The 57,671-nt window shown below is 54.1% G+C and carries 53 protein-coding genes and 1 tRNA gene (1 of these 54 running past the window's edge); 28 read left to right on the top strand and 26 right to left on the bottom strand.

The window, feature by feature from the left end:
* Both JUJ53_RS24375 and JUJ53_RS24370 read right to left on the bottom strand, forming a co-directional pair.
* Positions 1–65, bottom strand: partial view of a GNAT family N-acetyltransferase gene (locus JUJ53_RS24375; protein WP_239125336.1) — the beginning only. It extends 478 nt beyond the left edge of the window; only the first 65 of its 543 coding nucleotides appear in the window; it begins with the start codon at positions 63–65; the stop codon falls past the left edge of the window.
* 455 nt (positions 66–520) lie between these two features.
* Positions 521–1,342, bottom strand: coding sequence for a tetratricopeptide repeat protein (locus tag JUJ53_RS24370; protein ID WP_204154657.1), 822 nt, complete (start codon positions 1,340–1,342; stop codon positions 521–523).
* Between the two features lie 849 nt (positions 1,343–2,191).
* On the opposite strand from JUJ53_RS24370, the gene JUJ53_RS24365 reads away from it, so the two are divergent.
* From JUJ53_RS24365 to JUJ53_RS24345, 5 genes are all read left to right on the top strand, one after another.
* Entirely contained in the window at positions 2,192–2,659 is a 468-nt protein-coding gene (locus JUJ53_RS24365) for a hypothetical protein (RefSeq protein WP_204154656.1), read from the top strand.
* Positions 2,660–2,670: 11 nt separating this feature from the next.
* A complete protein-coding gene (locus JUJ53_RS24360; RefSeq protein ID WP_204154655.1) occupies positions 2,671–3,234 on the top strand; it encodes a glutathione S-transferase family protein in 564 nt (187 codons plus the stop codon).
* A gap of 101 nt (positions 3,235–3,335) precedes the next feature.
* A complete protein-coding gene (locus JUJ53_RS24355) occupies positions 3,336–5,054 on the top strand; it encodes an ABC-ATPase domain-containing protein (RefSeq protein ID WP_204154654.1) in 1,719 nt (572 codons plus the stop codon).
* Positions 5,055–5,147: 93 nt separating this feature from the next.
* Complete coding sequence (locus JUJ53_RS24350; RefSeq protein WP_204154653.1) at positions 5,148–5,792, top strand: Crp/Fnr family transcriptional regulator; 645 nt, start codon at positions 5,148–5,150, stop codon at positions 5,790–5,792.
* 286 nt (positions 5,793–6,078) lie between these two features.
* Positions 6,079–6,708, top strand: coding sequence for a LysE family translocator (locus tag JUJ53_RS24345; RefSeq protein ID WP_204154652.1), 630 nt, complete (start codon positions 6,079–6,081; stop codon positions 6,706–6,708).
* Between the two features lie 27 nt (positions 6,709–6,735).
* Here JUJ53_RS24345 and JUJ53_RS24340 read toward each other — a convergent pair whose 3' ends face one another.
* The 4 genes from JUJ53_RS24340 to JUJ53_RS24325 all read right to left on the bottom strand — a co-directional run bounded on the left by JUJ53_RS24340 (position 6,736) and on the right by JUJ53_RS24325 (position 14,648).
* A complete protein-coding gene (locus tag JUJ53_RS24340; RefSeq protein WP_204154651.1) occupies positions 6,736–7,854 on the bottom strand; it encodes a hybrid sensor histidine kinase/response regulator in 1,119 nt (372 codons plus the stop codon).
* Positions 7,851–12,182, bottom strand: coding sequence for a PAS domain S-box protein (locus tag JUJ53_RS24335; protein ID WP_204154650.1), 4,332 nt, complete (start codon positions 12,180–12,182; stop codon positions 7,851–7,853). The genes JUJ53_RS24340 and JUJ53_RS24335 overlap by 4 nt, the downstream gene beginning before the upstream one ends.
* Positions 12,183–12,188: 6 nt before the next feature.
* Positions 12,189–14,063, bottom strand: coding sequence for a CBS domain-containing protein (locus tag JUJ53_RS24330; RefSeq protein WP_204154649.1), 1,875 nt, complete (start codon positions 14,061–14,063; stop codon positions 12,189–12,191).
* 393 nt (positions 14,064–14,456) lie between these two features.
* Complete coding sequence (locus JUJ53_RS24325; RefSeq protein ID WP_204154648.1) at positions 14,457–14,648, bottom strand: DUF2949 domain-containing protein; 192 nt, start codon at positions 14,646–14,648, stop codon at positions 14,457–14,459.
* Between the two features lie 207 nt (positions 14,649–14,855).
* On the opposite strand from JUJ53_RS24325, the gene JUJ53_RS24320 reads away from it, so the two are divergent.
* Positions 14,856–16,400 (top strand): NAD(P)/FAD-dependent oxidoreductase, encoded by a 1,545-nt coding sequence (locus tag JUJ53_RS24320; RefSeq protein WP_204154647.1) that lies wholly within the window; start codon positions 14,856–14,858, stop codon positions 16,398–16,400.
* A gap of 27 nt (positions 16,401–16,427) precedes the next feature.
* Positions 16,428–17,321, top strand: coding sequence for a DMT family transporter (locus JUJ53_RS24315; protein ID WP_204154646.1), 894 nt, complete (start codon positions 16,428–16,430; stop codon positions 17,319–17,321).
* A gap of 4 nt (positions 17,322–17,325) precedes the next feature.
* Here JUJ53_RS24315 and JUJ53_RS24310 read toward each other — a convergent pair whose 3' ends face one another.
* The gene (locus JUJ53_RS24310; protein ID WP_204154645.1) at positions 17,326–18,240 is read right to left on the bottom strand and encodes a hypothetical protein; all 915 of its coding nucleotides are present in this window, start codon (positions 18,238–18,240) and stop codon (positions 17,326–17,328) included.
* A gap of 120 nt (positions 18,241–18,360) precedes the next feature.
* Positions 18,361–19,968: an iron ABC transporter permease gene (locus JUJ53_RS24305; RefSeq protein ID WP_204154663.1), complete on the bottom strand. Its 1,608-nt coding sequence runs from the start codon at positions 19,966–19,968 to the stop codon at positions 18,361–18,363.
* Between the two features lie 300 nt (positions 19,969–20,268).
* On the opposite strand from JUJ53_RS24305, the gene JUJ53_RS24300 reads away from it, so the two are divergent.
* Positions 20,269–21,393 carry an ABC transporter ATP-binding protein gene (locus JUJ53_RS24300; RefSeq protein WP_204154644.1) on the top strand — a complete coding sequence of 375 codons (1,125 nt, stop codon included), beginning with the start codon at positions 20,269–20,271 and terminating at the stop codon, positions 21,391–21,393.
* Positions 21,394–21,398: 5 nt separating this feature from the next.
* Positions 21,399–22,019, top strand: coding sequence for an HAD family phosphatase (locus tag JUJ53_RS24295; RefSeq protein WP_204154643.1), 621 nt, complete (start codon positions 21,399–21,401; stop codon positions 22,017–22,019).
* 146 nt (positions 22,020–22,165) lie between these two features.
* Here JUJ53_RS24295 and argF read toward each other — a convergent pair whose 3' ends face one another.
* From argF to JUJ53_RS24270, 5 genes are all read right to left on the bottom strand, one after another.
* Positions 22,166–23,098, bottom strand: a complete 933-nt coding sequence (argF, locus tag JUJ53_RS24290; protein WP_204154642.1) for an ornithine carbamoyltransferase — start codon at positions 23,096–23,098, stop codon at positions 22,166–22,168.
* A gap of 198 nt (positions 23,099–23,296) precedes the next feature.
* Complete coding sequence (locus tag JUJ53_RS24285) at positions 23,297–24,292, bottom strand: zinc-dependent alcohol dehydrogenase family protein (RefSeq protein WP_204154641.1); 996 nt, start codon at positions 24,290–24,292, stop codon at positions 23,297–23,299.
* 9 nt (positions 24,293–24,301) lie between these two features.
* Positions 24,302–25,696, bottom strand: coding sequence for an argininosuccinate lyase (gene argH / locus JUJ53_RS24280; protein ID WP_343328029.1), 1,395 nt, complete (start codon positions 25,694–25,696; stop codon positions 24,302–24,304).
* A gap of 365 nt (positions 25,697–26,061) precedes the next feature.
* Complete coding sequence (locus JUJ53_RS24275; protein ID WP_204154639.1) at positions 26,062–26,319, bottom strand: hypothetical protein; 258 nt, start codon at positions 26,317–26,319, stop codon at positions 26,062–26,064.
* A gap of 387 nt (positions 26,320–26,706) precedes the next feature.
* Complete coding sequence (locus JUJ53_RS24270; RefSeq protein WP_204154638.1) at positions 26,707–26,961, bottom strand: DUF6761 family protein; 255 nt, start codon at positions 26,959–26,961, stop codon at positions 26,707–26,709.
* Between the two features lie 429 nt (positions 26,962–27,390).
* On the opposite strand from JUJ53_RS24270, the gene JUJ53_RS24265 reads away from it, so the two are divergent.
* From JUJ53_RS24265 to JUJ53_RS24255, 3 genes are all read left to right on the top strand, one after another.
* On the top strand, positions 27,391–28,614 hold the full coding sequence (locus JUJ53_RS24265) for a DUF790 family protein (protein ID WP_204154637.1): 1,224 nt from the start codon (positions 27,391–27,393) through the stop codon (positions 28,612–28,614).
* Between the two features lie 198 nt (positions 28,615–28,812).
* Positions 28,813–30,084 (top strand): glycoside hydrolase family 19 protein, encoded by a 1,272-nt coding sequence (locus tag JUJ53_RS24260; RefSeq protein WP_204154636.1) that lies wholly within the window; start codon positions 28,813–28,815, stop codon positions 30,082–30,084.
* A gap of 860 nt (positions 30,085–30,944) precedes the next feature.
* Entirely contained in the window at positions 30,945–31,169 is a 225-nt protein-coding gene (locus tag JUJ53_RS24255; RefSeq protein ID WP_204154635.1) for a hypothetical protein, read from the top strand.
* A gap of 219 nt (positions 31,170–31,388) precedes the next feature.
* Here the strand turns inward: JUJ53_RS24255 and JUJ53_RS24250 are convergent, their stop codons facing one another.
* Positions 31,389–32,123, bottom strand: coding sequence for a lysophospholipid acyltransferase family protein (locus JUJ53_RS24250; protein ID WP_204154634.1), 735 nt, complete (start codon positions 32,121–32,123; stop codon positions 31,389–31,391).
* A 245-nt stretch (positions 32,124–32,368) separates the two neighbouring features.
* Here JUJ53_RS24250 and JUJ53_RS24245 point away from each other — a divergent pair, with 245 nt between their 5' ends.
* The 3 genes from JUJ53_RS24245 to plsY all read left to right on the top strand — a co-directional run bounded on the left by JUJ53_RS24245 (position 32,369) and on the right by plsY (position 35,016).
* On the top strand, positions 32,369–32,773 hold the full coding sequence (locus JUJ53_RS24245; protein WP_204154633.1) for a DUF3119 family protein: 405 nt from the start codon (positions 32,369–32,371) through the stop codon (positions 32,771–32,773).
* Positions 32,774–32,892: 119 nt separating this feature from the next.
* Positions 32,893–34,047 (top strand): DUF3086 domain-containing protein, encoded by a 1,155-nt coding sequence (locus JUJ53_RS24240; RefSeq protein ID WP_204154632.1) that lies wholly within the window; start codon positions 32,893–32,895, stop codon positions 34,045–34,047.
* 306 nt (positions 34,048–34,353) lie between these two features.
* Positions 34,354–35,016: a glycerol-3-phosphate 1-O-acyltransferase PlsY gene (gene plsY, locus JUJ53_RS24235; protein WP_204154631.1), complete on the top strand. Its 663-nt coding sequence runs from the start codon at positions 34,354–34,356 to the stop codon at positions 35,014–35,016.
* A gap of 191 nt (positions 35,017–35,207) precedes the next feature.
* Here plsY and JUJ53_RS24230 read toward each other — a convergent pair whose 3' ends face one another.
* The 3 genes from JUJ53_RS24230 to JUJ53_RS24220 form a co-directional block, all read right to left on the bottom strand.
* A complete protein-coding gene (locus tag JUJ53_RS24230; protein ID WP_204154630.1) occupies positions 35,208–35,501 on the bottom strand; it encodes a hypothetical protein in 294 nt (97 codons plus the stop codon).
* A 91-nt stretch (positions 35,502–35,592) separates the two neighbouring features.
* Positions 35,593–36,552 carry a cysteine synthase A gene (gene cysK, locus JUJ53_RS24225; RefSeq protein WP_204154629.1) on the bottom strand — a complete coding sequence of 320 codons (960 nt, stop codon included), beginning with the start codon at positions 36,550–36,552 and terminating at the stop codon, positions 35,593–35,595.
* Positions 36,553–36,825: 273 nt separating this feature from the next.
* Positions 36,826–37,263, bottom strand: coding sequence for an Rrf2 family transcriptional regulator (locus tag JUJ53_RS24220; RefSeq protein WP_204154628.1), 438 nt, complete (start codon positions 37,261–37,263; stop codon positions 36,826–36,828).
* Positions 37,264–37,274: 11 nt separating this feature from the next.
* On the opposite strand from JUJ53_RS24220, the gene JUJ53_RS25300 reads away from it, so the two are divergent.
* Complete coding sequence (locus JUJ53_RS25300) at positions 37,275–37,409, top strand: hypothetical protein (protein ID WP_275415846.1); 135 nt, start codon at positions 37,275–37,277, stop codon at positions 37,407–37,409.
* A gap of 39 nt (positions 37,410–37,448) precedes the next feature.
* On the opposite strand, the gene JUJ53_RS24215 is transcribed toward JUJ53_RS25300, so the two are convergent.
* Positions 37,449–38,348 carry an alpha/beta hydrolase gene (locus JUJ53_RS24215; RefSeq protein WP_204154627.1) on the bottom strand — a complete coding sequence of 300 codons (900 nt, stop codon included), beginning with the start codon at positions 38,346–38,348 and terminating at the stop codon, positions 37,449–37,451.
* A gap of 578 nt (positions 38,349–38,926) precedes the next feature.
* Positions 38,927–39,817 (bottom strand): PfkB family carbohydrate kinase, encoded by an 891-nt coding sequence (locus tag JUJ53_RS24205; protein WP_204154625.1) that lies wholly within the window; start codon positions 39,815–39,817, stop codon positions 38,927–38,929.
* 63 nt (positions 39,818–39,880) lie between these two features.
* On the opposite strand from JUJ53_RS24205, the gene rsmI reads away from it, so the two are divergent.
* Positions 39,881–40,756: a 16S rRNA (cytidine(1402)-2'-O)-methyltransferase gene (gene rsmI / locus JUJ53_RS24200; protein WP_204154624.1), complete on the top strand. Its 876-nt coding sequence runs from the start codon at positions 39,881–39,883 to the stop codon at positions 40,754–40,756.
* Complete coding sequence (locus JUJ53_RS24195) at positions 40,756–41,505, top strand: hypothetical protein (RefSeq protein WP_204154623.1); 750 nt, start codon at positions 40,756–40,758, stop codon at positions 41,503–41,505. The genes rsmI and JUJ53_RS24195 overlap by 1 nt, the downstream gene beginning before the upstream one ends.
* A 36-nt stretch (positions 41,506–41,541) precedes the next feature.
* Here JUJ53_RS24195 and JUJ53_RS24190 read toward each other — a convergent pair whose 3' ends face one another.
* Positions 41,542–42,867, bottom strand: coding sequence for an ABC transporter ATP-binding protein (locus tag JUJ53_RS24190; protein WP_343328028.1), 1,326 nt, complete (start codon positions 42,865–42,867; stop codon positions 41,542–41,544).
* 210 nt (positions 42,868–43,077) lie between these two features.
* Here JUJ53_RS24190 and JUJ53_RS24185 point away from each other — a divergent pair.
* Positions 43,078–43,159 (top strand) — tRNA-Leu (locus JUJ53_RS24185).
* Positions 43,160–43,837: 678 nt separating this feature from the next.
* Entirely contained in the window at positions 43,838–45,004 is a 1,167-nt protein-coding gene (locus tag JUJ53_RS24180; protein WP_204154622.1) for a DegT/DnrJ/EryC1/StrS family aminotransferase, read from the top strand.
* A gap of 27 nt (positions 45,005–45,031) precedes the next feature.
* On the opposite strand, the gene JUJ53_RS24175 is transcribed toward JUJ53_RS24180, so the two are convergent.
* Positions 45,032–45,826, bottom strand: coding sequence for an ABC transporter permease (locus JUJ53_RS24175; RefSeq protein WP_204154621.1), 795 nt, complete (start codon positions 45,824–45,826; stop codon positions 45,032–45,034).
* Positions 45,827–46,020: 194 nt separating this feature from the next.
* Here JUJ53_RS24175 and JUJ53_RS24170 point away from each other — a divergent pair, with 194 nt between their 5' ends.
* Positions 46,021–46,395, top strand: a complete 375-nt coding sequence (locus JUJ53_RS24170) for a hypothetical protein (RefSeq protein ID WP_204154620.1) — start codon at positions 46,021–46,023, stop codon at positions 46,393–46,395.
* 235 nt (positions 46,396–46,630) lie between these two features.
* On the opposite strand, the gene uraH is transcribed toward JUJ53_RS24170, so the two are convergent.
* Entirely contained in the window at positions 46,631–46,990 is a 360-nt protein-coding gene (gene uraH / locus JUJ53_RS24165; RefSeq protein ID WP_204154619.1) for a hydroxyisourate hydrolase, read from the bottom strand.
* On the opposite strand from uraH, the gene JUJ53_RS24160 reads away from it, so the two are divergent.
* The 4 genes from JUJ53_RS24160 (at position 46,989) to JUJ53_RS24145 (ending at position 49,245) form a co-directional block, all read left to right on the top strand.
* The gene (locus tag JUJ53_RS24160; RefSeq protein WP_204154618.1) at positions 46,989–47,204 is read left to right on the top strand and encodes a hypothetical protein; all 216 of its coding nucleotides are present in this window, start codon (positions 46,989–46,991) and stop codon (positions 47,202–47,204) included. The genes uraH and JUJ53_RS24160 overlap by 2 nt on opposite strands.
* Positions 47,205–47,419: 215 nt before the next feature.
* Complete coding sequence (locus JUJ53_RS24155) at positions 47,420–47,899, top strand: hypothetical protein (RefSeq protein ID WP_204154617.1); 480 nt, start codon at positions 47,420–47,422, stop codon at positions 47,897–47,899.
* A 443-nt stretch (positions 47,900–48,342) separates the two neighbouring features.
* Entirely contained in the window at positions 48,343–49,041 is a 699-nt protein-coding gene (locus JUJ53_RS24150; RefSeq protein WP_204154616.1) for a Crp/Fnr family transcriptional regulator, read from the top strand.
* A 6-nt stretch (positions 49,042–49,047) separates the two neighbouring features.
* Complete coding sequence (locus tag JUJ53_RS24145) at positions 49,048–49,245, top strand: hypothetical protein (RefSeq protein ID WP_204154615.1); 198 nt, start codon at positions 49,048–49,050, stop codon at positions 49,243–49,245.
* Between the two features lie 57 nt (positions 49,246–49,302).
* Here the strand turns inward: JUJ53_RS24145 and JUJ53_RS24140 are convergent, their stop codons facing one another.
* The 3 genes from JUJ53_RS24140 to JUJ53_RS24130 all read right to left on the bottom strand — a co-directional run bounded on the left by JUJ53_RS24140 (position 49,303) and on the right by JUJ53_RS24130 (position 53,203).
* Positions 49,303–49,521: a hypothetical protein gene (locus JUJ53_RS24140; RefSeq protein ID WP_204154614.1), complete on the bottom strand. Its 219-nt coding sequence runs from the start codon at positions 49,519–49,521 to the stop codon at positions 49,303–49,305.
* 123 nt (positions 49,522–49,644) lie between these two features.
* Entirely contained in the window at positions 49,645–50,424 is a 780-nt protein-coding gene (locus JUJ53_RS24135; protein ID WP_204154613.1) for a PD-(D/E)XK nuclease family protein, read from the bottom strand.
* Positions 50,425–50,458: 34 nt separating this feature from the next.
* The gene (locus tag JUJ53_RS24130; protein WP_204154612.1) at positions 50,459–53,203 is read right to left on the bottom strand and encodes an SMC family ATPase; all 2,745 of its coding nucleotides are present in this window, start codon (positions 53,201–53,203) and stop codon (positions 50,459–50,461) included.
* Positions 53,204–53,410: 207 nt separating this feature from the next.
* On the opposite strand from JUJ53_RS24130, the gene mgtE reads away from it, so the two are divergent.
* Positions 53,411–54,808, top strand: a complete 1,398-nt coding sequence (gene mgtE / locus JUJ53_RS24125) for a magnesium transporter (protein ID WP_204154611.1) — start codon at positions 53,411–53,413, stop codon at positions 54,806–54,808.
* A 90-nt stretch (positions 54,809–54,898) separates the two neighbouring features.
* Here mgtE and JUJ53_RS24120 read toward each other — a convergent pair whose 3' ends face one another.
* Positions 54,899–56,062, bottom strand: coding sequence for a GuaB3 family IMP dehydrogenase-related protein (locus JUJ53_RS24120; protein ID WP_204154610.1), 1,164 nt, complete (start codon positions 56,060–56,062; stop codon positions 54,899–54,901).
* Positions 56,063–56,601: 539 nt separating this feature from the next.
* Between JUJ53_RS24120 and JUJ53_RS25660 the strand changes: the two genes are divergently transcribed.
* Positions 56,602–56,973: a transposase gene (locus tag JUJ53_RS25660; RefSeq protein ID WP_204154609.1), complete on the top strand. Its 372-nt coding sequence runs from the start codon at positions 56,602–56,604 to the stop codon at positions 56,971–56,973.
* 49 nt (positions 56,974–57,022) lie between these two features.
* Positions 57,023–57,589 (top strand): hypothetical protein, encoded by a 567-nt coding sequence (locus JUJ53_RS24110; RefSeq protein WP_204154608.1) that lies wholly within the window; start codon positions 57,023–57,025, stop codon positions 57,587–57,589.
* The last annotated feature ends 82 nt before the right edge of the window (positions 57,590–57,671 follow it).

Genomic DNA, 57,671 nt, shown 5'->3' with positions numbered 1-57,671 from the left:
AATAGGCCTATTGTCGCCGTGACGATGTCATCTGGGGGTTTTGTTAATCGAAGTGGACGGTTCATGAGCATCACCTAGGAATGCCCTAAAGCTTATCAATGAATGTCCTCAACACCAGACTGAAAACTGGTATAGAATTGGTATGAGCCTAAAAATCCTTACCTAAAAGCCTTGTATATCAAGGAAATGTGTCAGCTTCCCAAGCTGAATATCGTGGGTTCGAGTCCCATCACCCGCTTTCAAAAAGGAGAGACAAAACCTTGTTTACCTACACTATTCCATTTGACTCAGCCTATTTTTGACCACTAGATGATGAGGGATGAATTCACTGAACCAACCGTTGCATCATGGGCTGTTCAGAAATGGATTCATCTCAAACATCAGCAACGCTAACGACTTCACCGTTTTGCCTCGAATCGGGCTGAGCAAGATGTTTATACCCAGATTTGGTTTACTCGAATTCGTTCCTTAACCTGCAAATCTTCATTTACCTTCCATACTAGCTGTCTCCAACGAGGAACTAGGACTGCAAAGGCGACAGCAGATCATCGAGCCACACTTCAACCTGAACCCGCAGGCGAATCGAGGTGGTGTTAAATGGCGGGATAGGCTGAGGTAAATAAGCGATCGCCTTGTTATAGTCTGCCACCGCGCAGTTCCAGTCACCATTCAGGTGCTGAACCCGTCCCCGTTCTGCATAGACATGCCCCTGTAGGCAGCTACCCGGCTCCACTAGGTGCAGCGCCACGTCGAAGTTTTCCAGAGCATGTTCATACATCCCCATATCGCGGAAGGTGATGCCTTGGTTGATCCAAGCGCGGATATTGGTTGGGTTGAGCTCAATGGATAAATCGTAGTCTAGGATGGCTTCGAGTACTTCTCCACGGGCCGCATGGTAGTTGGCGCGATTGTTGTAAGCACTATCTAAATTAGGATTAAGAGACAGAGCGCGGTTGTAATCAGCGATCGCTCTGGTGGGTTGACCCATTTGAAAATATACTAACCCTCGGTTGTTGTAGTCCACGGCACTTAGAGGGTTGTGATCAAGTAAAATATCGAACGATGCAATGGCTGTTTCATATTGTCCATTCCGCGCCTCTGACAGCGCAAACTGGCGCAGAGCAGCGTTGTCCTGCTCATCTAGGCTAGAAAAGAGCTGTGGGGCAGTGCGTCGTAGTTTCGCCGCAGGATAGGCCGAAGACTGGGCTGGCCGCCAGCGCCGATGAACTCGGTGGACTAAGCGTAGTGGTGCGGGTCTAGACTGGGTGGTTGGAGAGACGGGCGATTGATCCACAAACGCTCCAACTTTGTCCCAGTGACCTCCAGAGAAATAAGCTTTCATCGTATCCTCACAGTGTGTACAACTCGACAGAGTCACGATCACGAGAAACCTGAATCTGATGGCATGCACTTAGGTCAGCGTGCTTGGATGTTCACGGTAGGCTGCCGACGTAAGGAACACTTGCTTTTACCAATGTCAGATACTCATCGGTTTGATACACACACCCTTATGTCACTTAATAATTTGTCTGAAGGAGAAATGTGAGGTTGAAACTACGGAACTATATTTGGCGCTAATTGGGCTAAAAATCATCCTGATCCTTCAAAGGACAGTTTTACGATCTGGCCCATGGGTCTATACATTTGATCCCCTATTGGTTTGAGGCATCAAATCTCGAATTTCATGGCAAAACTCTAGGCGTTAAGACGTCTCCGTAAATTCTCTGAACTTTTTTAACGACTTGTGAATATGTGAAGTCTTGGTGAAGGATTTTGATGAAAATTCATCCTAGCCTCATGCTGTCCATGGGTTACAGGGGGAGGAAGTTCTCTTCTTGCCAGGCGCTCATGGGGTAGATCAGACCTTGTCGATCGCTCCCCTGGAATGAGACGAGAGGTGGGTGACTGCAGCAGGGCTTCTGCGTTTTGTAACGGTGCTAGGCCAAGCGGCGGGCGATCGCTATAGAATGCTAAGGCAGTTGGGGCTGGTAGTCCAACTCTATGCCAGATGAGTGTACGACTCGATAGTAGCGCAGAGATCAGCAAGGGCGATCGCCCATAGTTTATCTGACTCTCATTGCTTTATCAAGACCTAAGAGTTCTGTACCATCTGTTCTACCTAAGATCTTAACTACTTGAGATCGATAGATCTAGTTTGATCCCTGTTTGCTAGTTGTTTAATCTCGAACCTATGACCTCAGCATCCCTCTTAGCCAACGCTCCCGATCTCACCGCCGATGACTACATTGTCATTGGTCTAGCTGCCTGCTTCCTCCGAGATGATGGTGAAATGCATCCGGTGCAAGTGGCCGAACCTATTCCCTCTGCTGCCCTGGAAGCTGTCCTCAAAGGTATTCCCACCTCCTACGACGTGGCCTTCGGTACCACGGTAGGCACAATTATGAATGACCAGGGATACCTGACGTCGATTCCCGATGCGGCTGAGCATGTGCAGCTTTGCGATCAGTTTATGGAACGGGCGATCGCTGCTGCCCGCACCTACAAAGTTCGCCCTGAAGCTAGCCAGCATATCCCCGTGGGCACGGCTTTCCGAGATCTCAACCATTCCACCGAGCGGAAACGGGTTTTGAACTCTGAGCGCATTGTCAAAACGGAAGACAATGTGAAGCAACATGCCTACACCCACCAGAAGCTGTAGGAAGGGTCAGGATGTTGAAGCTTTATGGCGCTGCTCGCAGTCGAGCGTCGATTGTGCAGTGGTATTTGGAGGAGCTAGAGGTTCCCTACGAGTTCATCCTGCTCGATTTGCAGGCTAAAGAACATCGCCAGGCAGATTTCTTGGCGATCAATCCCTTTGGGAAGGTGCCTGCCATTGTGGACGGCACCGTTGTTCTCTGGGAGTCGGGCGCAATTTTGCTCTATCTAGCAGAGCGCTATGGCGGGGCTCAAACGCTTGAAGAACGAGCCCTCCTAGCCCAATGGTCGCTGTTTGCCAACGCTACGTTCGGGCCAGGGATCTTCATTGAATCTAGCCGAGAACGGGAGATGCCCAATCTGTTTGGTACCCTCAGCCGGGTGTTGGAACAGCAGCCCTTTGTGTTGGGCGATCGCTTCACGGCGGCGGATGTGGCGGTGGGTTCTTACTTGGCCTATGTGCCCATGATGTTAAAGATTGGGTATGATGACTATCCGGTTCTGCAAACCTATCTCAACACCTTGATGCAGCGCCCTGCCTTTCAGCGTTCTCTCGGAGCGCGATCGCCCGTATCCTAGGCAGGTAGCAATTTCACCCTGAACTTGCCCCTGTAGTAGGACTCCAGCGTTCCCTGAGCGAAGCCGAAGGGAACGCCAGGTCGGCTGATCGTTTCTGAGCTATGAGCACCCATCACCATCTCTCTCAAACCCTACTCAACCTCGATCGTCAGAGCTACAAAGCCTATAAGCAACTCCAGGGTACCTACACGTTCCCAGGCTTTACCCTGATCATCGACCATGTGCAAGGCGATCCCTTTGCCGCGCCTAGTCGGGTGCGGGTGCAGGTGCCCCAGCAGGGGACTCACGGAGCTGGTTTTCCTGCCGATTTAATGCGATCGCCTAGCCGCCACCTAGCATTGCGCGACTATCTCCATCGCCAGGTCTATCGCGCCGCTCATCAAGGGCGATCGCAGCGGGGCAGTGGCAAAAGTGGGTTGATATCAATGGCTGCGCCGGTGCAACAGGTGCTCGATCGCAATGCGGTGTTGCTGGATGATCACCAGATTGAAGTGCGGTTTGTGGTGGGATTGCCGGCTCAGGGGCGCAGCATTTTGGGACGGCAGGCGGCGGCGTTGCTCTGTGACGATATTCCCAAGCTGGTGGCACGATCGCTGCGTTATGACGTGCTGGATGCCGATCAGATGCGGCAGCATGTGGAAACGGTGGAAGATGCCGACGCTCTGCGATCGCACCTGAAGGAGCGGGGGCTGGTGGCGTTTATTGCCGATGGTGCTATCCTGCCGCGCCGCAGCGGGATCGACGATCGCCCTTTAGATGTGGATTCTATTCCATTTCAGTCGCCACCCTCTCTGCGGGTAGAGCTCACCTGTCCCAATCGCGGCCCGGTCACCGGTATGGGCATTCCCCAAGGCATTAGTCTGATTGTGGGGGGCGGCTACCATGGCAAATCAACGCTGCTGAATGCGATCGCCACGGGAGTGTATAACCACATTCCTGGGGACGGCCGAGAGCGGGTGGTGACGGAGCCCACTGCGATGAAGATTCGGGCTGAGGATGGCCGTAGCATCGTCCGGGTCAACATTTCTCCGTTTATTAACCATCTTCCCCAAGGGCGATCGACCCAGCACTTTTCCAGCGACAATGCTAGCGGTAGCACCTCCCAAGCTGCTAATACGATTGAAGCGGTGCAGGCGGGAGCCCATACGCTCTTGGTGGATGAAGATACCTCCGCCACGAATTTTATGATTCGCGATCGCCGGATGCAGGCGCTGATTGCCAAGGATCAGGAGCCCATTACGCCCTTTCTAGACAAAATTCGCCAGCTCTATCAAGACTACGGTGTCTCCACCCTTTTGGTGATGGGCGGCAGTGGCGATTACTTTGATGTGGCGGATACGGTGATCGCAATGACGCAGTATGTGCCCCAAGAGGTGACCCAACAGGCCAGGGCGATCGCTCAAGAGTATGCAAGCCAGCGCAGGCCGGAGGGTGGGCAGCACTTTGGGGTACTGACGCCCAGGGTGCCCAGGGTTCAAGGGCTAGGCGGACGGGACGATCGCCGCATCAAGGTAACCGTTCGCGATCTAGATGAGATCCAGATTGGCCCTGAAACCATTGATCTATCAGCGGTTGAGCAATTGGTCGATCCAGCCCAACTGCGCACCATCGGCCTAGCGATCGCTGCCCTCCATGACACCTCGCCCCGCGCCAGTCTCGCCGCTGTTGTCCAGGACTGGATTGACCGGATTCAAGCCCAGGGCTTTGATGTGCTCACGGGCTATCCTAGCGGTGATTGCGCCATGGTGCGCCCGCTAGACTTTGCTGCCGCCCTGAATCGCCTGCGATCGCTTCATATTGACGAGGGCGATCGCCGATGATTGCCAAACCTTAACCAAACCCCAACCTTACAATTACCTACCCTTTAATCGAGCCTTCTATAGTGAAGCCAGCGTTTCGAGATTATAGTTACTATGCTTCATTCCCCGGTTCTAGAAGCGCCGCTCCAAGCTGACCTGCGTCAGTTGCTTGAAGAACTCTATCAGGGACGAAGTCTATACCCTTACACCAGCGGTCAGACCATTGACATGAAGCCAGATGAAATCTGGGTGGTCTGCCGTGGAGTGGTTCAGTTAGGAACGCTCTACGATAGCGGTGACGAGTCGCTGCTGGGGTTGGCTTGCTCATCTATGCCCTTTGGCTTGCCGCTCACCCTCATTCGCCCCTATCAAGCGATCGCCCTATCGGATGTAGATCTCATGCGTCTGACCTTGGCTGAGGTTGAGCAATCTCCCGCCCTTGCGCAAGGTATCTTCCGCCATGTAGCTCGGCGTCTCCAGCAAACCGAGGCGATCCTAGCTATGGTGGGCTATCGTCGGGTCGAAGATCGCCTACGTCATTTGATCCTATTGTTGACCCAGCAAGTGGGGCAGCCCTGTGAAGCAGGAACTCGCGTGGGTGTGCGGCTCACCCATCAACAGCTTGCCAATGCTATTGGCACCACTCGGGTAACCGTGACGCGCCTGCTCACCCAACTGCGAGAGGAAGGTTGGATCATGATCGATCGACAGCGCCATCTAGTTGTATGTAGTCCCCTTTTATCTCAAGAGTCTAGGTAAGAATATTCAGATTTTTCAGATTTTTCAGTAAAACTATCAGGTTGGGCTATGAGGTGCGACGAGGACTACAGCTCCTCGCCCCTCTTTTTTATGGATATTTATCCAATAGTGTTAAATAAGCTGCGACGTAGGGATCTGTTAGGCAAAGCCGTAACGTACCGTTGTGCTGATGAGAAGAGGATTGAGCGAAGCTGAAACCCGGCAATATAGCTTCATTTCATTGAGTTCACCTACGTATTATGGTAGCTTGGGCTCAGGTTCATGATTCCATCATCCTATCCCAATCATGCAAAGCACTATCACCCTGGGCAATGTCCTGGCTCTGTTTGGCGCTATGGTCGTCTTGGCATCGATTCCTAGTGTCAGTGTCTTAGCCGTTTCGACCCGAGCCGCCACCTCTGGATTGATTCACGGAGCATTGACGGCGCTTGGGGTTGTGCTAGGTGATGTTATTTTTATATTGATTGCCATTTTAGGCTTATCTCTGCTGATCGAGGCAATAGGCCCGTTCTTTGTTCTGATCAAATATCTGGGAGCTGCTTATCTGATTTTGATAGGAGTTCAGCTATTCCGATCAAAGCCTGTCAGTCTAGAGCTTGGGGAGGCAATTCCGTCATCGCACTTATCTAGCTTTTTGACGGGACTGCTGATTACCTTGGCGGATCAGAAGGCGATTTTCTTCTATTTGGGTTTCTTCCCAGCTTTTCTTGATCTATCGAAGGTTTCCTATGTAGACGCTGGCATCATTATTGCTACGGCAATTCTGTCGGTGGGCGGGGTGAAACTGGGTTATGCCATTCTGGCAGATAGGGCTAGATTGCTGGTGAGTGTGAAGGTGAGGCGATCGCTCAACTGGCTAGCGGGCAGTGTCATGATAGCTGTCGGTATCGTGTTAGTGGCGACAGCTCGGGTTTAGATGGTGTCGCTGGGAACGCTATGGCAATCAGGCGATCGCCATGGATGCTTCCGTGGGAAGAATGACTTCAAAAACCGTGCCTGCTGATGGCGCTGACTGCACGCCAATAGTACCGCCATGGGCTTCCACGACCATCTTACAAAAAGCTAGCCCTAAGCCAATTTGATCTACATGATCCATAAGCGTGCCAACTTCATACTTTTCAAAGATCCGATCCTGAAGGGTCTCGGAGACGCCTGGCCCAGAGTCGATCACCTGAATCTTACAAGCGTCGTCCCAAGAGACTACCGTCATCTGGATCTCACCATCCATAGGTGAGAACTTAATGGCATTGGACAGCAGGTTATCCAGCATTCGATGGATCATGTTGCGATCGATGGAGACGGGTTGCTTGGGTGCGTTGGATACTTGCCCCAAAATAGTCAGTCGTTTTTGGCAGGCGATCGCTTCAAAGTTTTGGATGACAGACTGAACTAGCTCACCGAGGTCAACCTCTTGATAATTGAGGCGGATAACGCCAGACTCTAACAACGACATGTGTAAGAGATCATCAATCAACCTCTGAAGAGATAAAGCTGACTCGTAGATATCATCTAGACGCTTGTGCAGCTTCTCGGGTGAACAGTCAATATTTTTTAATATATCAATGCCTAGGATGACGCTGCTGAGAGGATTACGTAGATCATGGATAATCATTTTAACCATATCTTCGCGGAGTTCTAGCAGATTCTGTAAATCATCATGCTGATGCTTAATGCGCAGCATAGAATGCACCCGGGCCTGCAGCTCAGTACTGTTGACGGGTTTACTAATGAAATCATCTGCTCCCGCCGATAAACAACGAGCTAGATCTGCTTTAGAGTTGAGGGCCGTCACCATAATAATCGGGACGGCCTGCCATTGTTTTTGGGATTTGATGTATCGACAGACTTCGATACCATCCATCTCTGGCATCATCACATCCAGTAAAATCAGATCTGGTTTACATATCCCTAAGAGGGCGATCGCCTCTTGTCCACTATCTGCATAATGTAATTGATAGCATTCGGCCTGGAATTCTTCATAAAGTGGATGACTTAAAAGCGTTTCAACGACATCAAAATTGTCAGCTTCATCATCAACAACTAAGATAGATACTGGTTTCATGATGGCTCCTTTCCTAGGTTCAACTGGTTTTGGATAGCCATGAGTAACTGTTTGAGTTTGACAGGTTTACTCAAGTAGTCATTGGCTCCGGCGGCTATGCAGCGATCGCGATCGCCTTCCATGGCTAGGGAGGTCAGGGCAATGATCGGCACCTCTGTTAGCTGGGGATAGCGACGAATGGTCTGCATAGCCTCTAATCCATCCATTTCTGGCATCTGAATATCCATCAAGATAATATTAGGGCATTCAGACTGAGCCAGAGCAATGGCCTCCTGTCCATTTCTAGCTAATATGAGTTGATACCCCTTGGCACGCAGATAACTTGCAATGGTTCTAATATTCGCTTCATTATCCTCCGCTAGGAGAATCAGCGGGGATGAATGCACCATGGAAGATGGGGCAGGTGGATCTGGGTCAATGGTACTTCCGTCACATGAGGCCGATAGGTAGGGTAAATCAACTGTAAAGCAACTGCCAACGCCCAGCTCACTGGTGAGCCTAACCTGCCCATGGTGAAGATCAACGATCTGCTTCACTAGCGCTAGCCCCAATCCTGTACCTTGATATCTGCGGTTGAGGGCGCTATCAATTTGCACAAAGGGTTGGAAGAGTTTCTGGATATCATCCGGGCTAATGCCGATCCCGGTGTCGCTAATTGAAAAACGAAGATACGTCTGAGATTCATCCTCTCGACTGTGAGACCAGTGAGAAACCTCTAGGGTAATACGTCCACCCTCAGGGGTAAATTTGACGGCGTTATTGAGCAGGTTGATCAACACTTGGCGGATGCGCCGTTCATCTAGGATAATATCCGGCAGGCTTAAAGGTAAGTTAACCGCTAGTTGGATACGCTTGTTGAGCGCTTGCTGTTTGATGAAGGACAAGCTGGATTGGCAGAGGTTAGCGATCGCTGTAGGTTGACAGTCTAGTTCAACTTGTCCAGCCTCAATCTTGGCAACGTCCAAAATGTCGTTGATCAACTCTAGGAGATGCAGGCCGCTACGCTCGATGGTTTGCAATGCTCTAATTTGTTCTGCATTTACCGGGCCAAAAACATCATCCTGCAAGCCTTCAGACATACCCAGAATGGCATTGAGCGGGGTACGAAGTTCGTGGCTCATGTTGGCCAAGAATTCATCCTTGAGGCGGGTGGCACGGAGCAGTTCCTGGTTACGTTCGGTGAGCTGCTGTTGGGTCAACTGGCGCTCGGTGAGTTCTTGCTGCAACTGCTCAAACAGATGGGATTGCTGGATGGCGATCGCTAGTTGGTTGGCAATTTGCTGCAAAAGCTGGGCCTCGTCTTGATGCCAGACCCGCCGGGTATGGCAGGCATGAACCACTAGCACTCCCCACAGTTTATTGTTGCTCTCGGGAGACACCCAGCGATGGACTTCGGAATCGTGCAGTTCTTGGAGAATTGGGGCGACAATTTTGGACTGGATCTGTCCGGTCTGGGAATAGTCCACCAAACAACCTGTCCAGATGTCGTCCATCACGTCTGGCACAATCCGGGGCTGTCCCTGCCAGTAGTGTTCTAGAATCTCTGGAGACCAGACTTCATCCCCCCAGTGCATAGATTTAAGGCGGGGCAAGTCGGGGGCAACGGCCTCCTCAACGATCTGGCTGTGGTCATCGTGGCAAACCTGAAACACGATCACCCGATCGCTACCCAGCAGTTCCTGCACCTGCTGGGTAGCGATCGCCAACAGTTCTGGCAAATTCAGGGACTGCCGAATCTGTTGCAGAATCAGCTCTAGGGCCGTTTGCTGCCGCAGTTGCTGGGTGATAGTGGCCTCTGCTCGCTGGCGTTCCTGCAATTCGGCCTGGAGTTGCTTGTAGAGAATGGCCTGCTGGATGGCGATCGCCAACTGGTTGGCCAGTTGCTGTCCTAGATCAATTTCAGGCTGGTGCCAATGGCGAGGGCCGTCGCATTGGTGAATGCACAGTAGCCCCCACAACTGATCGTTGCAGAGCAAGGGCATGACCAAGTTGGCCCGCACCTGAAACTCGCTCAAAATGTTGGTATGGCAGGTCTCTAAGCCATTCCGGTAGATGTCGTCTACGACGTAGTAGCGCCCTTGGGCATAGAGGCTGGCATAGTTTTCACCAAAGCAGTGGTCATGCACCCGCATGGCCACCACGGAAGGGAAGCCGTTGACCACCGACTCCGCCACAAATTCGCCGTCGTTGTAGCCAGAGTTGGGGTCAAGCTTGAAAATGCCCACCCGATCGGCTTGCAGGCAGGTGCGAATTTCCTGACAGGCGGTGTCAAAAATGGTCTGTAGGTCGAGGGATTGGCGAATACGCTGGCTGATCTCCCGCAGGACGGTTTCTCGTGCTGCTTGCTGACGAATAATTTCTTCACTGTATTTGCGCTCAGTAATATCTTCAGCAATACCGGCTAGACGGTAAATCTCGCCCTGGGCATTGCGGATGGGGAAGGCCCGATCATGAATCCAGCGCTGGATGCCATCGGGGCGAATAATTCGATATTCTTCGTCGAAGGTACCTTGGATTTGTTTGGGAATAGCCGCTAACACTCGCTCCTGGTCTTCAGCATGAATCATTTCAAGCCAGGCATCAGGCGTCACGTAGAGTTCGGTGCAGGGACGACCCCAAATCCGCTCGTAGGCAGGGCTAACGTAGACCCGATCAGCGCGATTCAGATGCAAAATCCAAAAGACCGCATCGACCACTTCGGCAAGTTGGCGAAACTTTTCTTCACTTTCCCGCAGGGCATTTTCTGATTGCTTGCGATCGCTAATGTCCACCACAGCATAAACACAGCGACCATCATGCTTAGAGAGCAAGGCGACGCCGATCAAGACCGCGACGCGACGACCATCGGGACGCAGATACTCCTTCTCCCAAGGCAAGATCTCTCCATAGCGCATTAACTGAGCGATCGCCCGCTGGTCAGATTCCACATACTCTGGAGGGGTGATCTGTGTCCAGTTGATGCGATGGGCTTCTAAGTCAGCCCGGCTGTAGCCAATGAGGTCTAGGAAGCGATCGTTTGCATCTGTGACCTGACCGCCAAAGTCGGTAAACATCATTCCCACTACGTTGGACTCAAACACTCGCCGAAAACGGATTTCGCTATCGTTGAGAGCTAGTTCTGCCGCTTGGCGATCGCTGATATCAGTCAGCGTGCCCACGTATCCAATCTGTTTTCCGTTCGTATCGGTTTCAACAACAATTTGACAGTAGTACCAGACAATACTGCCGTCATCGCGCAAAATTCGAGCTTCATGTTGAAATGGCATAGCCGCGCCGGACTGCAACCATTGCTGGCTTGCCGTCTGGCTGCGCTCCCGATCATCAGGATGGATGGTTTCTAGCCAGCGATCGCCCATGGCAAAGGCGATCGGTTTGCCAGTCATGTCGCTCCAGCGCTCGTTGACGTAGATGCATTGTCCTTGAAGATCGAAGCGAAAAATGGCCACAGGGGCCGCTTGAGCTAGCGTGGCATAGCGCTGTTCGCTCTCCCGTAGTGCCTGTTCTGCCTGTTTTCGATCGCTAATATCCTCACAAACACAAATCAGGAGGTTATCTGCCGCGATCGTCAGTGACAACTGCTCAGGGAAGGTTGTGCCATCTTTGCGAGTTGCGATCACTTCTCCCTGCCAGGACTTCCGCTCATCTAAAACAGGCAAAATGTCCTGATCAAACCGTGCTAGTTCCTCAGGAGAGTACATAATTCGCCAACTCTGGCCGATCAGTTCCTCCGTACTTGGATAGCCAAACAATGCCGCATGGGAAGAGTTGAGATACAGGTAACGCCCATCTTCAAGGATGGCGATGCCATTCACGGCGGCTTCGATTAACGCCAACTGGCGTTGTAAGGCAATTTTGGCGTTGTGACGTTCGGTGATGTCTTGATAGGTGCCCAGAACCCCAATAACATCGCCGGCCAGATTACGCAGGGGGAGTTTGTTGGTTTCAACCCAGATGATCGTGCCATCCTGTTGGTACTGAGTTTCGATAAGGCCAAGTTTAGCCTTGCCACTTTCGATGACGGCGCGATCGTTGGCGCGATAGTCTTCCGCTTCCGTTGCGCCCCAGGGTAGATCCAAGTCGGTTTTGTCCACCAATTCTGAAACGGAACTGAGGGCTGCATGTTGGAGAAAGCGCTGGTTGCCCCCGAGGTAGTTGGAGGTTCGATCTTTCCAAAATACCGAGATGGGCACGGTGTCTAAGATAGTTTGCAGAAATTGTTGGGATTCTTGTAGGGCGGCTTCGTAGTGCTTGCGATCGCGAATATCGTGGAAGATGGCTTGGACAATGGTTTCTCCTCCTACGTTAATCACGGAGGCGGTTGAATCCACAGGGATTCAACCGCCTCGCCGCAGGAACTCAAGGCTTAAGGTTCCCGAGTGTTCCCGATTGATCAGAGCTTCAAAGGCTTGCGTCAATGTGGGCAAGGTGTCTGGGGGATGAAGCTGGGTGAAGTGCATTCCCACCAACTCGTGGCGGTCGTATCCCAACAGATCCGCTGCTGTTTGGTTGGCTTCAATCAGGTATCCCTCGGTATTGGTTAGCAGAATGGCATCGCTGGCTCCCTCCATCAGGGCGCGGTAGCGGGCTTCACGGGCTTCCAGTTCGGCGGTGCGCTCAGCCACCCGAGCTTCCAGTTCGGTATTGAGCCGGGCCAGTTCCAGTTCGGCTTGCTGGCGATCATGAATTTCGTCCTGAAGCTGTTGGTGGCGAGTGGCCTGCTGGAGGGCGATCGCCAATTGTGTGGAGAGCGATCGCAGAAACTCAACCTCCGTCGGTTGCCAGTCGCGGGGCTGCATCTCGGTCACATTCAGCAGACCCCATAGCTGATCTCCACAGCACAAGGGCACCAAAATCTTGGCTCGGGTCTGGAGCTGGGTCAGCATGTCGCGGTGGCAGTCCGACATCTCGGTGGCGTAGATATCGGGCACGACCCGAATTCGTCCTTGGCGATAGATCTCCGCTTGGGTTTCCCGAAAGCAGGTGTCGTTAATATGTTCTCCTATCAGGGAGAGATCAGACGTGGTGGACTCGGCTACTACCACGTTGGCCCACTCTGCCTCAAACCGCCAGATGTTGACGCGATCGCAGCCTAAAATTCTCCGCACCTGCCGCACCGTGGTGTCTAAAATCACCTGCACATCCAGGGATGCCAAGATTTGGGAGGATAACCCGGCCATGAGGCGATCGCGCTCCGCCTGCACCTGAATGGTTTGGGTGCGCTCTGCCACCTGCCGCTCCAGCTCCGCCGCCCGAATTTCTAACAGCGAAATCCGCTCTGCTTCTAAGCGGTTTACCTTTTTCTCTAGCACCTCTGCTAGGTTGTAGAGCTCTAACGGGTTAAAAGCCTGCAGCAAGCTGCTTTGGGTGACGATACCTAGCAACTCTCCCTGCTCCCCAGCCACAATGACCCGGCGAATCCACTGCTGTTCCATCACCTTTTGCACCGTCCACAGAGATTCTGTGGGCGTGATGGTAAACACCGGACTACTCATCACCTCTCGGGCTAAGGTTGTGGGTAAATTGAGCTCTAGGGCTTGGAACTGAACCAGATCACGCTCGGTGAGCAGCCCCACGGCTCGGTGAAAGGGGGCATCAGCACTACCGCCAGGGACAGTAATGACCACGGAACTCACCCGCCGCTCGGTCATCAGGCGAGCAATTTCTAGCATGGAACTGTCAGGTGAGGCACAGAGTACTGACGAGGTCATCACCTCTTGCACCAGCCGCAACCGCAGTAAATCTACAGGGCGGGTCAGTTGTCGTAGGCTTTCATGGGTGACGAGGCCAATCAGGCAATCCTGATCGTCCACGATGGGCACATGGCGAATACGATGCTGTTGCAGCAGGTTGATGGTGGTGAATAAATCTATCAGATCTGATTCCCGTAGGGTGATCACCGGCTGGGTCATCACCTGGGCAATGGGCAACTGATCCAAGGGGTGCTGCTGAGCGCTGAGGCGCACGACGTCTCGCTCGGTTAAGATACCCACCACCCGATCCTGCTCCACGACGACCACACAACTGGAACGGGCCTCCAAGTGCAGGGTATTGTCTGGGGATTGGCTGCGATCAGAACTGCACTGGGCGCGCACCCCACTCATAGCCGCGATCGCAGCCTGCACCGTAGTGTCAAGTGATACGACGATCGGTTTCTGAACCGTTGCCGCAGCTAAGTTCGCATGGACACAGCTAACCGGATGACTACACATGAAGGTGTCTCGTCATAAATAAAAGTTTTTTCTACTATAGCCAGGCGTAATCTAGGAAAAACCTCGATGGTTTGAGTAAAAGTTGTGATTTATTTAAACATTTCTGAGGCTCGATGTCTCAAAGGCGCGTTCATGATTCATAACATTCCATGATTCATCGCACTCATCAATGATGCCCTCATGGTTTTGCACCTAAAGGCCTTGAATTTACCGTAACTTGAGTTTGGGATAAGCTGAAAGCCTCGTTCTCTCGTGGACTAAGATCTTGATTCTTTCATGCAGTACGTTGAAAAATCTCCTTAACCCGAACTGATGTTACCGTACGGATGATGTCACTTCATGACTATAGCGTAGAGAACTTAGCTTGTGCATCCCATCGCATCGGTTCCTGCACTAAGCCGTTTCCAGCCAGTCAAAAATACTGTCAAGCTGTTCTAGGGTCACCAAACCATACTGCCAAAGCACCATAGGCAATAGGTGAGGAAGTTGCCCATTCAATTGTCGCAGTGCAGTGGCGATCGCTGCATCGGAAAGGTCAAGGTCAGCTTGGAGGAAGCGAATAAGTTTGGATTGAAGGGGATTCATGGGAGGGGCCGTGCAGGTCTGAGGTTAGTATAGGTAGGTTTGTGGCGCAGGAGTACAGGGAAGATACGGTTTTAGTCCCAATAATAATTTTATATCTCCGTATATTTCTATAGAAACCGTTGCCTCAATAGATACCACGCTATGTTTCCTGCAAGTCGTCCCATCAGCGATACACTTCGTAATAGCTGACGATGGAGATCTAGGTACATGACAGAACAACGCCTCCAACACCGAGATGGCGACTACGATGTGGTGATCATTGGCAGCGGCATTGGTGGGCTAGTGGCAGGGGCGCTGCTGGCTCGCTACGGCAAGTCGGTGGTGGTTTGCGAAAGCCACAGCATTGCCGGTGGGGCAGCCCATAGTTTTGAGCGCCAGGGCTTTCAGTTTGACTCGGGGCCGTCTTTTTACTGTGGGCTGGGCGATCGCTCCTCCATCAATCCGCTCCGTCAGGTTTTGGATGTGCTAGGTGAATCCTTAGAGGCGATCGCCTACGATCCTCTGGGGCATTATCATTTTCCCGATAGGACGGTGCCGATTTATGGGGATGGCGATCGCTATCGAGCCACCCTGGCCGCCGTCACCCCCCAAGGTGCCCAGGAATTTGCCGCTTTTGAAGCTCGCTTACTGGCGTTGTACCAAGCCCTGCGCCCGATTCCTACCCTGGCCCTGCGGGCCGATTGGCGTCTGGCGCTGACTCTGCTCCGTCGCTACCCCGGCGCGGTGCTGAACCTTCTGCCCCATCTGGGAATTTTGCAATCCTCCGTGGGCCAGGTGATGGATCGCACCGTGCGCGATCCTTGGGTGCGGCGATTGATTGATCTGGAATGTTTTCTGCTGTCGGGTCTGCCAGCTCACGGGACAATTGTGCCGGAGATGGCGGTGATGCTAGGGGAGCGATCGCACTCCCAGGTAGACTATCCCAAGGGCGGCAGTGGGGCGATCGTGCAGGCGCTGGTGCGGGGGTTGCAGCGCTGGGGGGGAGAGCTACGGCTGAATACCCATGTGCAAGAGATTTTGGTGCAGCAAGGACGGGCTGTTGGCGTAGGGCTGAAACGCGGTGGTGAGATTCGCGCTCGGACGGTGATTTCCAATGCCACGATTTGGGATACCTACCGGCACCTGCTGCCCTCGGATGCCGTGCCGGAATCCGTGCGGCAAGCGGCTCTGGACACTCCCGCCGTCGATAGCTTTATGCACCTGCATCTGGGGATTCGTAGCCAGGGGCTAGAGTCGTTGACGGGGCATCACGTGGTGGTGCAAGACGGCCCAGACCTCACCCAGCCAGGGCAAACCTGCATGATCTCGATTCCTTCGGTGTGGGATGCCAGCCTGGCCCCCGCCGGACATCACGTCATCCATGCCTATACTTTGGAATCCTACGAGCCCTGGCGATCGCTTTCCCCAGATCAGTACAACCAGCGCAAGCAAGACCGGGCTCAGGTGCTCTACCGGGCCCTAGAGCGGGTGATTCCCGACCTGGGCGATCGCTTGGTGCTGGAACTAATCGGCACCCCCCGCACCCACGCCCGCTTCCTGCGTCGCCATCAGGGCACCTACGGGCCGGCGATCGCGGCCGACCAAGGACTGTTTCCCAGCACCCACACCACAATTCCCGGTCTGTACCGGGTCGGCGACAGCACCCTTCCCGGCATTGGCATTCCCGCCGTCGCCGCCTCTGGTATTCTCTGTGCCAATACGCTAGTATCATCCTCCCAGACTGCTGACCTGCTGGCTGGTCTGTCTTCCTAATCCCTTTCATCCCTATCCATAACTGCCTTGTTCACCCCCTTAATTGGCGAACTAGCCGCCCTCACCGCCGCCCTGATCTGGGCCGTGGCCTCCTCCATCTACGCCAGCCTTGGCAAACAGGTGTCGCCTTTGGCCCTGAACCTGTCCAAGGGTCTGATAGCCATTACCCTCGTCGGTTTGACCCTCGTCGGCCGCGGCACCTGGCCCAATGTGCCCGGTTGGGCGATCGCCCTCCTGCTCCTGAGCGGCGGCATTGGCATTGGTCTGGGGGATACCGCTTTCTTCACCTCCCTAAACTGTCTAGGGGCAAGGCGGGGGCTATTGCTGGAATCCCTCGCGCCCCCCATGGCCGCCCTCATTGCCCTGATGGTTCTGCAAGAATATCTACCCCTGGCCGCCTGGCTGGGTATTATGCTCACCGTCGGCGGTGTGTCCTGGGTGGTGGTGGAGCGCACCCCCAGTACACCGCAGTTTCAAGCCCGGCCTCGGCGGGGCATCCTGTTTGGATTCTTGGCCGCTCTCAGCCAAGCTAGCGGCGCTGTGCTCTCGCGGGCTGCTCTATCCGGCAGCGAGATTGATCCGCTGTGGAGTACCTTCCTGCGGCTGGTGGGAGCTTTGCTGGTGCTGGTGATCCTAGTGGCAATGCGCCAACAGCAGGGGGAGGTGGTAGCCCTGGGGCGATCGCGACGGCTGGCTCTCACTGTCGCCGTAACTGCCTTCTTCGGCACCTATCTAGCCATCTGGCTGCAGCAGGTTGCCCTGAAGTTTACCGCTGCGGGCATTGCCCAAGCGTTGGGGGCTACCAGTCCCCTATTTGTCATTCCCATTGCGGTTTGGATGGGCGATCGCGTCAGTCCTCGGGCGCTGCTGGGCATGGTGGTGGCTCTGGGCGGCGTGTGGCTGCTGTTGGCGGCCCGTTAACCCATCAGGTGCCTTGGGGGGAGCGATCGCCCTCTACGGCTTGATGGAAATAGTTGACAATTTCCCGCACCACGCCGCTCTTGCCGCGACAGTCCAGCATGAGAATTTCGCCCGCCAGCGCTCCGGCACTGTTGAGATCTTGAACAATTTTGGTTAATCCATGGCCCATGTAGCCGGTGATAATCACAATCAGATCACAGCGGCTAATCTTGGCCTTCACCTTACTGCTACTGGTGCTGACCTCTGTAAAGGGCGGAATTTCAACGCAGTTTTTAACCTTCAGACCATAGCTATCGGATAACGTTTGAATAACGCCTTGGCGGGTATTGGAGTGACCACCCACTAGGGCCACGCTGTAGGCAGACAGGTCAAGCACTGGCGGGTCTGATGCAGGATCGGTTTCAGACTCCGTTGCTGGAACTGGCGTATGGGCTAGGTTGGCTTCATAGTAGGTGAGCAGCGCTTTGAGGGATTCGATCTGCTCCTCCTGCTCTAGAGCCTGGAGCTGCAGGTCGTTATAGTCTGACGTGAGGCGATCGCACTCTTGGCGGAGCTGTTCATTATCTTGGCGCAAATGCTGGTTTTCGTCATCGGCATACTGTTCAAACTCCTGAGTTTGACGAAGTTGCTGATTATCTTGCCGTAGGCGATGGTTTTCCGTATCGGCATGTTCGGCATATTGCTCAAACTCCCGCGCATCCTGCCGCAGGCGATCGCATTCCTGGGTGAGGCGATCGCATTCCACCAACAGATGATCGCGCTCAGCGGTCACCGTTTCCAAGGATTCGAGGAGAAAGACCTCCCGGCGATCGCGTCGCTTGTTTTGGCGCAGCGTGCCGGTCAGGCGGCTTGTGTGGGATAGCGTGCGCGAAAGGGTCGTTGTGACAAAGCGCCCCCAGCGTGACAGAACTCGTTTCATGGTGCCCTATCCTAGCGAGATGGGAGTAGCACTGTCAGATAGACAACATCTGTTCCCATTTCTGACCAGTCTGCCACAAACATCCTGGAATGGTCATCACCCACAACGCAACTAGGGGGATTAGCGAGCCCGAGAACGGGTAATTTGCACACTCAGAGCAATCACCGGCAGCAGTCCCACCAGCAAAATGGCCAACGCCGGGGCCGAGGCTTCCACCAGCCGTTCATCCGCCGCATAGCGATGCACATAAACCGCTAGGGTGTCGAAGTTAAACGGACGGATCACCATGGTGGCGGGCAGCTCTTTCATCACGTCCACAAACACCAGCATAATTCCCGTCAGTAAGCCCCCAGACATCAGCGGCGCATGGACTTTCAGCAACGTGCGACTTGGCGTTTGTCCTAAACTGCGGGACGCATCATCTAGGGTGGGCTTAATTTTAATTAAGCTGGATTCTACAGCCCCAAAGGAGACCGCCAAGAAGCGCACCAGGTAGGCAAAAATCAGGGCTGCGATGGTGCCGCTTAGCAACAGTCCTGTGGAGATGTCAAACAGCGATCGCATGTGGGCATCCAGCCAGTTATCAAACCGAGCGACGGGGATGAGCGTACCCACGGCAATCACCGAACCAGGGACGGCATAGCCCATGGCCGACAGTCTTGTGCCAAAGCGCATACCCCAGCTAGGCTTCAGCCGCACCCCGTAGGCCATGATCATCGAGAGCACAATGGCGATCGCTGCCGTTAGGGTCGCCAAGATCAAGCTATGCTGCGACAGTTGCCAGAAATTGCGGTTTACCGTGCGTTCTAGGTTGTTCAGGGTCATGTTGGTAAACAGCCCGACGGGGATCACCAAGCCCAGCAGCACCGGCACCGTACAGATGGTCATAGCCAGGAGCGATCGCCAGCCCCGCAGATGGTAGGTGGAGAGGGTTTGGTTGCGGCCCACCGTTTGGTAATATCTGGCCTGCCGCCGTGACCAGCGCTCTAGCAAAATCAGCCCAAACACAAACAGCAGCAGACAGGTGGCCAACTGGGCCGCGGCAATGCGTTCCCCCATGCTGAACCAGGTGCGATAGATGCCGGTGGTGAAGGTTTCTACCCCAAAGTGCTGGACGGTGCCAAAATCGTTGAGGGTTTCCATGAGGGCGAGGGAAACGCCGGTGGCGATCGCTGGCCGAGCTAGGGGCAGCGCCACGGTGAAAAAACTTTTCCATGGGCCTCGGCCTAGGGAGCGACTGGCTTCCATCGTACAAAGGGCCTGATCGAGAAAAGCCACCCGCGCCAGCAGATAGACATAGGGATAGAGCACCAAACTGAGCATGACGATCGCCCCCCAGAGCGATCGCACGTTGGGAAACCAGTAGTCGTTGGTGCTCGACCAGCCAAACCAGAGACGCAGCGTCGTTTGCACTGGGCCAAAATATTCAAACACATCGGTGTAGGCGTAGGCGAGCAGGTAGGCCGGAGCTGCAAGGGGCAACAGCAGCGCCCACTCAAACAGCTTGGCTCCAGGGAAGCGGCAGAGAGTGACCAGCCAAGCCGTAGACACACCGATCCCCAGAACCCCAATCCCTACGCCCATCATCAGCCAGAGGGAGTTGAGAACATAGCGCAACAGCACTGTATCCACAAGATGGCTCCAGACGTCTCCGGTGTGGGTGAAGATACTGCTCAAGACCACCAGGGTCGGTGTGGAAATCAAGAGAGCGATCGCCATGACTACCATCGTCCACCCCTGAGATGGCAATGCTTTCACCCATCTGAGTAGATTGGAAAAGTCAAAAGAAGATGAAGTTTTAGAAGACACCAGGATATAACTTGCTATGCTTAATGAGAATGACTTTCAAAATACTGTACACTATACAGCAAGATGCCCCTACAGTCATTGTGGTTCTGGCTATAGGGCGCTTTTGGCAGCGATCGCCTAGGACGCCATGGTCACTTGTTCTAGGCGCATGATCACCTGAGCGATCGCTGCCTGCTGACTACGACCTCCTCTTCCCATTATTCAAGTATTAACTGCGCTATGGTTTCTTTGTCCCAGCACCAACAGCTATATCCTGCCTCAACGTCATCAACAGCCATTGTCCAGCTTAACGATCTCGTCAAATATTTTCCACGTTTGGCCAATCCAGCGGTGGAGTCAGTAAGCCTGACGTTGGAGCAGGGGGAACTGTTGGCCTTGCTGGGCCCTTCCGGCTGTGGAAAAACCACTCTGCTACGTCTGATTGCCGGGTTTGAGCATCCTGATGCCGGGCAGGTGGCGATCGCTGGGCAGGTGGTGTCGGGAGATGGCTGCTGGCAAGGGCCAGAACGTCGCGGTATTGGCATGGTGTTTCAAGACTACGCGCTGTTTCCCCATCTCACCGTGTTTGACAATATCGCCTTTGGTCTACCCACCGCCCGAGGCAAGGCCAAAATGGAGCGGCGGCGGCGGGTGGTGGAAGCGATCGCCTTGGTGGGTCTTGATGGCATGGAGCAGCGCTACCCCCATGAGCTATCGGGCGGGCAGCAGCAGCGGGTGGCCCTAGCCCGCGCCCTCGCGCCCCGTCCCTTGCTGGTGTTGCTGGATGAACCGTTGAGCAACCTAGATGTGCAAGTGCGACTGCGCCTGCGGCAAGAGCTGCGGGCCATCCTCAAAAAAGCTGGCACCACGGCCATTTTTGTCACCCATGACCAAGAAGAGGCGCTGTCTATGGCCGATCGGGTGGGGGTGATGCACCACGGTTGTCTAGAGCAGGTGGGGACGCCCGAAGAGCTTTACCAGCATCCCCAATCGCGGTTTGTGGCAGACTTTGTCACCCAAGCCAACTTTCTCGCGGCCCAGCGGCAAGGCAATCTATGGCATACGGAAATCGGTGACTTTCCCCTCACCGCCGTCGAGGTTCACCAACTCCAAGATGTGACGCCAACGGCCATTGATGTGATGCTGCGTCAAGAAGATGTGCAGATCCAACTGGACGAAACCTCCTCGATTGTGATCAGCGATCGCCAGTTCTTAGGACGCGAGCAGCGCTATAGCCTCACCCTACCGAGCGGGCAGCCGCTTTCTGTGCTAACCTCTTCACCGGTGCATTTAACGGTAGGTGCCAAGGTTCGCGTGACGCCCCAGGCCACCCACCTGCACGGCTACCCTCACAGACTGACCTAGACGCTATGATTCGCAGCCTGATTTTTGACCTTGGGGGCGTGATCATCAACCTCCGCTACCAAACCACCATCGAGGCCTTCAGCCGCCTCTGCGGGTTTGACGTCAGCCCCCTCTACACTCAGCATCAGCAAAATCCCCTCTTCGATCGCTACGAGATGGGACAGATCTCCTCTGCCGAGTTTCGCGAGGGTATGCGATCGCTACTCGGCATCACCTGTGTGGATGACGAGATCGACCAAGCTTGGAACGCCATGCTGTTGAATATTCCTCCATCACGGGTGTCTCTTTTGCAACAGCTTCGTGATCACTACCGGCTGTTTTTGTTATCCAATACCAACGAAATTCATAAGGCAGAATGCGATCGCATCTTTGCCAATACGTTTGGGACTGAGCTTACCTTATCCGGGCTGTTTGATCATGCTTATTATTCCCATGAGGTAGGCGATCGCAAGCCCCATGCCAGCATCTTTCAGCGGGTGTTGCAGGATCACGATCTCGATCCAGCTGCGACGTTGTTTATTGAAGATACTAAGCAGCACATTGATGGAGCGATCGGGGTGGGCTTGCAAACGGTTCATCTTACAGATGGAAAAACCATTCACGATTTAGGTTTGATGTCGAAGTAAGGTATGTTTGGCAATAAGGTATGTCCGGCACTTATGTCCGGCAACGTGGAGCGATAGCAAAGGGCGCTTATGTTAGGGTAAGATTTAGACTAGATAGGAAGAAGCGATCGGGTCTAGGGAGCGATCGCTTCTTGCTGACCTTAGTGCTAACTCTCCAATACCCCGAGCGTGCTGACCAACAGTGCTTTCTGTGCATGGAGACGATTTTCGGCCTCATCCCAAATGCGAGACTGAGAACCCTCCATCACGTCTTCTGTAATTTCTTCACCTCGGTGGGCTGGCAAGCAGTGAAGTACGATCGCTTCTGAATCAGCTAAGCTCAATAAGTTAGCGTTAATTTGATAAGGCTGGAAGATAGGAATACGGCTTTCGGCAAGGTCTTCCTGACCCATGCTGGCCCATACGTCGGTATAGAGCACGTGGCTACCTTCTGCCGCCGCTTTCGGATCATCGGTGATGATCACCTGGGAGCGATCGCCCGCAATTCGACGGGTTTGTTCAATAATCTCCGGCAGGGGTTGATAGTCGGCAGGCGTGGCAATGCGAACATGAATGCCCGCTAAGGCGCAGCCAATCATCAAGGAATGGGCCACATTATTGCCATCGCCGAAGTAGGATACCGTGAGTCCGCTGAGCTGCCCAAAGCTTTCTTGAATCGTCTGTAAATCCGCCAAAATTTGGCAAGGATGTTCCAAATCTGTCAGGGCGTTGATCACCGGAATCTTGGCATAGTGGGCGAAGGTTTCGAGTTCTGCCTGGGCAAAGGTGCGAATGGCCACAATATCTAGGTAGCGATCGAGGACGCGGGCTGTGTCCATGAGGGGTTCACCCCGACCCACCTGGGTGACGCTGGCGTTTAAGTCCAGCACCTGTCCACCCAGTTGATACATGGCCACCGAGAAGCTGACGCGGGTACGAGTTGAGGCTTTGCTAAACAACAGCCCAAGCACCTGACGGCATTGGGGCTGCACCTCGCCGGTTTTGAGGTTGGCTGCTAAGTCTAGCAACCCTAGCAACTCCGCCTCGCTGAGATCGGCTAGGCTCAACAGGTCTCGTCCGTTCAACGCCGCTAAACTCATGGGATTCTGGCTCACTCAATAATGAATAACAAACATGCCCATGTCCCGAAAGGAATGGGGACTACGGGCTCAATCGTCTCCAAACCCTACCAAATCTTGCACCCTTTCGGGAGTTCTTGTCGAACGGATTGACTAGGGTTAGAGGGACTTGAGTCCGGTGGGATCCGAGGTGCTCCTTGGATCTATCTCTAGATGTCTCTAAATGGTGAGAGCAAGTTTACCTTGGGTTGATCCTTGTTCAATCAGGGCATGGGCTTGGCTGGCTTCGGCGAGGGGAAAGGTTTGGCTGAGGTGAATCTTCAGCGATCCTTGATCGATTAACCGCGCACATGTTCGCAGAATCATCGCCTGATCTTGGAGGGCAATGGTGAGGTTTTTCAGCATGGGTGTGAGCATCAGCTCATAGCTGACTCGCAGGTTGCGATCGCGAGCCGTTTTCCAATCAGCATCGGCGGCGGGGGCCAGCAGGGTAACCACATCGCCATAGATAGCCGTAGCAGTAAAGCATTGGGACAGGATCCCACCGCCCAGGGTATCAAAGCTGGTGTCTACCCCGTCGCCTGCTGTCCAGTCGAGCACCGTTTGCACCACATCGGTTTGGGGATAGAGAATGGGCAACTCTGCCCCGAGCTGGCGGACGAAGTCTGCCTTGTCCGCAGTGCTGACGGTGGTGCAAACCTTGGCTCCCTGTAAGTGGGCTAATTGGATGGCTACATGGCCAACGCCCCCCGCGCCTGCCTGCACCAGCACCGATCGCCCTGCCTCTAGCCGAGCCCGATCGTACAGCGCCTCCCAGGCCGTGATCAGCACCAGGGGAGCGGCGGCCGCTTCCGCAAAGCTGAGGGTTTTGGGCTTGGGCGCTAGGTAACGTTCATCCACCACCGTATAGTCGGCGTAGGTGCCCGGTGCGCTGCCCAATCCACCGGCGCAGAAGTACACCTCATCGCCCACGGTGAGCGATCGCACCTCTGCGCCCACAGCTTCCACCACCCCCGCCCCATCACAGCCCAGGATGGCCGGCATCTGGTCGGGATAAAAGGTTCCCCGCTGCCGGAGCTTGGTATCGATGGGATTGATCCCCGCTGCCCGTAGACGTACCAAGACATCCGTAGGCTGGCTGAGGATCGGCATGGGTACGTCACCGAGACACAGCACCTCGGGGCCGCCCGCCGCTGTCATCAGGACTGCTTTCACAATCGCCTCCTAGACGTCACCTAACCGTTGCCGCGCTTGCTGGAGGGCCTGTCGCACCTGCTCAAAGCCTGTACCGCCGTAGCTATTGCGGGCTGATACCACCTGCTGGGGAGCGATCGCCCCATAGATGTCCTGTTCGAAGGCTGGATGCAACGCCTGCCATTCCTCTAGGGTGAGATCCTTGAGCAATTTACCCGCTGCGAGAGAGGTTTTCACCACCTTGCCCACCAGGTTATAGGCTTCCCGGAAGGGAACGCCCTTGGTAGCCAAATAGTCGGCTACGTCCGTGGCATTAGAAAAGTCTTCCGCCACAGCACTGTTGAGGCGCGCCGTGCGAAACTCCAGCCCCTCCGCCATGAGAATTGTCATGGCTTCTAAGCAACCCTGAACGGTTTTCACCGCATCAAACAGGGCTTCTTTGTCCTCTTGCAAATCCTTGTTGTAGGCCAAGGGTAGGCCCTTCATCAACGTAAGCAGCGCCTGCAGGTGGCCAAACACCCGCCCTGTCTTACCACGCACCAGTTCTGGAACGTCGGGATTTTTCTTCTGGGGCATGATGCTTGATCCGGTGGAGCAATTGTCTTTGAGGGTGACAAAGCCAAATTCTTCCGATGCCCAGAGGATGATTTCCTCAGACAGGCGGGATAGGTGAACCATAATCACGCTGGCAGCAGCAAGGAATTCGATAGCAAAATCGCGATCGCTCACGCCATCCAGACTGTTGCTATACACGTCATCAAAGCCCAGCAGCTTAGCGGTGTAGTGGCGATCGATGGGAAAGGTTGTCCCTGCCAAAGCGCCGCTCCCCAAGGGCGAAATATTCACCCGCCGATAAACATCACCCAACCGTTCCCAGTCGCGCTGGGTCATGGCGACGTAGGCCAGCAGGTGATGGGCTAAACTCAGGGGCTGGGCTCGCTGCAGGTGCGTATAGCCGGGGATCAGCGTTTCCACATGCTGATCAGCCAAGTCAATCATCACCGTTTGAAACTGGCGCAGTTGTCCACGAATTTGCTCGATCTGCGATCGCAGGTAGAGACGGGTATCGGTTCCCACCTGATCATTGCGGGAACGGGCGGTGTGTAGCTTTTTGCCCACATCCCCCACCAGTTCCGTCAGCCGTCGTTCTACCGCAAAATGCACATCTTCAGCGTCAACGCCAGGGGTGAACTGCCCTTGGCGATACTCCTGCCGCACCTGCTCTAGACCTTTGACCAGTTGCTCGCCTTCCTCAACAGAAATGATGCCGGTGTGGGCCAGCATTTGGGCATGGGCCTGGGAACCCGTAATGTCATATTCAATCAGTTCAATATCAAAGAAGATACTGGCATTAAACTGGGCGATCGCCGGATGCAGGGCAGATTCAAACCGTTGACTCCAGGTTTGGGAAGAAGATTGGGTCACCAAATGTTTTACCTTGAAAAGCCGCTAGGGGAATAATACCAACTCCCTACGGTCTAGCTCTAGGCTTTTTCCATGGTAAGTAGCTGGACTCACTTCAATGAAGCTTATTGGCCGGGTTTCGACGGCGCTCAACCCTCTTCTCATCAGGATTCGATCGTTCCTACGCTGAGCGTGGGACTACTCCCAGGGTTGCTCCTGCGCCCAGACCTCAGTTGTCTCACAGGAGAATCGTCGCAGGAGCGACTAAGACAGGTGTCAACGCGGGAGCGCTGGCACCATACGACATACGATACTTGAGACTTGCTGGCGTAACCAGGGTCGTGTAGATGTCTGACCCTGGCTTTGAAATGTGTAGACTCCTGCCCTTAGCCGTAGGAGGTCAGGCTGCGAATGAGATAGCCAAAAACGATACCGGCAAGGAATGCCCAGGCCTGACCTGATTCAAAGAAATTGCTAAATAGATCTCGAAAGCCCCGGAAGGGATCGGTATCAAGCTGCTGCGCCAAAATACTCCAATCCTGTAGCCCATCGAGCGGCAGTTGCGTTAGGTGCCACGTATCGCTCAAGAGGCTGAGGTGCATGGACCAAGTGCCAAAGTTAGACGCCACGTCAAACAAAATCATGGTTGAGCCTCGTGTCAGAAAATAGTACGAACACCGAACTATGTAGTAAGCGGCCAGTTGTTGATTGAACGATTAGGGCTGGCCAGCATCAAAAGTTCCTCACAAGAATACGCGCTAATGGGAAGTTTGCGTGCATCGAATCTAAGAAAATTAAAGCAAGGAGATCCCTAGGGCGGTTCCAGGACTTGGACGGTCACTGAAGAGGTTTTCAGGGGCGATCGCTACTATCCGGAACTCATGACCGCTGGAACCCATCATGCAAGAGCAACGCCCCTTTAATACAACAACCTCCACCCAGGTGGGTGGAGGCAGTGTAGTGGATTCCAAAGCGACGTATCGATGCTGGGGATCGATTGGCCGGGGGATGTCTAGACAATAGTTGACCGCTTAGCGGTAGTCGTAGTCGGGCTCCATCTCGGGCTCGGGGACGGCGAAGTTACTGGTGTCGAACAGGTAGCGCACCGCTTCGTCTTCAAGGCGATGAACGAGATAGGGCTCTAACACATTGGAATTGCGTAGAGCTGCTAGGTATCCGTCGAGATACAGGCGTAGCTCATCTAAGCGATACCCTCGGTTCCACTGCTCAGTCAGGGCATCGGTAATGCGTTGGTAGTGGCGAATTGCCTGGGCATCTTGAAGCATAGGTCAATTAGGTGGTAGTGCTTGATACAGCAAATGGCGCGGGGATCGTTAATCGATTGCTAGATGACTAAGGTAGACCAAAAATGACTCTACTTAACTCTATGGTAGCGTTTTGAGCGATCGCCTACAGGACGGAAACCCACCCTTGATGAAAAAATTATCCTGGAATTGCAACTTAACGCAATATAAGTGGAGTCGGCAATCGGTTGATCTCGGTGCTTTTTGTTGCATTCCCAGGCTCAAACCAGCAGTTTATTCATGATTCCTTACGAAATGTTACATCTGTAGGAAGCGCGGTGAGCAACGGCTTGATCTGGGATCACGATAGGGTGGTTTCGGGGAGCGATCGCTAGCGCCTAGATATAGGATCGTTTCCATTGCTACTAGTGTTCCCGAATTGATCCCCTCACATATCAGGTGCTGCCGATCATGCTGCCATCCGATTTATTGATCTATCGCCTCCAAGGGGCCGAGGTGATCCCCAAGCGGTTATCGCTGACTCCGGAGTATGGGGCGATCGCTGCGGAACTGATCCAGCTCTTCCAAGACTCTCAGGGAGCCACCCAGGGCGAACTCAACCGCCAACTGCAGGATTGGGAGGGAGAAGGTATCGATTATCGGATCAAGCGCGGTCTGGCCCACATTGCCAAAAGCAACCTCAGTACGTTTGAGATCGTGAGTCCCCTAGAGCCTCAGCAGCTACGCGATCGCGTTTTTTCTGCTGCCGCGACCACCGTGCCCTCTCCCCAAGCAACGACGATCACCTTAGAGCGCGTTGCCGATCAGCTCACCCAAGAACTGGGGCGCAATGTCCTGCCTGCCCATATTCGCGCGGGTCTCTATGCAGATCTAGCCGAAAACCGCATTCTCATGGAGTTCAATGCCCCTACTCCAGAGCAGTTGATCCATCGCTACAACCTGTCTCAGGTGCAGGGAATTTTCTACAAAGCTAGCCACATTGTCATCCAAGCCCATCGCAATGATCCCGGTGAATATAAGCTGCTGTTTCGCTACCTGAAGCTGTTTGGCTTGATGGCCTACATCGAGGGCGATGCCGACTATGGTTTCACTATCACCATTGATGGCCCCACCAGTTTGTTTAAGCCCAGCACCCGCTACGGGCTCGATATTGCCAAACTGATTCCGGCGCTGCTGCATGTCTCAAAATGGAGCCTTGAGTCTCAGCTTCAGGTAAAGGATTTCTACACCAAAGCCACCACCACCCGCCACTTTGCCCTAGATTCCGACTGCGGCCTCGTCAGCCATTATCCCCCCGGCAAGCCCTATGACAGTATGCTCGAAGCCTCCTTCGCTGATCGCTGGGCGGCGCTCAAGAGCGATTGGCATCTAGAGCGAGAGGTGGATCTACTGCCGATTCCTGGCAGTGTCATGATTCCCGACTTTCGGCTGGTTCATGCTGATGGACGGACGGTGCTCCTCGAAATTGTCGGCTACTGGCGACCGGAGTATCTGCGCAAGAAGTTTGCCCAGGTGCAAAAGGTGCAAAGCGATCGCCTGATTCTGGCCGTTTCCGATCGCCTCAATTTGGAAAAGGCCGGCGTGCGGGTGCAGGATATTCCGGTGCCTGTGGTCTGGTTTAAAACGAAGCTTTCGCCTAAGGCTGTATTAGAAGTCTTGGAAACTTTCGAGTAAATTGGTAGAAATCCATCATCGTTGTCCATTCTAGGGATATCTCCTAGCGATACCTTCTAGGACTATCTATACTGCTCACCGCTGCCCGTCCAACGTGCTTGAGGGTGTGTTCGGCAACGCTGCACCGCCCTGCGCCAAGACTTTGTGGGTGATGCGATCGCTCAATCCTTGCTTAACTCCTGATGCGGGTGCCCAAATATGACCACCAATTCACAGCTTAGAATCTGGCGCAAAGTTGCGGCCCAACGGTTAGATGATCTCATCTCCAAAGCAGAAGGGGACGAGGTGACGGATATCGATAGTGTGGTTGATAACTTACTGCGAGCCCTGGGTGGCCAGGCTCCCCGTTCTGGCGATCGCCCTCCCTACGCCGGCCTCTTTCCAGATGGAGCCGTGGTGCAACAACGACGACGGGCCGCTGGCGGCATCCGTGTGTTTATTGAGCATCTCCAAGACGAAGACTTTATTCCCGCCGATGACCTGATTGATCAACTGCTGCGATCGCTCAGCAAGCTACCGCCGCGCCCCGTAGGTCTGCCCCCCTACGAGTCTCTGCTCTCCTTTAGCCAGGCAACGAGTCCTCGTCAACTCCAACGCTGGCGGGAGTTGGCGGCCCAAGCCCTCGGACAGGTGATTGCCCAGATGCCTGGCGATCTCTGTGATGCAGATGGGGCTGTGGATGATCTGCTGCGGGCCTTGGGCGGTCAGGGCATGCGCCCCGCCGATCGAATGCCCTACCAAGGTTTGTTGCCAGACGGCTCGGTGGCTGAACTACGCCAACGGGCCGCTAAGGGCGTGCAGGTGTTTATCCAACACATCAGCGCCGATCGCTTTGTATCCAGCGATGCCTTGATTGATGGTTTGTTGCGATCGCTGCGAGGGTTGCCGCCTCGCCCGGCTGGTCGCCGTCCCTATGCCGGTCTGTTTCCAGAAAGTACCATCAACGAAATTACCTTGGAGCACCTACAGCACATTGCCCCCAATGGTCGCGATGCCCAACTGCGTAAGTTTGTGGGGCCGCTGAATGCCACCATGGAGGAGTTTGAAATCAATACGCCCCTGCGCCAAGCCCACTTCCTGGCCCAGGTGGCCCACGAATCCGGTGAGTTTAACTACGTCGAAGAAATTGCGTCAGGCGCAGCCTATGAAGGGCGGAGCGATTTGGGCAATACACAACCGGGGGATGGCGTGCGGTTCAAGGGGCGGGGTTTGATCCAAATTACGGGACGCTTTAACTATCAAGATATTGGTAAAGCGATCGGTCTCGACCTGATTAGCAACCCGACCCGTTTAGCCGATGATGACCTAGCAGCCCGCAGCGCTGGCTGGTTTTGGAATCGGGAAAGCCTCAACCAAGTGGCAGATAAGGATGATGTCCGTCTTGTCACCCGTATTATTAACGGTGGATTTAATGGGCTTGATGATCGGGTGAAAAAATTAGCGGCGGCGAAACGTGCCTTGGGCATTTAGCGATCGCTTGCTCATCGTTCTCAACGTCTCATGATTTCTCTTGGGTGACGCCGGACGCGGAAATACTGTGAGTTTGACGACGATCAGCAGCTTCTTCGTTCATTTTGAGCTGCTTGAGGGGTGAGAGGCGAGCTTCGACAGGCTCAGCCCAAAGGGTCGTGCTCTATCGTAGCGTGCTGTGAGGCGCAGCCGTAATGCACCATCTTGCAGGATGTTGAGGCATTCTATCGCTCATGCATCTGTCCATCTGGTTGGCTACTGATAACCTCATCGGACTCACGCCTGCGACCAGTTAGACACACCTGCTCTGAGGGGTTTCTCCCCCCATAAACATCAGAGCCGATCATGTTATTTTCTCAAGAATTGACCTGTTTTTCTCTGGTTCAGACAAAATTAAATCAAGTCCTCTGTAAAAATCAGGAAAAAGGCTTTCTAGTGGTGTAAATATTTATACAACTTACGTAACTCTACTCATTTTTGATCATGCAATCAGGCAGGAATAAAGTGGGCCGATGATGAACCGAAGATCCGTAGGATGGCTGAACAGTTTTAGGCTGCCAAGGGAGATACTAAATGAGGAGAGCTCTCCATAGGTTCAGTCCAGATATCAGGGACGAGAACGCGAGTCTGAACCATAAGATATAGCTATCGCATTCATACGAAAGAGGGTTGCGCTACTCTCGACCATCGGGATTCAGGACAAGAAATCGTTCACCGTACGGTTGAGCTAAGATCAAGTATAAAAAGTCAACGCTTGGTCTAGTGCTGAAGTCCAGTCGAGGGGCTGGTTAGCGTAAGCAGATTGGAACACAAGACCGATGAACATCGCCACCTATCAGACTACAGAGGAGTGCATCACCATGGGACAGTCACAAAACGGATCGTTGAAGCAGAATCCATTCACCACCTACCGTGATCCTGTAACAGGACGGTGGAGTGTAGTTCATCCAGATGCTCATGAGCTGGATGAGAAACGTGGGAAGCCTAAAGAACCTACGCTGACGGTGTTAGATGGTGGCATTCAAACCAAACGATCGCCCCATGGTAGAGCGATCGCTAATCTCAATACAGATGCTATGCCTTAGGCTGGCTGGTGCAGCTACGTCGAGCCACGCGGTTGATGCTACTCCCTCTAGGGTTCTCAAGGTTCTTAGAGGGAGTTATTGATCGATGACGGGTAGCGTACGGTGACGGGTAGCGTACGGTGACAGGTGACGTACGGTGACGGATGATGACTTCCCCATACCGCTGCAAGCATACGGGCTTCATCCAGGGCATAAGTCTTATCTCTAGTCACCCTTATCTCAAGCCAAGACTCGTTCTTGCGGCTGGGTAGACTGTTCTAGACGCAGTAGGCTGCTCTTTAAATCATTCGTGAGGCGCTGAGCGTCATGCTTGGTGGAACCTTGGCGATAGTTCTCCACCTTCAGCGATCGCCCAATATGAATATCCACCTGACAACCCCATCGTGGAATGAGGGGTTGATAGTTTAGGCTAATGGGCACAATTTGAACCCCGAGATTAGGCTGGCTAGCCTCGGCCTGCAGGGCTAACCGCGCTAGACCTGGACGCAGGGGATGGACGTCTCCATCTCGAAAGATGCCGCCCTCTGGAAAAATTACCAACATATTTCCCTGCTGCAAAAGTTCTACCCCTAGCCGCAGACTGGCGATGGATGGGCGATCAACGTTCACCGAAAAGCCACCCAATCGCCGAATAAACCACCCCTGAATGCCGCCCATTTCGCTAGCGGTGACCATAAATCGCAGATCTCGCCCGGTAGCGCGTCGTCCAGTTGCGTAGGGCACCAGCAATGCATCCCAGCGTGATCGATGGGTGGGAGCAAGCAGCACTGGCCCCGTCTTCGGTAGATGCTCTTGCCCGGTGATCGTAATCCGATCGAAGTAACTCGGCAACACCAGATCACAGCCCAGGGGATAGACCAAGGAGGTTAGCCATGGGGAACAGTGCGCTTGAGCGGTCGTCACAGAGGATGACGAGGATGTAAGGGATTGAGTACAGGTTTTGGACAGGGTCATAGGGAAGAGAACGTGAGGAAAACCACAATGGAGCCTTCTCGGTTGCTTCGGAAAGGTTCTCTTACACCCTAGTTGGATTCCATATATTTTCGGTATACCAAAGGGACAGTTTTGTGGGTGTCCCGCTGGGCTATATCTAACGGCACGCCCTTGCCTAGGTGAACAGACTATCGTCTCGCGAGCAGAACCCCTTAGAATGGAGTGGTGTGAGATAGCATCATGCAGCATTCAAGGAGTTGGGCACTGTGACCTCATCAACGGCATCGTCAACCTGGGCAACGGTTCAGCTTGCTCCCAGCTACGCCATTCCCTTGGTTTTGGTAGGGCTGGCCATACCGCTCTTTTGGGTACAGGTTTGGGTGAGTGGGGCGATCGCCCTGTTTGGCCTATTTCTTTTGGTGCAGGCCGTAACGCTACGGCTCTGCTTCACCAACGACGCCCTGGATGTCTATCGCGGCGAGACTCTGATTCGGCGTTTTCCCTATCAAGACTGGCAAAACTGGGCAATCTTCTGGTCGCCATTCCCTGTGTTGTTCTACTTCAAAGAGGTGAACAGCATTCACTTTTTGCCGATCTTGTTCAATGCTGAAACCCTAGAAGCTTGCCTGAGGGAGCGTTGTTCGGTTGCGCCATCCACGCCCACGCCGTAACCCATGGGCGATCGCGATCTGCTCTAACCAGGTTGCTGATTCTGCCATGCCGTCTTAACCCTAGGATGCTGAATGGGCGTTACCTACGCCGCTGTTCCGATTGAACTATTGTCTTGGCTATGACTTCTGAGCAACCCCTAAACCTAGATTCCTTATCTGCCTCCGGTGGCGATCGCAAGGATACGCCGCCGTCGGATACTCCATCACCGAAGCGTTCTGCTAGCGACCAGCGCGCCCCCATTCCGCTCTCCCTGGGCAATCCCACTCCAGCGGGGCGATCGCCTCAACCGTCGTCCGGTGATTCAGGGCTAGATCAACGGGTTGCTGACCTGCGCCGCGAAGAACGGCAGTTGAAGCAGGACATTGAAACCCTGCAAGCGTCCTACACCCGGATGATGCGGGATCAGGTGATGGAAACCCAGCGCACCATGGGGCGGGTGATCCAGGAAAGTCTGGCCGATCTAGAGCAGCGTAAGCAAACCCTGCAGCTTGCGGTGGAGCAGCTAGAGCGGCGTCAGGAACGGATCAAGGCAGAGATGCGCACGACCTTTGCTGGGGTTTCCCAAGATCTAGCCATTCGAGTTCAGGGGTTTAAGGACTATCTCGTGGGCAGTTTGCAGGATCTAGCAACGGTGGCCGAGCAGCTTGAGATGCCTACGCCTCAAGCTGCTCCTCTCCTGCCCGAAGCGGTGCCTGTGGTCGATGCTCCACCTAGCCGTGGCGCTTCGCCTAAGGTGATGGATCAGGCCTTTGCCGCTGATGCCGATCGCATTCGGGCCTTGCTCGATCGCTACCGCACTACGCCGGATTACTACGGCCCACCCTGGCAACTGCGCCGCACCTTTGAGCCGATCCATGCCGAGCGCGTTTCTAAATGGATGTTTGAGCAAGGTGGACGGGGTGCCCTACGCAGCATGGGATCTCGCCTGCAAAATATTCTGATCTCCTCAGCGGTGATTTCGGTGCTCTGCGACCTCCATGGCGATCGCCTGCGCGTCCTCGTCTTGGCCAATAGTCCCGAACGGTTAGGAGAATGGCGACGAGGGTTGCAAGACTGCTTGGGCATTTCTCGCGGCGACTTTGGTGCCGATCAGGGCGTGGTGCTGTTCGAATCTGCCGAAAGCCTTGCCCAACGAGCCGATCGCTTCACCCGCCAAGGCGACGTGCCGTTAATTTTGATTGATGAAGCTGAGGAGCAAATCAGCCTCTCCGTGTTGGAATTTCCTTTCTGGCTAGCCTTTGCCCCTGATCCCAACCGTCCGGTGTACTACTAAGGGGTCACTTAGGGAGAGGACTCAATTAAATGAGGCTGTCGGGTTGCTCCCTGCTCAAACTCTTATGAGAAACGGGTTGAACAGAGAGCAACGTTGAAATGCTCAACAATCGTTATGTTCTCCTGCTTGCCACAGACTCCCTGGTGAAATAACGCCCTCAAGAATCCCTATAGCCACCACGGTAAGACGGTGAGACCTAGACAAAGCCGCTTGATTGAGACAACAACGACTTCAAGAGTCACCCGCCGAGGCTTGACGAGCAGAACCGTGTAAACAGATACTGCTTAAAGAGCTAGGACGTGGCCCATGGTTGTGTGGATTTTACTGTGCATTGTATTGCTACTGGCGGCCTATTTGTTGGGATCGATTCCCACAGGCTATTTGGCAGGCCGCCTTGTGAAAGGAATTGATATTCGTGAGCATGGGTCAAAATCCACCGGAGCCACCAATGTGCTGCGGGTTTTGGGTACCAAGCCGGCGATCGCTGTCTTAGCTGTGGATGTGGTGAAAGGCGTGCTGGCGATCGCCGTCACTCGGGGCATGTTGAGCATTCCTGCCCTGCTGGCCCTGGCTCCTGCTTCGGTGAATCAAGCCCAGTGGCAGCCCTGGCTGATTACCCTGGCGGCGCTGATTGCCATCTTGGGCCACAGTAAATCGGTGTGGATTGGCTTTACGGGCGGCAAATCTGCTGCAACGGGTCTGGGCGTCTTTCTGGGCATGTCTTGGATGGTGGGGCTAGGAGCCTTGCTAACCTTTTGCTCGATCTTAGCCGTCTTCCGCTTTGTCTCCCTCAGCTCCATGAGTGCCGCCTTGATGGGCATTGTGCTGATGGTGGTCTTTCGTCAGCCGTTTCCCTATCAGCTCATGGCTGTGGTCGGTGGAGTTTATGTTATTTTGCGGCATCGCACCAATATCCAGCGCCTTCTAGCCGGCACTGAACCTAAAGTTGGTCAAAAAGTCCAAACCTAGAGAGCGATCGCCCTGGGATGGCGATCGCCAGTAGAGGGGTGTCAGATGACGGGTGTTGCTAAATCGCGACAGGATGTGCGCTAACGAACCGTGAGCGAGACGTTCACACTCGCTAATTCATCCCCACACTTAAGGCAGTGTGAGCATCTTGCGCATCTTCTGATTGCATATCTTCATTCAACAACGCCAGATTACGTATATTTTCCCCACTGCAGCATCAGGGTCACAACGTATAGAATCACCGCCGATCCGATCACGGCGGGAATAATCCTCACGTTTTGGATATGCCAGCGCAGGGCTGCATGATCGAGACCAAACTCTTGGCGCAGCAGGGCAAAGGCCCACTCGCCGAAGAAAACCCCAACAATGCCAATGATCACAAGACCAAAGGCTTTGCCAGGAATACGGCGGGGAATTAACACATTGGCTAAGACGGCACAAGCAACCGCTAAAACAAAGCGGACAAGCAGATGACCGATATCCATGATTTTGGCTCTCCTGGTGTAGAGGATTAATCCAGCTATACGCCCAAGTCGAAGCAAAATCAGTATGCCTAGGTCAATTGACTGGGCATCTCTAACCGACTGAGACCGTTAATAGCTCTGGATCTTGGAACAATGGGGTACTGAGGTAGCGTTCACCAAAACTTGGTTGAATCATGACGATTAATTTCCCGGCATTTTCAGGACGGCGGCCAACCTTGATGGCTGCAGCTAGGGCAGCGCCACTGGAAATGCCCGATAGCAGACCTTCTTCCGATGCCATGCGCCGACCATAGGCGATCGCTTCATCGTCATCCACGGTCACCACTTCATCGATGAGATCAACCCGTAAGACTTCCGGCACAAAGCCTGCACCGATACCTTGAATTTTGTGGGGCCCGGGTTCTCCGCCCGATAGAATGGGGCTGTTGGATGGCTCAACAGCGATCGCTTGGAAGCCTGGCTTACGCTGCTTCAGCACATCTGCTACTCCTGTTAGGGTACCCCCGGTACCCACGCCAGCGACCAGCATATCTACCTGACCATCGGTATCATCCCAAATCTCGATTGCCGTGGTTTGTCGGTGAATCCGCGGATTGGCTGGATTACGAAACTGCTGCAGCATATAGGCATCGGGAATGCTGTCCACAATCTGCTGGGCGCGACGGATACATCCCCCCATGCCCTCGATGCCCGGCGTCAGCTCCAACTGGGCTCCGTAGGCCCGCAGCATGGCCCGGCGTTCCGAACTCATGGTCTCAGGCATGGTGAGAATGAGCTTGTAGCCCTTGGCAGCGGCGGCCATAGCCAGTGCAATGCCCGTATTGCCAGAGGTCGGTTCTACTAAGACGGTCTTGCCGGGCGTAATCAAACCATCTTGCTCTGCTGCTTCGATCATGCCGGAGCCAATCCGATCCTTGACCGATGCGGATGGGTTCATGCCCTCTAGCTTCACGATGATGCGGGCAAGACATCCCTCAGCTTGGGGGATACGGTTCAGTTGAACCAGCGGAGTATGTCCAATCAGTTCAGTAATATTTTGGGCAATACGCATAATCGTCAGTGGCTAATAAGGTGAGTCAACAATAATAATGTCGGGGCGATCGCTGCTTGGATCACACCCTACCCCTAACCGTTGAGACGCCATGGGTCAGCATTCTGGCATGGCATCATTGTCGATCGCTTTGGGGGAGACGGGCTGAAATTGCGATGAACTGTAACGTTCACCCGGTTCAAAGCCCGCCCTTGGGAATCGTCTTTGGGCTGGCTGGAGCGGGACTGGAATCTGAATTCTGAACCTTGAATCCTGAACCCTGAACTCTGACCTCTAGATGTAGTACATGATGTTTCGTTGCTGACGAGCATCACGCTTTTCCGTCAGATCTTGCAGGGTATAGCGTTGTAACACTGATTCTGCTGCATGGCGAGCTTCTTGCCAAACCTCAGCCACTACGGTGGACTCGGCGGACTTGGGGCTCTCGTCTATCGATTGCTGAGGGCTATCGAGCCCCTCAATACTGCTGATGATGTCCCACAGGGTAATTTTCCAAGGTTCACGAGCCAGGAGATAGCCGCCTTTCGCGCCACGCTGGCTTTTGACGACCCCTGCCCGGCGCAGGGTGGCGAGGAGCTGCTCCAAGTAGCGATCGGGAATATCTTGCTCTGTAGCAATTTGCCGAATTTGCAACGGTGTACCCGTATTGTGGTGAGTGGCCAACTCAACTAGGGCCAGCAAGGCATACTCGGTTTTACAGGAAAGTTCCACAAGCACTACTCATGACAACAGTGGCATCAGGGCGTGCGATCGCTTGGGAGGCGCAGCCTAGATGTCTCCTAGATCGAGATCCCCACGGCAGCGATCGCCTTTCCCTAGTATATCCCGGTTCTCCACTGGGGTTTGCTGGATTATAAAATCTTGAGCTAGATGTTACCGTGTGTCCTCGGTTTGTCCTAGGTATGATCGGCTTGCAGCCACCTCTGCAGGAGACCAATCACCACGGCGGGTAGTTCTAGGTGAGGCAGAACGCCGACATCATCCATGGACACAAACTCCTTCACCGCTGCGGGATTGAGGCTAGCCAACCGCTGTCCTTGGGCAACGCTGGTAAACCGGGAAGCGGCTCCCCAGAGCATAAAGGTGGGCGTCTGCAGCGCGTCTATATAGAGGGAGAGATCGAAACAAAGGGAGCCTTTAAGAGACGCCAGGGCGGCATACTCGGCATTCTCTTGTTGGGCAGAGGCTACGTAGGCGGCAACCATTTCGTCGGTAATCCGCGATCGCTTGGCAAACAGAAACTGCTCCAAAAAGTTGCGCACGGCCAGCTCATTGGCAGCTCCCAGGGTGTAGATGATCCGATCCAGAATGGGAGTGCCGGCCAGTTGGGCCGCCAAACCGCTTTGGTAATCTTGCCCAAAGTCGCTATAGCCCGAGGGCGATACGAGGAACAGGGAATTGAATAAATCGGGGCGCTGGCTGGCTAGCCGCAGAACGAGACCGGCGGTGAGGGAGGTGGACACTACGGTGGCTGGCTGCTGGGCGACTTGCTCTAAACATTCCGTGATCACCGCGAGATAGTCGGCAATGCTGTAGTCGCGGGGGGGATGGGCCGACTGTCCCCAACCTACGAGATCGGGCGCAATAATTCGATGGGTGGCGGCAAAAGCCGGGTAGACCTTCGACCATTCAAAGGCCGAGGAACCACCGCCCAAGCTGTGGAGAAACACCAGCGGCGGGGAGGAGGTCTCAACGGGCGATCGCCAGGGAGCACCAGCGGGACTGTAGTACACCATTTTCCCCAGGGAGGTCTGGATGTGCTGGGGTTCGAAGCCGGGTGGTTGAAACTGTTTCATAGGGTCGGACAACTGCAAAGAAGGCATGGATCTCCTCTAGCTTATCGCTGAAGCCTAGGGGGGAGCGATCGCTACAATTCTTTGTAATGGGCAGCATCCTCAATCTGCCTGCCTTGCACCTCTTGTCCTGACGCGATCGGCTGGTTTCAACTTGACGCTAAAGTTCAAAACAGTAACAATGAATACAGAAATAATTTTTGTTCATTGTTTCGCCCTAAGGCAGCTCCGCCGATGATCGGTCAAGAGCGCCATCCACTTCGCATCAAGCTTATCCGTTAAAGGCAGTCAGGATTATGTCACTACACTATCGCGGCGTCGAATACGATCACGTTTCACCCTCCATGGAAACCACTGGAGCTTCGATTGTTGGGCATTACCGTGGAGCAACGCTAAAGATTCGCCAGCCCAGAACATCCGTGGGCCAAGCCCCAACGCAGCCCCTGAAGTATCGGGGTGCTTGGGTTCGTTAGATCTCTCTAGGCAGGTACCAGAATGGAGTCAAGAGACGCGAGCGATCGCGTCTTTTTTTGGGGGTTATTTGACCTGTGCACTCCAATATGGATGGACGCCTCCTAGTCCTAGCCAGTTGAGGGGGGCGATCGCCAGCGACGGGTACCGCGATGCAGACAGGCTGCCGCAGCGCATTGGGCAGCTTGGTGTAGAGCTGTTTCTACCGATTCGGTGAGAATACAGTGGCAGAATGCGCCATGGAAAATGTCCCCAGCTCCTAGGGTGTCCACGGGTTGGATGGTGGGTACGGGAATCTCCTGCAGGCGATCGCCATGCCACCATTGAATGGGGCGATCGCCGTGGGTGACGATGACGTGAGGAATGCCCAGGTCGATCAGATACCGTCGTCGATCCTCCGGTGTCGAGCCTTGGGGCGGCTGAAAGTTGGCGGAACAGATGGCATAGTCGGCCCAGGGCAGCACCTTCTCAAACCCCGGTTTCCAACTGCCGCCATCGATGACGATCGGGATCTGGGCCTGCTTAGCCCGAGGGGCGATCGCCGCACTCACCGCCATTTGATGACCGTCGATCAGCACTACGTCAATGGTGTGATTGTCGATCGCTGACCAGAGTGGGTCTGGAATGCGATCGCTGCTGGCTTGGGCGCGGGCAGCGTTGAGGGAGACGACGGCGCGATCGCCGCTGGCTTGGGTAACGAGGATCGATGATGTGGGGGGTGGTTCAGAACGCTGGGGATGCAGATCCCAGTGGGTCAGACCGCAGGTTTGGATATCGGAACGCAGAATACTGCCGAGAGCATGGCTACCGATGCCGCTGAGTAGCGTACTGTCATGCTGTCCTTGTCCCAAATGCTGGAAGGCAACGGCGGCGTTGGTGGCGGGGCCGCCCGCAGCGATGTCGTAGTCTTCGGCTACAATCTTTTGGTTAGGATGGGGCAGAACATCTACGTGGTAGATCACGTCGAGGGTGGTGAGTCCAATAAATAAACCGTGGGCCATCGTCAAAGTGCCTGTCTAACCGTTCCGGGCGGGCATCGCCTTCATGATAGTAGAGGGAAACCTATGGAGATTCAATCGGGAACGCTCTACGTGGTGGGTACGCCCATTGGCAACCTGGAAGACATGACCTTTCGAGCGGTGCAGGTGTTGCAGCAGGTGACAGCGATCGCAGCGGAAGACACACGCCATACGGGCAAGCTCCTGCAGCACTTTCAGATCACCACCCCCCAGGTGAGCTACCACGAACATAATCGCGTGGCGCGGCTGCCGGAGTTGCTGCAGCGTCTCCAGCGGGGCGAGGCCTTGGCTTTGGTGACCGATGCCGGGATGCCGGGGATTTCCGATCCGGGCTATGAACTGGTCAGCGCTTGCATTACGGCGGGCATTGACGTCGTGCCTATTCCCGCCGCCACGGCGGCTACCACGGCGTTGATTGCTTCGGGGCTGCCCACGGATCGATTTATTTTTGAAGGATTTTTGCCGACCAAGGCCAGTTTGCGCCAGGAGCGGCTGGATGCTTTGCAGATGGATCCTCGCACGGTGATTTTATATGAAGCGCCCCATCGGGTGTTGGAAACGTTGCAGGATCTGGCCCAAAGTTTTGGGGGCGATCGCCCCGTGGTTCTGGCCCGAGAGTTGACTAAACGCTACGAAGAATTTTGGCGCGGCACGCTCACAGAAGCGATCGCCCATTACCAAACCCATGCACCCCAAGGGGAGTTCACCCTGGTGGTTGGGGGGGCTTGTTTGGCGCAGCCGGTGCTATCCGAAGATGCGCTCAAAGCGGAACTGCAATCCCTTCTACGGCAGGGAATATCGCGATCGCAGGCCAGCCGTCAGCTAGCCCATCAGACTTCCCTATCGCGACGGCAGCTTTATCAACTTGCCCTGGCCATTCCAGATTCCCAGTCTCCTTTAGATGAAGCAGGTGTTTTATGATGACCGTCATTCGTTTTTATCTCGTCACGCCCCTTGTGGTGATCAGCATCCTCATGGGCACGGCCTGCAGCTCGCCCACCCGTTCCAGCACCGAATCGGTTGCGGTGGAGAGCGGAACGCCGAGCGAACCCCTGATGGATAACGCCCCGCTGGATGAGCCGGAGATGCCCAGTGATGACAGCCCCACGGCTGAACCTAGTCCAGCACCTGCAGTTTCAGAATCAAGCCCATTAATTTCTGAATCAGGGATCGGTACCGCTCAGTTGGGCATGACCCTGGCCGAGTTTCGAGAGACCCTAACAGCGGATCAAGAGCTAACGCCAGTTGCCAATGTCATGGTGGATTTTGATGCGATCGCTCTCACCCAGGCAGGCGAGATTCAGTACTATATTCTCCACCTCAGCGGCGCGCCCTTCACCGATGCGGACGTGATTCAGGGGCTGAAAACTGAAAACCCAGCCTACCAAACCCAGGAGGGCATTGGCGTCGGCAGCGCCATTACCCAAGCGGAAGCTATGTACGGCGATGCTACCTTAGCCTACAACCTGGAAAACGAAGGGCGGGAATACGTGCGGTTTGCCAATTTTCCAGCTAATAACATCCTGTTTGGCACCGGTAGCTACGGTGCCCAAACCGCTGGTATCTATCCTGAAACCAGCGGTTCCTATCATGAAACCCAAGCATTTCGCGATGATGCCGTTCTAGAGTCGATTCTCTTGGTGTGCCTGAGTGCAGACTGTAGTAACTGATCCCAGTTGTCCAGATAGGTTAGGCGTCTAGATAGGTTAGGCGATCGCATTCTCAGTATCGGGGTCAAATAGATGTAGCTTATCCGCTGCGATTGCCAGCCAAAGTTCTTCACCAATCGACACCGGCCGATCCGGCTCGATGCGGGCTTGTAGGGTGATGCGATCGCTGACCGTGCCGTGCCCCAGACGTACTGATAAGTAGGTTTCACTCCCCAACGCCTCCACCCGTTCCACCGTCACCGGCAGATTTTTGGGTGCCGGGACGCTCACACTCAAGTGTTCAGGACGAATCCCCAAGAGCAGCGATCGCCCATCATAGCGGCCCAGGGCATCTTCCCAGGTACCGGGGATGGTCAGGCGAAAGTGATTGTGGGTGATCAGCAGCGGTGCGGTCACGGCCACGGTCAAAAAGTTCATGGGTAGGGTGCCGATAAACTCCGCGACAAAGCGATTGACGGGATGGTTGTACAACGTCAGCGGCGCGGCCAGTTGCTGAATTTGCCCCGCGTTCATCACGGCAATGCGATCGCCCATGGTCATGGCTTCAGTTTGATCGTGGGTCACGTAAATGGTGGTGATGCCCAGCCGCCGCTGGAGGTTCACAATTTGCGATCGCGTCTCAATTCGCAACTTGGCGTCTAAGTTAGAGAGCGGTTCATCCATCAAAAACACCGACGGATTACGCGCCATGGCTCGCCCCAGGGCTACCCGCTGCTTTTGCCCACCGGAGAGCTGCTTCGGCAAGCGATCGAGCAACTGCTGGATCTGCAGCATTTCCGCCACCGTCAGCACCCGTTGATCAATAGCCCGCTCCGTGGGCGACCAGTAGCGCAGTAATCGCGGTAGGGGACGGGTTGCAGCCACCAATCCCTTTTCTAGCCAAGGGGGAAGCGATCGCTCATTGTCCGTCTTTTGGGGATCAATCAACGAATGGGCCGTGCGCCGCAAGCCAAAGGCCAAATTGTTGTAGACCGTCAAGTGGGGATAGAGGGCATAGTTTTGAAACACCATGGCAATATCCCGCGCCTTGGGTGGGAGCTCATTGACCAAGCGATCGCCCACCCAGATATTGCCGCCGGTGAGGGTTTCGAGCCCCGCAATTAACCGCAGCAGCGTACTTTTGCCGCAGCCCGATGGCCCCACCAGCACCATAAACTCGCCATCATGAACCGTGAGCTGAATCCGGCGCAGCACCGATACATGGCTTTGCCGTCCGTCTGCCGACTCCTCCACCGGGTCAGCGATCGCCGCAACGGGAACAGCTCCATCGCTCACCATTGCCCCGCCAGGCGGGCGCGTTCCGGCCTGCCCCGTCCGGTGGGAGAAACTTTTGTACACGTTCTCTAGAACGACTTTTGCCACGATACCTTGTCACTTGAATGTGCTCCGCCTATTGTCTCCTATTCCTCCAGCTTCCGCACCCCCAGAGATGGCGACCTTGCCCAAATGGAGCGATCGCTCTTCGGAAGGGCGTCGCAGTTTACACCTAAAGCAAGGGTTCTCGTTTCCAGCGATTTCTCAAAAAAAGTTGCGCTATTTTCCCCGACCTTTGCTAGGATAGGAAAGCAATACGCGGATGTGGCGGAATTGGTAGACGCGCTAGATTTAGGTTCTAGTTTCGCAAGAAGTGAAGGTTCAAGTCCTTTCATCCGCATAAGTGACCCATTAACGAGATAGACGTTCGATGAAATCATGCTATGCCAGCAAGTCTTGTCTGACGCTGGGTATGATGCATCGAGGAATGTCTAGCGTCCAACTCATGTCATTGAATTTATAGGCTCTAGAGAGCGATCGCCCCTCACGTCTCTCTAGGCTGATGGACAAAACTCCTGCGATCTTGATTCTCTTGTAGCTTGGGTTGGCATCAGCGTAACCCCAGGGAATCTAAGCTGATCCTGGGTTTGACGTTGCTCAACCTAGCCTAGGCAAAAAGATGGGTCAGTCAATCAGCTCTCTGGGTCAAACGTAACCCTGACATTGTTAACCCCATCTCAAGCCCTGCTTAGAATTGCCGGGAGATTGGGTAACCTGATCGCATCTATCCTGCGGATGGCCCCTCGGCCATCTAGCTCCATCCCAGACACATCACTAGACCATCAGGGCCGCCTTGTCTTCAACAACACGACCCAGGCGATCGCGTTACTGTAGAACTAGCAGGCGGCGGATGACCTTTCCTTTAGGTTTTCCCTGTCCCACTGCCCCCTTAAGATCCTCTAGCTCCCTCAGCCCAGATGAGGATCAACCGCAATGTCCCCCCATACCCATTGTTTAGATGCTTGGCTGCATTTTCCCTTGACCATCGAGCTCTTCACTGACAGACTTTTTCACCCCTATGACTACCCATCTCAACCGAATTCTGATGCTCGATCTTGAGCATCAACATCAGCCATTGCAGGAAAAACTCCAAGCGGCGATGCAGGAGGTGATGCTCAGCGGAGACTATGTTCTGGGACAAGCCGTGAATGAGTTTGAGATGGCCTTTGCCACAGCCTGTGGTGTGGACTATGGCATCGGCGTGGGGTCAGAAAGTGATGCCATTACCCTAGGGCTGCATGGCTGTGGGATTGGCGCTGGTGATGAAGTGCTGCTACCCGCTCATCTCCCGATCGCTACCCTCTTGGGCGTGGTGCGATCGGGGGCAACGCCGGTTCTCGTCGATTGTCATCTTGAAACCGGCCTGATGGATTTGGTGGCAGCCGAAAAGCTGATTACGCCCAAAACCCGCGCCATTATTCCCGTTCACCTCTATGGACAGATGGTGTCGCCGGTGCAGCTTTTGAGTTTGGCCAGCACCTATGATGTGATGATTTTTGAAGATGCTAGCCAGGCTCCGTTTGCTGAACGAGATGGCTATCGGGCTGGTTCGGTGGGCATGGCAGCATCGTTTAGCTTCCATCCCACTCGCAATCTATCGGCCCTCGGCGATGCAGCGATGGTGGTGACGCGGGAAGGGATCGTGGCTCAGACGGTGCGATCGCTCCGTAACTGTGGCGCACCCCGCAAACACTACCACACGGATATTGGAGCCCAAAGCCGTCTTGATACTCTGCAGGCGGCTGTTCTGGGGGTCAAGCTGCCCTATTTACCGGCTTGGACGAACGAACGCCAGCACCTAGCCCAGTTCTACGACCAACTGCTTGTCCCTTTGTTGGATCAAGGGATTTTGCCCTTGGAAAATCAATGTGGGGCGGGGCATGCCTACCAGTCCTATGTTGTGCGGATTACTCAATCCTGTCCTCTAGACCGTGCTTCTATGCAGATGGAATTGGCGGCTCAGGGCATTCAGACGTTGGTTCACTACCCGGTTCCGGCCTACCTCCAGCCGGCGTTCAAATATTTGGGCTATCCGCCTGAATCGTTTGCCCATACGGAACTGCTGTGCCAAGAAGTCCTCTCTCTGCCGCTCTATCCAGGTCTGGAGCAAGCACAAGTGCAGCGAGTAGTGGATGCGATCGCGTCCCTAACCCGCTTTTCCTATAGCGTTGAACAGCATGACTGATCCCTGTGCAACTGATTGCCTGCGCGACTAACTAGAAGCGCTGGTGTAAAACCGCAGGGCAAAACGCCAGAAGCGATGGGAGATCCAGAAGAGTCCCATGGACAGCAGCGCTGAGCCCAGAACCCACCAGCTCGTTGCTCGGTTGAGGATCATCTGGGCGGGGACGGTGGTGAGAAAAGCCACGGGAATAATAAAGGTGAAGAAGAAGCGATAGGCGGTGGGGTAGGCGACGATGGGAAAGCGGCCTGATTCAATGAGCCCCCGCAGGACTTCGGTGACGTTATAGATTTTGACGAACCAGATGCTGGTGGCTCCCAAAATAAACCAGAGACTATAGAGGCTGAGAAACCCAAAGGCGATCGCTGGCAACCCCCGCAAGTAATCCAGCGGTGCAAGTCCCAAGCGCTGCCCCGCATAACCGATGATGATCATCCCAAAGAGGGCATCGGGTAGTCCCCAGGGGGAAATGGTGTGGAGCGATAGCCAGAATTGGGCACTGACGGGCTTGATCAAAATAAAATCGAGGGTGCCGTTTTGCACATGGGTGACAATTTTGTTGAGGTTGGGGGCCAGGAGGGTGGCGGAAAATCCTTGAAATAGGGTGAACATCCCCAGCACAATCAGCGCCTCGTCCCAGCTCCAGCCCTCGAAGGTATAGTCTTGCTGGTAAAACAAAAACAGGCCAAATAGGCTGCCGCTCATTCCCAGCAGGCTGCTGAGGGTGGCGATCGCAACATTGACTCGATACTCTAGCTCAACCGCGATCGCTGCCCCCCAAAACCGCTGCAAAATTCTGGCATAGTGGCGAAGATTGCCTAACACGCTTTCACCTATCCTGAACACTATCCTGAACGGGGACGAGACTGAGTGAAGACTCTAGTAGACCATCCGTATCCTAACACCCGCAAGGTTTACGTCCCAGTTCCGCCATATTGCGCAGTGCAATAATTTGTAATACAGGGGTATGATGGTCGATAGAAGTACCTAGTCAACTGAATAGAGAAGGAGTGAAGTCCATGTCTCACACTATCTCGGCGTCTAACGTCTCGACCCAGTCTAACTTCACGGTGGTTGAACTGACACCCGGTGTGTACGTTCGCACCTCCATTCCCGCCGCCAACCACGCCGCTCTGCGAGCCGGGTTTGCTGGATATACGGTAAATCCCCGCTGGACGGTAACCAAGCTGCGTGCATGGAAAAAGGGACGGCAATGGCGCGATGCTCTTGCTCGGCAAGAAATGGTTGTGCGTCCTAGCGACTCGATGCTGGTGTTTGCCGCCCAGCCCGGTGCAGATCCATCGCAGTCGTCGGATACAGACAAACCCGTTCAACCCTCGTCGGGCAACTGGTTCACCCGCAAACGGATGGCGATCGCCTCCCCCTTTGCATAACCCTATCGAATTGAGGCCATTTAGAATCCACTATGGATAGTTCCAGTAGTACCGGTAGCATACCGAAGAGAGGCGCAGCCCAGGCTGCGCCTCTCGTGTTTTAAATGGGCATCGCTACATATGCCCAGCTAGTACCGCAAGACAGAAAAACGAAGACAGAAAAACGAAAAGGAATTCCAGGACACACAAGGGTTTCTGCCTTAGCAACTAGGCGGGTTACTTCCGTCTCAGAGTACTAGCTACCGCGATAGGTGCTATAGGACCAGGGGGAGACCAGCAATGGCACATGATAGTGGGCAGCGGAATTCGCCACACTGAAGCGCAGGGGAATCTCATCCAAGAACGGTGGATTGGGAGCTGCTTGGTTGAACTGCGCAAAATAGCTGCCCACGGAAAAGACTAGCTCATAGGTACCCACCTTAAAACCGCTGTCGGTCAATAACGGTGCATCGGTGCGGCCGTCCTCATTGGTGGTGACCTGGGCGAGTAATAGATGGTCTCCTTCGTCTGAAATGCTCCAAAGGGCGATCGCTACCCCCACTGCTGGGCATCCGTGGGCCGTATCAAGAACATGGGTGGTCAGGTATCCGGTCATGGTGAAATTGCTTGCACTAAAATCTGACCTCAACCATACCGCGAACCCTTTAAAAGCGATCGCCCTTGCCCTAGACAACTCGGCAGACTGGCACATGACGTCACGCGGTGGCCAGGGCTGGATTTTATGGCTGACAACGCCCAGGATCCTTAAGGGTCACTGTCTGGAGAACCATGGCGGCGATCGCCACCCAAGACTTCACCCTGCCGCATAGCTCCATCCGGACAACCACCTGACAAAGTGCCACAGGTCCAAGGGGCTATGCCGGAAACTACGAAATCCTAAGGTGTAGACCTGAGTATCAATCCGTAGATATCCCTAGAGAGGAGAACCTACGCGATCGCCACCCACATCTCCCTACCATCTATCTCGACATCATTGTCACAGAACGTCATGAATCCTCGAAAATCTTCACTCGTGCATCCGGCCATGTCTACAACCAAAACGACAAAAACCGCAAAAGCAACGGTACACCTATCGTTCAATACGCTGAGCCCCTTTGAGCGTGTTCACGATCAGTATCGAGACCATGGCATTCAGTTTGAACAGGCGATCGCCCTGTCTCCCACCAACCCCGCCTTTTCCCACTACGCTCACCCCTTGGTGCTCATGCCCACCGCAGGGCACACCTCACTCATCCTGCGATTTGCTCCTAGCGTGCTGCACATCAGCGCCTCGGTGATTGGCCTGCGCCAAATTAGCCTAGTAGCCCTTGATGATCAAGGTAAGGTGATTGCCCGCCACGCGGTTCACGGCAAGCGATCGCTGCACCAGCATCGCGACTTAACCCTCCCCTTGCCCTGCCTAACCCTCGATGCGATCGGGCCCAATATGCACCAAGTCGCACTGATGTCTGACGCTCCGTTTGTCGTGAATGATATTCTATTTACACCTAGCCTAAATGAGTAAACGGCTGGAGACGAGTTGCCCATCCTATGGAATTTTCAAGACAATCTTAACGACCTGAACCACAACGTCCCTGACAACGCTAGGATACTAGGGATACAAATCTGCTCCATCGATCTTGGGGTAAACCCGATGTAACCTTGGATAGGAAGCCATGGGATCCTGGTAGCAGGAAAGACGATGTCTTAGGTAGCGTGTCTTTCGTATCTAGAACGGATAGACTGGATGACGTTAGGGCATCCTTGCGCTGCCATTAAGCCACCCTCAGTGTGAACATCGCTAACGCCTATCACTGTGAACGTTATTGACGCAACATTGCTTAAGCGATCCTTCAGTAGGTTGAACCATGAACAGGGTATCGGTATAAGTAGTGTCTAACGGGACGACCCCACTTGTATAGAAGACACTCGTTCATTTGCTCTTATAGTTCATTACTTTATGATTCCATGCGTGATCGGTTTCGTTCTCGTGATTTAGATAATTCCATTATTCGTCAGGCTCCCTTCTTTCAGGGGCTGCCAGAAGAGTCTGTTAATCAAGCGACGAACCAAGTCGTGGTGCGGGCTCATCCTGCCGGACAGGTGATTTTGCTAGAAAATGACTGGGGTAGTTCGGTCTATTTCATTTTGGATGGGTGGGTCAAGATCCGCACCTACAATTTGGACGGGCGGGAGATTACGCTGAATATTCTGGGCAAGGGAGAGCTGTTTGGGGAAATGGCTCCCCTTGATGAAGTGCCGCGCTCCACGGATGTCTTGACCTTGGCGGAAACGGTGATTGGCAATATGCCTGCCCAAGATTTTGTGAAGCTGATTAGCTCCGAACCCCAAGCTGGCATTCATTTGGCGAAGCTGATGGCTCGCCGCCTACGTCAGGTGAACCGGCGGCTGCGGCTGCGGGAGGCGGATAGCGTCGCGCGGGTAGCCGATATCTTACTATTTTTAGCCGATGGACAAGGGACGGTCAGCGAGCAGGGAACAGAAATTCCCAACCTGCCCCATCGTGAGCTGAGTAGCCTGAGCGGCCTGGCCCGCGAAACGGTGACCCGCGTGCTCAATAAGCTAGAACGAAAAGAGTTAATCAAGCGCGATCGCGATGTGCTCTGCATTCCCGATATTGATGCCCTCGATCGCATGTTGGTGTAGAGAACCATGGCCGAGGATACCTTCTATCTAAGTGAAGACGATCGTCGGGCATGGCGATCGCGTCTTGCGGAGGCCAGTCGAAACAATGTGCTCTGTCACTGCCGCCAGTGTGACCGAGAATGGGTGGCGTCGGGGCCAGAGGCCTGCACCTGCGGCAGTCGTCACATCGAGTGGCTGAATTGCTGGCAGTTTCCCGATGGTTAGGGCAATCTCTCCAGACCCTACCAAGCCCGTGCCAAGCTCAGTTCCAGACAGGAGCCCCTAGACGCCATCCTCTGGAAAGACCCATTGGGGGGCTTCTGACACTCTTTCTAAGGTTTTTTTGCGCACCGCTTCTTCAGCGATCGCCAGCATGTCATCAAGGGATGTACTGGCAATAAATTGGGAGGCCTGGGCCCGATACTCTAGATTGGGGCACTGATCCCCTAAGACGCACCCGTTTACGCAGGCTTCTACACAGTTAATATCGGCTGGATTCATAGTGTTGTTCTCCTCAGCAACCGCCGTCGCTTGATCGAGCGAATTTAGTTACAAATTTTAATCAGTTCTCCTCCATTGTAAAACGCGGGGTAGGAAGTCTCAACGACCTGTCTAGGAAGATGTTCAAAGAACGACTTCAGCAATATCGGTGAGAGGGGGCAGTGCTGGCGTATCGATGGCGTAGGCACCGCGCTGGCAGCGAAGGGCAAAGGGGCAGTCTTCACAGGCAGAGGATCCTTCGGGTAGCTGGGGCAGGGGTTGTCCCTCTTGGTAGGCCGCTAGGCTAGCCGTTAGGTGTTCCACCAGCGTGGTTAAGCTTTGGCGGGTCTGCTCGTGTTGGGCTGCGCTGTAGGGGAAGGCGATGGATTGGGGGATTGGTTCCGTCAAATAGGGCTGCACAAACCAGTAGGTCATGCTGATTTGGTCGGGACGGTAGGCGCTGGTTTCAGCGAGGACAAAGGGATAGAGGCGGGTTTGCCAATGTTGGGAGAGCCAGTGGGACTGTTGGGGACGGGGGTAGGTTTTCCAGTCAATAATCTGGGCTTGGTCGTCCCCCAGCAGCAGCAGGTCATAGACGGCGGTGAAGACGGCATCGCCTAGACGCAGGGTGCGCCGATGTTCGCTGAGGCGATCGCGCCAAGCGTTGGGGTCAAAGATCTGGGGGACGGTCTTCACCAGGGCCTCCATGCAGCGGTAGAAGGAGAGATCATCGGCGGGATTGGCATGGAGCGGTAGCCCTAGATCCCGTTGCTGCATGAGGTGGTGGAAGCGGCTGCCCCACTCTAGGTGCGATCGCTGTTCCATGGGCATCAGGCCACTGAGCTGATCCCAATAGATATGCTGAAATTTTCGTTGGCAGAGACTGAGGACAGTCAGCGCACTTTGGGAAAGCTGGAGCGGCATGGGGGTCGGTGGGGTAACGGGACAGGGACGGCACCTAGGCGAGGCGTTCTACGAAGATCACATGTTCGGTGACCTGCTCGAAGGTGTCATCGTGACTAATCACAAACAGTTGTTGGAACGATTTTAGGTTGGCGATCGCTTCCGCCAAATGGCGACGGCGGGGACGATCCATATTGGTGGTCGGTTCATCAAAGAAAGCAATGTCAATTTCTGCAAACACTCGCAGCAGAGCCAGGCGCACGGACAAGGCCGCACACATTTGCTCGCCGCCGGAGAGGTTCATAAACCGTCGGTTGTGGGCTCCTTCTTGCACCACAATGTCATAGTCCCGCGTCCATTCCAGGGCCACATTAGGACGATTCAGCAGTTCTCGAAACAGGCGATCGGCTTCTTGAGAAACCGTTTGTACGTAGCGCTCTGTAATCCTCGGCCCAGCTTCTTTGTAGACCTTGCGGGCAAAGCTAATCAGGCGCTTGATTCGTTCCTTGGTTTTGAGATCAACCTCAGCCTGATCGCGCTTATGGGCCAACTCCATCAGGGTTTGCACCTGCTCAGCTAATTCCGCCTGGCGCTGACGCTGCTGGGGCAAACTTCCCGAGAGGCGATCGACCTGACGACGGGTGGCTTCGTAGCGGCTGCGCAGATGCTCGGCGGCTTCGGCATCATAGTCCTGCATCAGGGTTTGGTACTGTTGCTCGATCGCCTGGGCTGCGTCTTGACTCTGCTGCAGATCGGCGATCGCTTGCTCTAGGTCAGCCTGACGTTTGGGCACCTGATCCGCATCGTTGCGGTAGCGCAGATAGGCTAAATACCCGGCCTGGTGCTGCTGGCGCTGCTGCTGCTGGTGTTCAAGATCCCTATCGAGCTGGGCAAAGGGGATCAGCTGTAGATCTAAAGCGGCGATCGCATCTTCTACCTTGGCTACTTGCTCTTGGGCGGCCTGCTGATCCTGAAGCAGGGCCGGCCGGCGCTGGAGCTCTTGGGTGAGCACCTGATGGCGGGCGCGGGGATTGTCTAGGGCAGTAAGCTGCTGGGCCAGGTGCGATCGCTCGGTCTGCAAGGGTGTGAGCTGGGCAAGCTGCTGGGTCAACTGCTCTAGGTGCGATCGCGTTTGTTCACCCTCGGTTTTCAAATCCACCAAGCGATGGCGCTTCTCCTCCAAGGTGGCCACCTCAGCCCGCTGACGATAGGCCTGATCCAAGGCTTGGGTGACCTGGGTCAACTGCTGCCCCAGGGCGATCGCCGACACCTGCTCTCCCAACTCCGAGAGAATGCCCTGCAGGGCGGTGATCAGATCGGCGGTCAAGTCCCTATCGGCTTCGATGCTAGCGATCGCCGCTTGCAGGGTGGCATCGGGCGGAAGCTGGCGCAGTAAGGCGACTCCTGCCTGAATGCGATCGAGGTGGGGCTGCCGTTGGGTTTGGGTATGGGTGACCAGGTGCCGCAGCTCGGCTTCAAATTGTTTAGCGGCTTCTACCCGGCTCAACTGTTGCTGGAGGCGATCGCGCTGGTGTTCTTGGTTGGGGATCTCTGCGATCGCTGCTTCAAAGGGCTGGATGCGATCGATCTCCTGGGATACCTGCTTCCACTGGCCCCGCAAACGGTTCAGGTGCTGTTCTAGACTTTGAAACTCAACGGTTTGGGCGCTGAGGGCCTGGATCTGTTGATCGATGTGCTGCTGCTGTTCTTCTAGCTGGCGCTGGGTTTCGAGGAACGGCTGCAGGCGATCGCAGTCTTGCTCAGCTTTTTCAACCTGCTCAAGCTGCAGGGCATAGCGGGTCAGTTGATTTTGCCCTAGGGTGAGCTGGCGCTGGAGATCTTGCCGCTGGCTTTGCAGTTGGTGGCGCTGTTTGCGCTGTTGTTCCAGATCGGCAAGCCTCTGTTCTGCCTGCAGGACAAGGTCGTAGCTCTCCCGATTGTCTGCACAGAGGTTGGCTGCCTGCTGAGCTGTCTGGAGTGCTTGCTCTAAAATCTTCAGGGCGCTTTGTTTCGCCTCAACTTGGGCGGCGATCGCTTGCTTCTGGGCCGTGAGGGTTTGCAACTGCTGCTGCTGCTGCTGGATGGCCGCTTGGCGTTGTTCAAGCTGCGCCAACTCTTGCTCTAGGGCTGCCAGGTGAGTTTCATCTTGGGCGATCGCTTCAACTAAGGCTGCTTGCCGGGACTGCAGTTCTGGCAAAGGCTCTAGACTTTCGTTGTATTGAGCGATCGCCTGCTTCACCTGATCGAGTTCAGCCTTGGCATACTTTTCCAATGCGCCGGTTTCTTTGTAGACCAAGCGAAATTCTTCGACTTTGAGGATGGCGTCAAAAATCTGCTTGCGCTGGGTGGGCGGCTGCAAAAAGTCAGCAGTGACGGTGCCTTGGGGCACGCCGATGGTATTGGCAAAAAGCTGGCCTAGATCAATGCCAGGGGCGATGCCTAGCTGCTGCCGTAGCCAAGGGGTGACTTCGTCTTCAATGTGGCGATAGTTGAGAACGTGATCAAGCTGTGGATCATACAGGCGATAGCCCTTGGTGGTGCAGCGCTGAACTTGATAGGTGCGCTCATCGTGGCTGGATACAAACTCCACCGCCACTTGGGCACTGCTTTGACCGTTGCGGATGAGGTCTTCGTTTTTATACGACCCACGGTAATTGAAAAGTACCCAAGCGATCGCCTCCACGATGCTAGTTTTGCCCGCTCCATTTTCTCCACAGATGGTATTGACCCCTGGCTGGAACACAAAATGGCGATCTTGGTGAGTTTTGAAATTCGTCAGAGTAACGGAGAGAATCTGCATAGGCTAGCATGTCATCGTGGTTTCTAGTCTAGAACAGATGTTGAAGGGCGATCGCTCTATACCGACGTGATGCTGATTCAACACCTGAGACAGAGCAGCTTTGTCAAGTCTCTTCCTAGCATGGGATCAGCGGTGTACCATCGTCTAGGTAGTCTATCAACCCGGATAGTTTTCGCCTAAACTCCGTGACGTTTAGAGGCAGTATTCATGACGAACCAAGCTAGAGAAGACATGACCCGGGCAGAATTTCAACAGTTGGTTCAAAAACAACTCTACAACCTGCTAGAGCAAAACAACGTAGAGGGCGTGAAACTTCTGCTCAAGCCGGTGGAACCTGTGGATGTGGCGGAGGCCATTGATGGGCTGCCTGAAACCATGCGGGCGATCGCTTTTCGGCTGCTCTCCAAAGATGAAGCGTTAGAAGTCTATGAGTATCTGGAACCCAATACTCAGCAGGCGCTGCTAGAAACCTTCAAGCGCCAAGAGGTGGTAGATATTTTTGGCCGCATGTCGCCCGACGATCGCGTGCGGCTGATGGATGAACTACCGGCCAAACTGGTGCGCATCTTGATCGAACAGCTCAGCGCTGAAGAACGCCAGATTACCTCGCTGCTGCTGGGCTACCCTCCCGAGACAGCCGGTCGGATGATGACCCCCCGCTATGTGGCTATCCGAGAAGCTACCACTGCCGCCGAGACGATTCAACAGGTGCGCAACTTTGCCTCGATCAGCGAGACCATCTACTACCTTTATGTAATTGACGTCAGCCGTCACCTCAAAGGGGTGCTCTCGCTGCGGGAGTTGGTTTTGGCTCAGCCCGACCAAGTGATTGGCGATATTATGAAGCCTGAGATGATCTCAGTAAGCACAGATACCGACCAAGAAGAGGTGGCGCGGGTTATTCAGCGATACGACCTGACGGCACTACCCGTGGTCGATCGAGAGCAGCGCCTTGTGGGCATCATCACCGTCGATGATGTGTTAGATGTCCTTGAAGAAGAAACCACGGAAGATATTTACACCCTGGGTGGTCTGCAAACAGGTAAGGAAAGCTATTTCCAAACGAACTTGTTTACCATTGCCCGGCAGCGAGTCGTTTGGCTACTGATTTTGCTGGTGGCCAATACCTTCACGGGCACCATCATGCATACCCAAGAGGATGTTTTGAAATCAGTGGTGGCTCTGTCTTTCTTTATCCCGCTGCTCATTGGTGCAGGTGGAAATATTGGAGCCCAGTCATCTACAGTGGTGATTCGTGGTTTGAGTACGGAAGAGATTTCGTTGCGATCGGGGCTACGGGTGATTTCACGAGAACTAGCAGCCGGCTCGATGCTCGGTGGGATGCTGGCGGTGATTACCATCATCTGGGCCTATATCTTGCAGGGTGACTTGGGTGTGGCGATTGTCGTGGGGGTTAGCCTCATTGCCATATCTATGCTGGCTTCCTTTGCTGGATCAGCCCTACCCTTTCTGTTCAATTTCCTCAAGCGAGATCCGGCGCTGATGTCGGCTCCGTTCATCACCACCCTTGTAGATGTGCTCGGTGTGTTTATTTACTTCATGGTAGCTAGAGTTGTGTTGAGCGATCGCCTTCTGCCACTCTAGGTTGACGATGAGAGGGCGATCGCTGCCAGTCTTGCTGTTTAGAGGATAACTAAGTCCAGCCGTGACTCAGGCATCCTCTAAACTTGCGCACTACTTACCCATACCAAGCTGCTGGGCTTTTTGGTATACCTTACCTTCCGTCAGCAGCGAGGGTGCCACGATTACTTCCACCTGCTGCATCTCGCGGATATCCTTTGCGCCGAGGGTGCCCATGCTGGTTTGCAGAGCCCCTAGGAAGTTGTGGGTACCATCGTCGAGTTGAGCTGGGCCCCGGAGGATTTGTTCCAGCGTGCCCGTTGTGCCCACGCGAATGCGAGTACCGCGCGGTAGAACGGGGCTAGGGGTGGCCATGCCCCAGTGGAAACCCCGGCCCGGCGCTTCTTGAGCCCGAGCAAAGGGAGAGCCGATCATCACAGCATCAGCACCGCAGGCAATACATTTACAAATATCGCCGCCGGTCACCAGACCACCATCAGCGATCACCGGCACATAGCGCCCTGTTTCCTGGAAATAATCATCCCGAGCGGCGGCGCAGTCGGCCACGGCCGTTGCTTGGGGAACCCCCACACCCAACACACCGCGAGAGGTGCAGGCAGCACCAGGGCCAATGCCCACCAAGACACCCGCCGCACCTGCCTTCATCAGGTTCAGCGTCACGTCATAGGTCACGCAGTTGCCCAGCACCACAGGCATGGGCATCTCGCGGCAGAAGTCAGCTAGATCCAGCGGCGTTACGGTTTCCGGCGATAGGTGAGCCGTAGACACCACGGTTGCTTGAACAAACACAAGATCTGCACCAGCTTCGGCAATAGCAGCCCCAAATCGGGTGGCACCTACTGGGGTAATACTAACCGCAGCAATTCCTCCCTGAGCCTTAATTTCTTGAATGCGCCGTTTGATCAACTCTGGCTTGACGGGTTCCGCATAGAGTTCTTGCATAAGGGGCACAAACTCATCCTTGCCCACCGAGGTGATGCGATCGAGGATGGGGTTGGGATCGTCGTAGCGAGTTTGGATGCCTTCTAGGTTGAGCACGCCCAAGGCTCCCAGTTGAGAAAGCTTGACCGCCATACCCACATCAATCACGCCGTCCATAGCACTGGCAATGATGGGAATCTCACGCTCAATGCCGCCCATGCTCCAGCTTGTGTCAGCTAGGGACGGATCTAGGGTTCTTGTCCCTGGCACGAGGGCAATTTCATCAATACCATAAGCCCGTCTAGCAGTTTTGCCTCTACCAAGTTGTATAGTCACGCGAGTCGCCCCCAAATCTATATTTGAACTAGAGTATCAAATTTTGTATCAAGAATGACTGACATTGCCAAGAAGAGTGGTAGACCTTGGCGACTACTGTGCTTTGAGGGCAATACTTGAAGGCTAACAGGCAAGAGGGGGCGATCGCTCTCCTAGAGTAGAGTACCTGGTTAGATTTCAGAGGTGAGCTTGCTTAGAAAGTCATGATGTTCTTGCGCAGAATTTCTAGTAACACCTTGGGCTTGAAAAATCCTAGGGAAGGAAGAGTACAAAAGAACTAAGGAATGTGGCGCAGTTGTTCACACCACGTGCTATGAAAAAACTACTTAGTGGATGCACGGTTTTTAGCCGCTGTATTGCAAAGAGATATCCTTTTTCTTGTACTGTTTTTAAGTAATGAGGTTAAAGATTCTAACTATAGTTTGCTGAAAGTTTTCTCCTGTCTCTATGTGAAGGACTGTACTGATCAGACGGCAAACATCAGCTAAATCAATGGTTGTGCTCAAGACGCTTGGCATCTGTAAGGGTAAGCCACGGCATTGGAACGCAGTGAAGAAGAATGCCGTAGTTACCTAGAGACTATTTTGTGGGGTCAAACCCCTCAATGCCCCTATTGCCAATCGATTAACAGTACGCCTATAACAAAGGAAAGAAGGTATCACTGTAACACTTGTTTCAATGCCTATAGTGTTACAGTTGGCACACTATTTCACGGAACCCATATTCCACTGGCTAAGTGGTTCAAGGCAATTGCTCTCATTCTTGACGAAAATCCACATATCAGCGTCAGGAAATTGGCTGAAGCGATTGATGTTAACAAGAACACTTCCTCTACACTAATCCGTCGCATTCAAAGAGCCCGGCTCACGGATGAATTGATTCTGAGAGCGATCGCAAACTATATGAAATAGATTCACTCGCTGTGTAGGTTGTGGAAATACCAGGATTTAGGAGAATACCATGGACATATCTAAACTTTTTAAATTCAGAACTTCAGTTATTGCGATGTTTTTTCTAGGGTGCTCACTTTTTTTCGTTGGTCACAACGCGGGAAAGCTAAAAGACGATTCGCCAGAATCTGACAAAATGCTGACCGAATATCTTTTAGGCGGAGGTTTGGTGGCATTAATGTCTATGTCCGGTTTTTCAGTAAATAGGGAAATAGAGGATGAACTTAGAGTAGAGAAGTCAAATCTCGAAAACACCTTTAAGGAAGAAAAATGGAAACTTGAAAAAGACTTCAATCATCGAGAAATAGAGCTTGAAAAAGCAATGGAATCAAGAAACCTCCAGACTGCTTATCATTTACAGAGCACCCTAGATAAAACCAGGAAAATCTTTGACGACATAAACTTTCCTAAAGAATTTGAGAACCATTTTATTCAAGCAATTCAGGAAATTCAAGACTCAATTAATGAACTTGAAGAATTAACTAGAGTCTCTGAAGAGGTTTGCCAGTGGCTCTCAGATGAAGAAAATTTCAATGATTTAGTTTCGAAAGCACTTGAAAGAGTTATACCAATTTAATTTAAAGGGACATAGAATAGAGGGAGGGTCAATCCTGGAGGATAGAAATGAGTCGTCCATTCAAGCTTGAGATCACTGAGAG

This window comes from Leptolyngbya sp. CCY15150 (assembly GCF_016888135.1).
In the GTDB taxonomy this organism is placed as follows: domain Bacteria; phylum Cyanobacteriota; class Cyanobacteriia; order RECH01; family RECH01; genus RECH01.
This window is presented reverse-complemented; position numbering and strand designations above follow the sequence as displayed.

Bases quoted from the DNA above. Each gene is read 5' to 3' on its own strand.
- JUJ53_RS24230 (WP_204154630.1), bottom strand. From the start codon at position 35,501: ATGGATATCGGTCATCTGCTTGTCCGCTTTGTTTTAGCGGTTGCTTGT.
- JUJ53_RS24260 (WP_204154636.1), top strand. From the start codon at position 28,813: ATGACCACCAATTCACAGCTTAGAATCTGGCGCAAAGTTGCGGCCCAA.
- JUJ53_RS24275 (WP_204154639.1), bottom strand. From the start codon at position 26,319: ATGATTTTGTTTGACGTGGCGTCTAACTTTGGCACTTGGTCCATGCAC.
- JUJ53_RS24370 (WP_204154657.1), bottom strand. From the start codon at position 1,342: ATGAAAGCTTATTTCTCTGGAGGTCACTGGGACAAAGTTGGAGCGTTT.
- JUJ53_RS24350 (WP_204154653.1), top strand. From the start codon at position 5,148: ATGCTTCATTCCCCGGTTCTAGAAGCGCCGCTCCAAGCTGACCTGCGT.
- mgtE (WP_204154611.1), top strand. From the start codon at position 53,411: ATGACGAACCAAGCTAGAGAAGACATGACCCGGGCAGAATTTCAACAG.
- JUJ53_RS24140 (WP_204154614.1), bottom strand. From the start codon at position 49,521: ATGAATCCAGCCGATATTAACTGTGTAGAAGCCTGCGTAAACGGGTGC.
- JUJ53_RS25300 (WP_275415846.1), top strand. From the start codon at position 37,275: ATGACAACAGTGGCATCAGGGCGTGCGATCGCTTGGGAGGCGCAGCCT.
- rsmI (WP_204154624.1), top strand. From the start codon at position 39,881: ATGGAGATTCAATCGGGAACGCTCTACGTGGTGGGTACGCCCATTGGC.
- JUJ53_RS24345 (WP_204154652.1), top strand. From the start codon at position 6,079: ATGCAAAGCACTATCACCCTGGGCAATGTCCTGGCTCTGTTTGGCGCT.
- JUJ53_RS24340 (WP_204154651.1), bottom strand. From the start codon at position 7,854: ATGAAACCAGTATCTATCTTAGTTGTTGATGATGAAGCTGACAATTTT.
- JUJ53_RS24130 (WP_204154612.1), bottom strand. From the start codon at position 53,203: ATGCAGATTCTCTCCGTTACTCTGACGAATTTCAAAACTCACCAAGAT.
- JUJ53_RS24135 (WP_204154613.1), bottom strand. From the start codon at position 50,424: ATGCCGCTCCAGCTTTCCCAAAGTGCGCTGACTGTCCTCAGTCTCTGC.
- JUJ53_RS24170 (WP_204154620.1), top strand. From the start codon at position 46,021: ATGTCTCACACTATCTCGGCGTCTAACGTCTCGACCCAGTCTAACTTC.
- JUJ53_RS24110 (WP_204154608.1), top strand. From the start codon at position 57,023: ATGGACATATCTAAACTTTTTAAATTCAGAACTTCAGTTATTGCGATG.
- JUJ53_RS24215 (WP_204154627.1), bottom strand. From the start codon at position 38,348: ATGAAACAGTTTCAACCACCCGGCTTCGAACCCCAGCACATCCAGACC.
- JUJ53_RS24365 (WP_204154656.1), top strand. From the start codon at position 2,192: ATGACCTCAGCATCCCTCTTAGCCAACGCTCCCGATCTCACCGCCGAT.
- argF (WP_204154642.1), bottom strand. From the start codon at position 23,098: ATGAGTTTAGCGGCGTTGAACGGACGAGACCTGTTGAGCCTAGCCGAT.
- JUJ53_RS24205 (WP_204154625.1), bottom strand. From the start codon at position 39,817: ATGGCCCACGGTTTATTTATTGGACTCACCACCCTCGACGTGATCTAC.
- JUJ53_RS24310 (WP_204154645.1), bottom strand. From the start codon at position 18,240: ATGAAACGAGTTCTGTCACGCTGGGGGCGCTTTGTCACAACGACCCTT.
- JUJ53_RS24145 (WP_204154615.1), top strand. From the start codon at position 49,048: ATGGCCGAGGATACCTTCTATCTAAGTGAAGACGATCGTCGGGCATGG.
- JUJ53_RS24330 (WP_204154649.1), bottom strand. From the start codon at position 14,063: ATGTGTAGTCATCCGGTTAGCTGTGTCCATGCGAACTTAGCTGCGGCA.
- JUJ53_RS24240 (WP_204154632.1), top strand. From the start codon at position 32,893: ATGACTTCTGAGCAACCCCTAAACCTAGATTCCTTATCTGCCTCCGGT.
- JUJ53_RS24265 (WP_204154637.1), top strand. From the start codon at position 27,391: ATGCTGCCATCCGATTTATTGATCTATCGCCTCCAAGGGGCCGAGGTG.
- JUJ53_RS24355 (WP_204154654.1), top strand. From the start codon at position 3,336: ATGAGCACCCATCACCATCTCTCTCAAACCCTACTCAACCTCGATCGT.
- uraH (WP_204154619.1), bottom strand. From the start codon at position 46,990: ATGACCGGATACCTGACCACCCATGTTCTTGATACGGCCCACGGATGC.
- JUJ53_RS24300 (WP_204154644.1), top strand. From the start codon at position 20,269: ATGGTTTCTTTGTCCCAGCACCAACAGCTATATCCTGCCTCAACGTCA.
- JUJ53_RS24155 (WP_204154617.1), top strand. From the start codon at position 47,420: ATGTCTACAACCAAAACGACAAAAACCGCAAAAGCAACGGTACACCTA.
- cysK (WP_204154629.1), bottom strand. From the start codon at position 36,552: ATGCGTATTGCCCAAAATATTACTGAACTGATTGGACATACTCCGCTG.
- JUJ53_RS24320 (WP_204154647.1), top strand. From the start codon at position 14,856: ATGACAGAACAACGCCTCCAACACCGAGATGGCGACTACGATGTGGTG.
- plsY (WP_204154631.1), top strand. From the start codon at position 34,354: ATGGTTGTGTGGATTTTACTGTGCATTGTATTGCTACTGGCGGCCTAT.
- JUJ53_RS24160 (WP_204154618.1), top strand. From the start codon at position 46,989: ATGGTGAAATTGCTTGCACTAAAATCTGACCTCAACCATACCGCGAAC.
- JUJ53_RS24325 (WP_204154648.1), bottom strand. From the start codon at position 14,648: ATGAATCCCCTTCAATCCAAACTTATTCGCTTCCTCCAAGCTGACCTT.
- JUJ53_RS24295 (WP_204154643.1), top strand. From the start codon at position 21,399: ATGATTCGCAGCCTGATTTTTGACCTTGGGGGCGTGATCATCAACCTC.
- JUJ53_RS24305 (WP_204154663.1), bottom strand. From the start codon at position 19,968: ATGGTAGTCATGGCGATCGCTCTCTTGATTTCCACACCGACCCTGGTG.
- JUJ53_RS24195 (WP_204154623.1), top strand. From the start codon at position 40,756: ATGACCGTCATTCGTTTTTATCTCGTCACGCCCCTTGTGGTGATCAGC.
- JUJ53_RS24180 (WP_204154622.1), top strand. From the start codon at position 43,838: ATGACTACCCATCTCAACCGAATTCTGATGCTCGATCTTGAGCATCAA.
- JUJ53_RS24255 (WP_204154635.1), top strand. From the start codon at position 30,945: ATGGGACAGTCACAAAACGGATCGTTGAAGCAGAATCCATTCACCACC.
- JUJ53_RS24270 (WP_204154638.1), bottom strand. From the start codon at position 26,961: ATGCTTCAAGATGCCCAGGCAATTCGCCACTACCAACGCATTACCGAT.
- JUJ53_RS24150 (WP_204154616.1), top strand. From the start codon at position 48,343: ATGCGTGATCGGTTTCGTTCTCGTGATTTAGATAATTCCATTATTCGT.
- JUJ53_RS24250 (WP_204154634.1), bottom strand. From the start codon at position 32,123: ATGACCCTGTCCAAAACCTGTACTCAATCCCTTACATCCTCGTCATCC.
- JUJ53_RS24360 (WP_204154655.1), top strand. From the start codon at position 2,671: ATGTTGAAGCTTTATGGCGCTGCTCGCAGTCGAGCGTCGATTGTGCAG.